This is a genomic window from Herbiconiux dendrobii, from assembly GCF_052048175.1.
Taxonomy (GTDB): domain Bacteria; phylum Actinomycetota; class Actinomycetes; order Actinomycetales; family Microbacteriaceae; genus Herbiconiux.
This window is the reverse complement of the sequence record NZ_JBLZQV010000007.1, coordinates 1-55698: the sequence shown is the minus strand read 5'-3', so window position 1 is coordinate 55698 and position 55698 is coordinate 1. Positions and strand designations below refer to the sequence as shown.

Annotated in this window: 57 protein-coding genes and 1 tRNA gene (1 of these 58 only partly in view); 25 read left to right on the top strand and 33 right to left on the bottom strand. The window is 68.8% G+C overall.

Annotated elements, in window-relative coordinates; all coding sequences use genetic code 11:
- A protein-coding gene (locus ACN4JJ_RS18195) for a M20/M25/M40 family metallo-hydrolase (protein WP_440711310.1) crosses the window boundary here: on the bottom strand, positions 1-1311 show its 5' portion. 3 nt of this gene lie to the left of the window's left edge; the window shows 1311 of its 1314 coding nt (coding positions 1-1311); its start codon is at positions 1309-1311; the stop codon falls past the left edge of the window.
- Positions 1312-1415: 104 nt separating this feature from the next.
- Between ACN4JJ_RS18195 and ACN4JJ_RS18190 the strand changes: the two genes are divergently transcribed.
- The 4 genes from ACN4JJ_RS18190 to ACN4JJ_RS18175 all read left to right on the top strand — a co-directional run bounded on the left by ACN4JJ_RS18190 (position 1416) and on the right by ACN4JJ_RS18175 (position 3544).
- Positions 1416-1500, top strand: a tRNA-Leu gene (locus ACN4JJ_RS18190).
- Between the two features lie 146 nt (positions 1501-1646).
- Complete coding sequence (locus ACN4JJ_RS18185; RefSeq protein WP_440711309.1) at positions 1647-2147, top strand: DUF1269 domain-containing protein; 501 nt, start codon at positions 1647-1649, stop codon at positions 2145-2147.
- A 29-nt stretch (positions 2148-2176) separates the two neighbouring features.
- The gene (locus tag ACN4JJ_RS18180) at positions 2177-2779 is read left to right on the top strand and encodes a molybdopterin-dependent oxidoreductase (protein ID WP_440711308.1); all 603 of its coding nucleotides are present in this window, start codon (positions 2177-2179) and stop codon (positions 2777-2779) included.
- A 30-nt stretch (positions 2780-2809) separates the two neighbouring features.
- Positions 2810-3544, top strand: a complete 735-nt coding sequence (locus ACN4JJ_RS18175; RefSeq protein ID WP_440711307.1) for an FAD-binding oxidoreductase — start codon at positions 2810-2812, stop codon at positions 3542-3544.
- A 42-nt stretch (positions 3545-3586) separates the two neighbouring features.
- On the opposite strand, the gene ACN4JJ_RS18170 is transcribed toward ACN4JJ_RS18175, so the two are convergent.
- The 5 genes from ACN4JJ_RS18170 to ACN4JJ_RS18150 all read right to left on the bottom strand — a co-directional run bounded on the left by ACN4JJ_RS18170 (position 3587) and on the right by ACN4JJ_RS18150 (position 8076).
- Positions 3587-3880, bottom strand: a complete 294-nt coding sequence (locus tag ACN4JJ_RS18170) for a hypothetical protein (RefSeq protein WP_440711306.1) — start codon at positions 3878-3880, stop codon at positions 3587-3589.
- A gap of 67 nt (positions 3881-3947) precedes the next feature.
- Positions 3948-5423, bottom strand: a complete 1476-nt coding sequence (locus ACN4JJ_RS18165; protein ID WP_440711305.1) for a peptide MFS transporter — start codon at positions 5421-5423, stop codon at positions 3948-3950.
- Positions 5424-5504: 81 nt separating this feature from the next.
- A complete protein-coding gene (locus tag ACN4JJ_RS18160) occupies positions 5505-5726 on the bottom strand; it encodes a hypothetical protein (protein WP_440711304.1) in 222 nt (73 codons plus the stop codon).
- Positions 5723-6253 carry a hypothetical protein gene (locus ACN4JJ_RS18155; RefSeq protein ID WP_440711303.1) on the bottom strand — a complete coding sequence of 177 codons (531 nt, stop codon included), beginning with the start codon at positions 6251-6253 and terminating at the stop codon, positions 5723-5725. The genes ACN4JJ_RS18160 and ACN4JJ_RS18155 overlap by 4 nt, the downstream gene beginning before the upstream one ends.
- Complete coding sequence (locus ACN4JJ_RS18150) at positions 6250-8076, bottom strand: DEAD/DEAH box helicase (protein WP_440711302.1); 1827 nt, start codon at positions 8074-8076, stop codon at positions 6250-6252. The genes ACN4JJ_RS18155 and ACN4JJ_RS18150 overlap by 4 nt, the downstream gene beginning before the upstream one ends.
- A 127-nt stretch (positions 8077-8203) precedes the next feature.
- Here ACN4JJ_RS18150 and ACN4JJ_RS18145 point away from each other — a divergent pair, with 127 nt between their 5' ends.
- Positions 8204-8998 carry an SGNH/GDSL hydrolase family protein gene (locus ACN4JJ_RS18145; RefSeq protein ID WP_440711301.1) on the top strand — a complete coding sequence of 265 codons (795 nt, stop codon included), beginning with the start codon at positions 8204-8206 and terminating at the stop codon, positions 8996-8998.
- Between the two features lie 12 nt (positions 8999-9010).
- Here the strand turns inward: ACN4JJ_RS18145 and ACN4JJ_RS18140 are convergent, their stop codons facing one another.
- The 6 genes from ACN4JJ_RS18140 to ACN4JJ_RS18115 form a co-directional block, all read right to left on the bottom strand.
- Positions 9011-10270: a D-alanyl-D-alanine carboxypeptidase family protein gene (locus tag ACN4JJ_RS18140; RefSeq protein ID WP_440711300.1), complete on the bottom strand. Its 1260-nt coding sequence runs from the start codon at positions 10268-10270 to the stop codon at positions 9011-9013.
- Positions 10271-10325: 55 nt separating this feature from the next.
- Positions 10326-11885, bottom strand: coding sequence for an APC family permease (locus tag ACN4JJ_RS18135; RefSeq protein WP_440711299.1), 1560 nt, complete (start codon positions 11883-11885; stop codon positions 10326-10328).
- 157 nt (positions 11886-12042) lie between these two features.
- Positions 12043-12999, bottom strand: coding sequence for a manganese catalase family protein (locus ACN4JJ_RS18130; RefSeq protein WP_440711298.1), 957 nt, complete (start codon positions 12997-12999; stop codon positions 12043-12045).
- 109 nt (positions 13000-13108) lie between these two features.
- Positions 13109-13354 (bottom strand): helix-turn-helix domain-containing protein, encoded by a 246-nt coding sequence (locus ACN4JJ_RS18125; RefSeq protein WP_440711297.1) that lies wholly within the window; start codon positions 13352-13354, stop codon positions 13109-13111.
- Positions 13347-14033, bottom strand: a complete 687-nt coding sequence (locus ACN4JJ_RS18120) for a hypothetical protein (RefSeq protein WP_440711296.1) — start codon at positions 14031-14033, stop codon at positions 13347-13349. Before ACN4JJ_RS18120 ends, ACN4JJ_RS18125 begins: the two co-directional genes overlap by 8 nt.
- A gap of 51 nt (positions 14034-14084) precedes the next feature.
- Entirely contained in the window at positions 14085-14951 is an 867-nt protein-coding gene (locus ACN4JJ_RS18115) for a TrmH family RNA methyltransferase (RefSeq protein ID WP_440711295.1), read from the bottom strand.
- Positions 14952-15038: 87 nt separating this feature from the next.
- Between ACN4JJ_RS18115 and ACN4JJ_RS18110 the strand changes: the two genes are divergently transcribed.
- A complete protein-coding gene (locus ACN4JJ_RS18110) occupies positions 15039-15926 on the top strand; it encodes an NAD-dependent protein deacetylase (protein ID WP_440711294.1) in 888 nt (295 codons plus the stop codon).
- Between the two features lie 44 nt (positions 15927-15970).
- On the top strand, positions 15971-16600 hold the full coding sequence (locus tag ACN4JJ_RS18105; RefSeq protein WP_440711293.1) for a histidine phosphatase family protein: 630 nt from the start codon (positions 15971-15973) through the stop codon (positions 16598-16600).
- On the opposite strand, the gene ACN4JJ_RS18100 is transcribed toward ACN4JJ_RS18105, so the two are convergent.
- Both ACN4JJ_RS18100 and ACN4JJ_RS18095 read right to left on the bottom strand, forming a co-directional pair.
- Positions 16527-17654: a glycosyltransferase family 4 protein gene (locus ACN4JJ_RS18100; protein ID WP_440711292.1), complete on the bottom strand. Its 1128-nt coding sequence runs from the start codon at positions 17652-17654 to the stop codon at positions 16527-16529. The two genes, ACN4JJ_RS18105 and ACN4JJ_RS18100, sit on opposite strands and share 74 nt — an antisense overlap.
- Positions 17651-18586 (bottom strand): alpha/beta fold hydrolase, encoded by a 936-nt coding sequence (locus ACN4JJ_RS18095; protein ID WP_440711291.1) that lies wholly within the window; start codon positions 18584-18586, stop codon positions 17651-17653. Before ACN4JJ_RS18095 ends, ACN4JJ_RS18100 begins: the two co-directional genes overlap by 4 nt.
- Positions 18587-18727: 141 nt before the next feature.
- Between ACN4JJ_RS18095 and treS the strand changes: the two genes are divergently transcribed.
- A complete protein-coding gene (gene treS / locus ACN4JJ_RS18090) occupies positions 18728-20452 on the top strand; it encodes a maltose alpha-D-glucosyltransferase (RefSeq protein ID WP_440711290.1) in 1725 nt (574 codons plus the stop codon).
- A 252-nt stretch (positions 20453-20704) separates the two neighbouring features.
- Positions 20705-21451 carry an exonuclease domain-containing protein gene (locus ACN4JJ_RS18085; protein ID WP_440711409.1) on the top strand — a complete coding sequence of 249 codons (747 nt, stop codon included), beginning with the start codon at positions 20705-20707 and terminating at the stop codon, positions 21449-21451.
- Between the two features lie 147 nt (positions 21452-21598).
- On the opposite strand, the gene ACN4JJ_RS18080 is transcribed toward ACN4JJ_RS18085, so the two are convergent.
- The 3 genes from ACN4JJ_RS18080 to glgA all read right to left on the bottom strand — a co-directional run bounded on the left by ACN4JJ_RS18080 (position 21599) and on the right by glgA (position 23969).
- On the bottom strand, positions 21599-21859 hold the full coding sequence (locus tag ACN4JJ_RS18080) for a type B 50S ribosomal protein L31 (RefSeq protein WP_440711289.1): 261 nt from the start codon (positions 21857-21859) through the stop codon (positions 21599-21601).
- Between the two features lie 114 nt (positions 21860-21973).
- Positions 21974-22756 (bottom strand): ABC transporter ATP-binding protein, encoded by a 783-nt coding sequence (locus ACN4JJ_RS18075; protein ID WP_440711288.1) that lies wholly within the window; start codon positions 22754-22756, stop codon positions 21974-21976.
- Positions 22757-22784: 28 nt separating this feature from the next.
- Complete coding sequence (glgA, locus tag ACN4JJ_RS18070) at positions 22785-23969, bottom strand: glycogen synthase (RefSeq protein ID WP_440711287.1); 1185 nt, start codon at positions 23967-23969, stop codon at positions 22785-22787.
- 48 nt (positions 23970-24017) lie between these two features.
- Between glgA and glgC the strand changes: the two genes are divergently transcribed.
- The 3 genes from glgC to ACN4JJ_RS18055 all read left to right on the top strand — a co-directional run bounded on the left by glgC (position 24018) and on the right by ACN4JJ_RS18055 (position 26692).
- Positions 24018-25262 (top strand): glucose-1-phosphate adenylyltransferase, encoded by a 1245-nt coding sequence (gene glgC, locus ACN4JJ_RS18065; protein ID WP_440711286.1) that lies wholly within the window; start codon positions 24018-24020, stop codon positions 25260-25262.
- Positions 25263-25326: 64 nt separating this feature from the next.
- Positions 25327-25971, top strand: a complete 645-nt coding sequence (gene serB, locus ACN4JJ_RS18060; RefSeq protein ID WP_440711285.1) for a phosphoserine phosphatase SerB — start codon at positions 25327-25329, stop codon at positions 25969-25971.
- A gap of 556 nt (positions 25972-26527) precedes the next feature.
- Entirely contained in the window at positions 26528-26692 is a 165-nt protein-coding gene (locus ACN4JJ_RS18055) for a hypothetical protein (protein WP_440711284.1), read from the top strand.
- Positions 26693-26763: 71 nt separating this feature from the next.
- Here ACN4JJ_RS18055 and fabG read toward each other — a convergent pair whose 3' ends face one another.
- On the bottom strand, positions 26764-27483 hold the full coding sequence (fabG, locus tag ACN4JJ_RS18050) for a 3-oxoacyl-ACP reductase FabG (RefSeq protein ID WP_440711283.1): 720 nt from the start codon (positions 27481-27483) through the stop codon (positions 26764-26766).
- A gap of 115 nt (positions 27484-27598) precedes the next feature.
- Between fabG and ACN4JJ_RS18045 the strand changes: the two genes are divergently transcribed.
- The 4 genes from ACN4JJ_RS18045 to ACN4JJ_RS18030 are packed head-to-tail and all read left to right on the top strand — an operon-like array spanning position 27599 to position 29381.
- Positions 27599-27916, top strand: coding sequence for a DUF3099 domain-containing protein (locus ACN4JJ_RS18045; protein WP_440711282.1), 318 nt, complete (start codon positions 27599-27601; stop codon positions 27914-27916).
- Positions 27913-28137 carry a hypothetical protein gene (locus ACN4JJ_RS18040; protein WP_440711281.1) on the top strand — a complete coding sequence of 75 codons (225 nt, stop codon included), beginning with the start codon at positions 27913-27915 and terminating at the stop codon, positions 28135-28137. Before ACN4JJ_RS18045 ends, ACN4JJ_RS18040 begins: the two co-directional genes overlap by 4 nt.
- A complete protein-coding gene (locus tag ACN4JJ_RS18035; protein WP_440711280.1) occupies positions 28134-28976 on the top strand; it encodes an SURF1 family cytochrome oxidase biogenesis protein in 843 nt (280 codons plus the stop codon). The genes ACN4JJ_RS18040 and ACN4JJ_RS18035 overlap by 4 nt, the downstream gene beginning before the upstream one ends.
- A gap of 33 nt (positions 28977-29009) precedes the next feature.
- Positions 29010-29381 carry a hypothetical protein gene (locus tag ACN4JJ_RS18030; RefSeq protein ID WP_440711279.1) on the top strand — a complete coding sequence of 124 codons (372 nt, stop codon included), beginning with the start codon at positions 29010-29012 and terminating at the stop codon, positions 29379-29381.
- Here the strand turns inward: ACN4JJ_RS18030 and ACN4JJ_RS18025 are convergent.
- Complete coding sequence (locus tag ACN4JJ_RS18025; RefSeq protein ID WP_440711278.1) at positions 29354-30952, bottom strand: ABC-F family ATP-binding cassette domain-containing protein; 1599 nt, start codon at positions 30950-30952, stop codon at positions 29354-29356. The two genes, ACN4JJ_RS18030 and ACN4JJ_RS18025, sit on opposite strands and share 28 nt — an antisense overlap.
- The gene (locus ACN4JJ_RS18020) at positions 30870-33704 is read right to left on the bottom strand and encodes a rhamnan synthesis F family protein (protein WP_440711277.1); all 2835 of its coding nucleotides are present in this window, start codon (positions 33702-33704) and stop codon (positions 30870-30872) included. Before ACN4JJ_RS18020 ends, ACN4JJ_RS18025 begins: the two co-directional genes overlap by 83 nt.
- A 106-nt stretch (positions 33705-33810) precedes the next feature.
- Here ACN4JJ_RS18020 and ACN4JJ_RS18015 point away from each other — a divergent pair, with 106 nt between their 5' ends.
- The 3 genes from ACN4JJ_RS18015 to ACN4JJ_RS18005 are packed head-to-tail and all read left to right on the top strand — an operon-like array spanning position 33811 to position 36568.
- Positions 33811-34521 (top strand): LbetaH domain-containing protein, encoded by a 711-nt coding sequence (locus ACN4JJ_RS18015; protein ID WP_440711276.1) that lies wholly within the window; start codon positions 33811-33813, stop codon positions 34519-34521.
- Complete coding sequence (locus ACN4JJ_RS18010; RefSeq protein ID WP_440711275.1) at positions 34470-35582, top strand: DegT/DnrJ/EryC1/StrS family aminotransferase; 1113 nt, start codon at positions 34470-34472, stop codon at positions 35580-35582. Before ACN4JJ_RS18015 ends, ACN4JJ_RS18010 begins: the two co-directional genes overlap by 52 nt.
- Positions 35579-36568, top strand: coding sequence for a glycosyltransferase (locus ACN4JJ_RS18005; protein WP_440711274.1), 990 nt, complete (start codon positions 35579-35581; stop codon positions 36566-36568). The genes ACN4JJ_RS18010 and ACN4JJ_RS18005 overlap by 4 nt, the downstream gene beginning before the upstream one ends.
- A gap of 3 nt (positions 36569-36571) precedes the next feature.
- Here the strand turns inward: ACN4JJ_RS18005 and ACN4JJ_RS18000 are convergent, their stop codons facing one another.
- The 7 genes from ACN4JJ_RS18000 to ACN4JJ_RS17970 all read right to left on the bottom strand — a co-directional run bounded on the left by ACN4JJ_RS18000 (position 36572) and on the right by ACN4JJ_RS17970 (position 42706).
- The gene (locus tag ACN4JJ_RS18000; RefSeq protein ID WP_291054089.1) at positions 36572-36901 is read right to left on the bottom strand and encodes a metal-sulfur cluster assembly factor; all 330 of its coding nucleotides are present in this window, start codon (positions 36899-36901) and stop codon (positions 36572-36574) included.
- 4 nt (positions 36902-36905) lie between these two features.
- Positions 36906-37670 carry a Fe-S cluster assembly ATPase SufC gene (sufC, locus tag ACN4JJ_RS17995; RefSeq protein ID WP_440711273.1) on the bottom strand — a complete coding sequence of 255 codons (765 nt, stop codon included), beginning with the start codon at positions 37668-37670 and terminating at the stop codon, positions 36906-36908.
- 1 nt (position 37671) lies between these two features.
- Positions 37672-37998 (bottom strand): non-heme iron oxygenase ferredoxin subunit, encoded by a 327-nt coding sequence (locus tag ACN4JJ_RS17990; RefSeq protein WP_291054085.1) that lies wholly within the window; start codon positions 37996-37998, stop codon positions 37672-37674.
- Between the two features lie 3 nt (positions 37999-38001).
- On the bottom strand, positions 38002-39207 hold the full coding sequence (sufD, locus tag ACN4JJ_RS17985) for a Fe-S cluster assembly protein SufD (protein ID WP_440711272.1): 1206 nt from the start codon (positions 39205-39207) through the stop codon (positions 38002-38004).
- Positions 39208-40626: a Fe-S cluster assembly protein SufB gene (gene sufB / locus ACN4JJ_RS17980; RefSeq protein WP_440711271.1), complete on the bottom strand. Its 1419-nt coding sequence runs from the start codon at positions 40624-40626 to the stop codon at positions 39208-39210.
- Positions 40627-40800: 174 nt separating this feature from the next.
- Positions 40801-41766: a COX15/CtaA family protein gene (locus tag ACN4JJ_RS17975; RefSeq protein ID WP_440711270.1), complete on the bottom strand. Its 966-nt coding sequence runs from the start codon at positions 41764-41766 to the stop codon at positions 40801-40803.
- A 10-nt stretch (positions 41767-41776) separates the two neighbouring features.
- A complete protein-coding gene (locus ACN4JJ_RS17970; RefSeq protein ID WP_291057332.1) occupies positions 41777-42706 on the bottom strand; it encodes a heme o synthase in 930 nt (309 codons plus the stop codon).
- A 138-nt stretch (positions 42707-42844) separates the two neighbouring features.
- Here ACN4JJ_RS17970 and tkt point away from each other — a divergent pair, with 138 nt between their 5' ends.
- The 6 genes from tkt to pgl are packed head-to-tail and all read left to right on the top strand — an operon-like array spanning position 42845 to position 51047.
- Positions 42845-44947: a transketolase gene (gene tkt, locus ACN4JJ_RS17965; protein ID WP_440711269.1), complete on the top strand. Its 2103-nt coding sequence runs from the start codon at positions 42845-42847 to the stop codon at positions 44945-44947.
- A gap of 29 nt (positions 44948-44976) precedes the next feature.
- Positions 44977-46089 (top strand): transaldolase, encoded by a 1113-nt coding sequence (gene tal / locus ACN4JJ_RS17960; RefSeq protein WP_440711268.1) that lies wholly within the window; start codon positions 44977-44979, stop codon positions 46087-46089.
- A complete protein-coding gene (locus tag ACN4JJ_RS17955; RefSeq protein WP_440711267.1) occupies positions 46086-47690 on the top strand; it encodes a glucose-6-phosphate isomerase in 1605 nt (534 codons plus the stop codon). The genes tal and ACN4JJ_RS17955 overlap by 4 nt, the downstream gene beginning before the upstream one ends.
- A gap of 39 nt (positions 47691-47729) precedes the next feature.
- Positions 47730-49271, top strand: a complete 1542-nt coding sequence (gene zwf, locus ACN4JJ_RS17950) for a glucose-6-phosphate dehydrogenase (protein ID WP_440711266.1) — start codon at positions 47730-47732, stop codon at positions 49269-49271.
- The gene (locus ACN4JJ_RS17945) at positions 49268-50242 is read left to right on the top strand and encodes a glucose-6-phosphate dehydrogenase assembly protein OpcA (RefSeq protein WP_440711265.1); all 975 of its coding nucleotides are present in this window, start codon (positions 49268-49270) and stop codon (positions 50240-50242) included. The genes zwf and ACN4JJ_RS17945 overlap by 4 nt, the downstream gene beginning before the upstream one ends.
- Before the next feature lie 34 nt (positions 50243-50276).
- Positions 50277-51047, top strand: coding sequence for a 6-phosphogluconolactonase (pgl, locus tag ACN4JJ_RS17940; protein WP_440711264.1), 771 nt, complete (start codon positions 50277-50279; stop codon positions 51045-51047).
- Between the two features lie 532 nt (positions 51048-51579).
- Here pgl and ACN4JJ_RS17935 read toward each other — a convergent pair.
- The 6 genes from ACN4JJ_RS17935 to ACN4JJ_RS17910 form a co-directional block, all read right to left on the bottom strand.
- The gene (locus ACN4JJ_RS17935; RefSeq protein ID WP_291057345.1) at positions 51580-51942 is read right to left on the bottom strand and encodes an RNA polymerase-binding protein RbpA; all 363 of its coding nucleotides are present in this window, start codon (positions 51940-51942) and stop codon (positions 51580-51582) included.
- Between the two features lie 29 nt (positions 51943-51971).
- Positions 51972-52214 carry a preprotein translocase subunit SecG gene (gene secG, locus ACN4JJ_RS17930; protein WP_291057347.1) on the bottom strand — a complete coding sequence of 81 codons (243 nt, stop codon included), beginning with the start codon at positions 52212-52214 and terminating at the stop codon, positions 51972-51974.
- A gap of 57 nt (positions 52215-52271) precedes the next feature.
- Positions 52272-53060: a triose-phosphate isomerase gene (gene tpiA, locus ACN4JJ_RS17925; RefSeq protein WP_440711263.1), complete on the bottom strand. Its 789-nt coding sequence runs from the start codon at positions 53058-53060 to the stop codon at positions 52272-52274.
- Entirely contained in the window at positions 53051-54265 is a 1215-nt protein-coding gene (locus tag ACN4JJ_RS17920) for a phosphoglycerate kinase (RefSeq protein ID WP_440711262.1), read from the bottom strand. Before ACN4JJ_RS17920 ends, tpiA begins: the two co-directional genes overlap by 10 nt.
- Positions 54266-54328: 63 nt before the next feature.
- The gene (gene gap / locus ACN4JJ_RS17915; RefSeq protein WP_440711261.1) at positions 54329-55336 is read right to left on the bottom strand and encodes a type I glyceraldehyde-3-phosphate dehydrogenase; all 1008 of its coding nucleotides are present in this window, start codon (positions 55334-55336) and stop codon (positions 54329-54331) included.
- A gap of 104 nt (positions 55337-55440) precedes the next feature.
- The coding region (locus ACN4JJ_RS17910) for a superoxide dismutase (RefSeq protein WP_440711260.1) at positions 55441-55698 on the bottom strand (258 nt) is incomplete at its 5' end.

Genomic DNA, 55698 nt, shown 5'->3' with positions numbered 1-55698 from the left:
GTACCGCAGCAGCAGCTCGGTCAGAACATCTGAGCCAAACCCTAGCGCGGAAAGCGGCACGCGCTCGTCGACGCCGTGGAACATCGCCGGGAAGTCGAGCTCGGCCGGCAGCTTGAGCGGCGCGAAGCCGAAACCGCGGATGCCCAGCAGGCTCAGCGCCTTGTTGTCGGTGCCGCCCGAGAGAAGGTAGGGCAGCACCTCGGCACCCGGGTCGAAGCGCTGCAGGCTGCTCACCATGGCATCGACCAGAGATCCGTCGAAAGTCGTCTCGAGCCCGATGTCCTGATGCGAGATGACGATCTCGATGTCGTCGCCGACGATCTCCCGGATCTCGGCCAGCACGGCCTCCTCGTGACCCGGCAGCACCCGCACGTCGAGCATCGCCTCGGCCCGATCCGGGATCACGTTGTGCTTGTACCCGGCGGTCAGCCCGGTGGGGTTCGTGGTGGTGCGCAGCGTGGCCGAGATGAAGCGCGAGGCGGTGCCGGTGGAGATCGCGATCTCGTCGGGGCTCAGCTGCGTCGCATCCTGGCCCAGGATGGCGGCGACCCGGTCGAGCAGCTGCCGGGTGGTCACGGTGAGGTGAACCGGCCACTCGCGGCTGCCGATCGCGGCCACGGCGCGCGCCAGGCGGGTGACGGCGTTGTCGCGGTTGATCTGCGAGCCGTGGCCCGCGGTACCGCGCGCCACCAGCTTCATCCAGATCAGGGCCTTCTCGCCGGTCTGCACGAGGTAGGCCCGTTTGCCGGCCAGGTCGATCGAGTAGCCGCCCACCTCGCTGATGGCCTCGGTGGCACCGGCGAAGAGCTCCGGATGCTCGTGCACGAGGTAGTGCGAACCCAGAACTCCCCCGGCCTCCTCGTCGGCGAAGAAGGCCACCACGAGGTCGCGCTCGGGCTGCTGACCCGAACTCAGGATGCGGTCGAGAGCGGTGATCATCATGGCGTCCATGTTCTTCATGTCCACCGCACCGCGGCCCCAGAGCATGCCGTCTTTGATGACGCCGCCGAAGGGATCGACCGACCAGTCCTCGGCGATCGCGGGCACCACGTCCGTGTGGCCGTGCACCACGAGGGCCGGCTTGCTCGAGTCGCGGCCGGGGACCCGGGTGACGATGCTCGTGCGCCGCGGCTCCGAATCGAACGACTGCACGGTGAGGCCGAGGCGTTCCAGGTGCGCCGCGAGGTACTCCGCCGCCTCGGTCTCGCCGTTCGAGCGGCCCTCCCCGTAGTTCGAGGTGTCGAACCGGATGAGGTCACGCGCGATGCTCGTGGTGAGGTCGATTTCGGCGTTCTCCGCTGCTGACGTCATGCTGCAACGCTACCGGCAGCCGGACCGGGACGACGTGGAATTACGCACTCCGCATCCGTGCTATTGTCTTTCCTTGGCGCCAGACGGATCGGCGCCGACATCCAGTCCGGGTGGCGGAAATGGCAGACGCGCTAGCTTGAGGTGCTAGTGCCCGTATAGGGCGTGGGGGTTCAAGTCCCCCCTCGGACACGAATCCACTTCGGTGGAGTCGATTACTGGTTGAGACAGTAGAGAAGGCCCGGCTCACGCCGGGTCTTCTGTCGTTAACGCCGATCCCCTACGCTCGCAGGAGGGACCGGTTCGCGTCCCGTCCGTCGTGAAAGGAACGTGCCGACATGGCCGATTTGATCGTCATCGCTTTCGACAGTGAGACCGACGCCGAGGGCGCCTACGAGAAGGTGCAGGAGCTCCAGGGCGACCTGATCGTGCAGCTCGCCGGCCTCGCCCTCGTGAAGGTCGACGCCGAGGGCAAGACCCACGTCGATCACCCGGGCGGAGCGGGCAACATCGGCCTCGGTGCCGCCGGCGGCGCGCTGTTCGGCACGCTCATCGGCATCCTGTTCTTCGTGCCGTTCTTCGGCCTCGTGTTCGGCGGGCTCATCGGCGCGCTGTTCGCCGGCATCGACAAGACCGGCCTGAACAGCGAGTTCCGCGCGCAGGTGAAGGATGCGGTCTCGGCCGGCAAGTCGGCCGTCGTCATCTACACGACCAAGATCACCGAGGACAAGTTCGCGGCGGCTCTCGCGCCGTTCAACGGGCAGATCATCAAGACCTCGCTCAGCGCCGAGGACGAGAAGGCGCTCATCCACGACCTGTCGGACGCCCCCAAGGCCTGATCCGGTCTGACGGGCGGGAGGAGAACAGCATGGGAATCGTGACACCGGGGTTCGTCGGCAAGCGCCGCGACGACGATCCGCGCCTCCCGCCCGGCCAGTACGAGACGAAGGACTTCCCGGTTCTCTCGGTGGGCCCCACCCCCAACATCCATCCGGGCGAGTGGAAGTTCTCCATCACCACCGAGCTCGGACAGACGCGCACGTGGACGTGGGACGAGTTCCGGGCGCTCCCCGTCGAGGACGTGCACACCGACATCCACTGCGTCACCCGCTGGTCGAAGTTCGGCACGCTGTGGCGGGGCGTGTCGCTGGACACGCTCTTCGAGGGGCTCGAGACCTCGGCCGGCTTCGTGATGGAGCACGCCTACGGCGGCTACACCACGAACGTGCCGCTCGCCGAGCTGCGCGGCGGCAAGGCCTGGCTCGTGTTCGAGTACGACGGCCAGCCGCTGGATCCGGAGCACGGCGGCCCGGTGCGGCTGCTGGTTCCCCACCTGTACTTCTGGAAGAGCGCCAAGTGGGTGACCGGCCTGACCCTGCACCCCACCGAGGAACTCGGGTTCTGGGAGGTCAACGGCTACCACGCGCACGGTGACCCCTGGAAGGAACAGCGCTATTACTACGACTCCTAGGCCGCTCTTCTCGACACGCGCGGCGCGGCCGTGGCCGGCGTGAAGTGGGTCGTCGCCGAGGTCGTGGGCATCCGCGACGAGACGGCGACGGCACGCACGCTGCTGCTGCGCATCCCGCGCTGGACGGGTCACCTGGCCGGTCAGCACATCGACGTGCGGCTCACGGCCGCCGACGGGTACCAGGCCGCCCGCTCGTACTCGCTCTCCTCAGCCGGCGACGACGAGTTCGCCGCCATCAGCGTCGAACGGATGCCCGACGGTGAGGTCTCGCCGTACCTGGTCGACGACGTCGTGGTCGGCGCCCAGCTCGAAGTCCTCGGTCCGCTCGGCGGCTGGTTCGTCTGGCGACCCACGCAGGCCGAGCCCATCCGGATGATCGGCGGCGGTTCGGGCATCGCCCCGCTGGTGTCGATCCTGCGAACGCACCTGCGCTCGGGCAGCGAGGCGCCGGTGCAGCTGCTGTACTCGGTGCGCTCCCCGGAGTTCGTGTACTTCAAGGACGAGCTGGCCGAGCTCACGGCGGCGGCCCGAGCCGAGGTGAGCATCCGGTACACCCGGGCTGCTCCCGAGGGCTGGAGCGGGCCGATCGGGCGGCTGAGCGCCGCCGACGTGCAGGCCTGGGCCGCGCGCACTCCCCCGTCGGAGCTGCCCGCCTCGAGCTACATCTGCGGCCCGACGCGCTTCGTCGAGCTGATGGCCGACGCGCTGGTCGCCGGCGGAGCAGATCCGCTCACCGTGCGCACGGAGCGCTTCGGCGGCGCCTGATCCCACCGCCGGCGGCGGACGGATGGCCCCAGGCGCCCGCCCTCACCTCTCGCCGTGCCACCAGAGCGCGGCCTTGGCGGCCGCGAACGCCGTGAACGCGATGACGGAGACGAGAGCCACCGCGGAGGTGGCCGCGACCAGAGCGCTCGCCTCCGGCGCCCCCGCCGACACCAGGCGGGCCACCGCGAGCGCGAGCGGCCACACCGCACAGCAGGCGATCGCGCGGATCGCGCAGCGCCGCACCCGATGCCAGCCCGGAACCGGAGAATGCCTCGGCGCTTCGAATCGCTGCACCTCGGGGCCGTGCTGCGGCGGTGGTACGAAAGACTGGGTCACGCGGCTGAGCATAGCTCAGTTGAGCGCTCCGGACCACGCTCCGTTCGTCACCCTCGTGGTCGCACGCTCAGCGCACCCCGCTCATCAGCTTGCGCACCCACGGGGTGATCGAGATGAGGGCGCCGCCCACGAGGATGGCCACGAGCCCCGAGATGCCGAAGTAGGGCACCTCGTCGTTCTCGTTGTAGAAGCCGGCGAGGATGCCCGAGAGGGCGGTCCCGAGGGCGATCGAGAGGAAGAACAGCGCCACCATCTGGGTCTGGAAGGCCTGCGGCGCGAGCTTGGTCGACAACGAGAGTCCGACGGGCGAGAGCAGCAGCTCGGCGATCGTGAACACGAACAGGATGCCCACCAGCGCGAGCAACGGCGTGCCGTGCGCCCCCGTGCCGGAGAACGGGATGAAGAGCAGGAAGGCGATGCCCATCACGATCGCGGCCGCCGCGAACTTGTAGGGGGTCGCGGGCTGCCTGGCGCCCCACTTCGTCCAGATGGCGGCGAACACGCCGGACAGGATGATGATGAAGATTGGGTTGATCGACTGCACCCAGGCCACCGGCATGTCCCAGCCGAAGAGGTTCAGGTTCAGCCGGTCGTTGGCATAGAGCGTCACCACGGTGAACTGCTGCTGGTAAAGCGCCCAGAACGCCACGCTCGTGACGAACATCGGGATGAACGAGAGCACCCGCCTGCGCTCGACCCCGTGCAGCTTCTTGCTCGTCAGGATGAGCAGGAACAGCGCGACCGAGGCCGCGAGCGTCACGAGCGCCACCGCCCCCGCGAGGTTGTCGGAGTTCAGCGCGCCCACGAGCACGAGCACCACCACGAGCACGATCGCGGCCATCCCGATCAGGGCCATCCGGATGCGGTGCGAGCGCGGCAGCGGGTTCGGCACCTCCTTGGCCTTCTCGGGCAGGCTGCGACGACCGAAGGAGTACTGCGTCAGGCCGATCGCCATGCCGACGGCGGCGAGCCCGAAGCCCCAGTGGAAGCCGACGGTGCTCTGCAGCAGACCGGTCAGCAGCGGCCCGAAGAACGCGCCGAGGTTGATGCCCAGGTAGAAGATCGAGAAGCCGGCGTCGCGGCGGATGTCCTTCTCGTCGTAGAGGGTGCCCACGACGCTGGTGGCGTTCGCCTTCACACCGCCCGATCCGAGGGCGATCAGGATCAGGCCCGCGCCAAGCCCGAACAGGCCGGGCAGCAGGGAGAGGGCGACGTGCCCGGCCATCACGACGATGGCGCTGAAGAACAGGGTGCGCTCCGCCCCGAGCAGCCGGTCGGCGAGCCACGCCCCCAGGATCGTGGCGAGATACACCGATCCGCCGTACGCCCCGATGATACCCACCGCGACCGGCTTCGGGATGCCGAGGCCGCCCTCGGCCGCCGAGTAGAACATGTACAGCAGCAGGATGCCCTGCATGCCGTAGAACGAGAACCGCTCCCACATCTCGACCCCGAAGACGTGCACCAGCGAGAACGGCTGCCCGAAGAAGGTGCGCTCCTTCTTCTGCGGTGTGCCGGCGGCCGTGGCGGTCTCAGTGCTCATCCCCACATGCTGGCACGGGGCGTGGACGCAGTCCCGCTGCACCACACCCCCCTTTCGGTGGGGGCCGGTGTCGCGACGGCGTCAGTCCGAGCCGGCCCCGGTGCCCGCCTCGTCCGCCGAACGCACGCGCACGACGACCGAGAGGATCGCGGCGCACAGCAACAGGGGCCAGGCGGCGAGGACCAGGGCGGTGCCGAGCGGCTCCAGCTCGGGCCCGGGAACGAGGAAGGTGACGAGAGCGCCCAGGAACGCCGCGATCCCGGCGAGATAGAGCGCGGTGCGGATCGTGCGCAGCCGGCTCATCCGAAGATCGCCTTCAGCGTGATGGCCACGAAACCCGCCAGCGCCGCGAGCACGGCGCCCCCGACGCAGACGTACCAGCGGGCGTGCTGCTCGGCGAAGGCGACGAGGCCGAGCAGCCCCAGACCGGCGATGCCGACCGCCAGCGCCAGCCAGTAGGCCAGGTCGCCGTCGAGGATGTCGCACGCACCGAGCGTCAAGACGATCAGCGCCGGCGTGGGCCCGATGAGGATGCCGGCGGAGTGCGCCACGGCGTCGCCGAGCGACGCCCGGAACGACACCACTCCCTCCCGCTGGCGTCCTTGGCGCGCGATCGTGAGGGCGACCACGTGGGCGAACCACACCACGATCGCCGCGCCGATGCCCTCGACCAGCAGCTGCAGGTCGGTCTTGCTGCCGTCGTCGGCCGCCAGCACGGCCAGGAACAGGATGAGCCCGTAGATCGTCTCCGCCGAGACGTAGCGGTGGTGGCGTCCGCTGGTGAGCACGGCCTGCACCGACGCGGCCGGGGAACGATTCGAGCCGCTCAATGCTGTGCGGCCCCCATCCACTTGCGCACGGTGACGATGCGCGCCTGCAGCTGGGTGACGCTGGCCTGCGCCACCGCGGGACCGCCGCAGATGCGGCGCAGCTCGGCATGGATGAGGCCGTGCGGCTCGTTCGAGGTCTTCGACCAGATGCCGACGAGGCTGTTCAGCAGGGTGCGCTGCTCCTTGAGGGTGCGGTAGAGGGGCGCGGGCACCTCGCCGGGGCCCGTGGCGTCGAGCGGCCCCGGCTTCTTCACCGTGGAGGCGTGCTTCTGCTGGCGGGCCTGCCGATGCTGCAGGAGGTCGCGCACCTGCTCGGGCTCGAGCAGGCCCGGCAGACCGAGGAAGTCGAGCTCCTCCTCGCTGCCGACCAAGGCTTCGAAGCCGAACTCGCCGCCGTCGTAGACGACCCGGTCGAAGGTGGCCTCCGAGCCGATCGCCACGAAGGAGAACTCCTCGAGCAGGCCCTCCGAGGCGCGGTCCTCCTTGTTGGCCGCCGCCACCATGGCGTCTTCGGGGTTGTAGAAGTCTCCCTCGGGGTTCGAGCCGTCGTCGCGCTTGTCGAGCGCGTGGTCGCGTTCGAGTTCGAGCTTCTCGGCCAGCGCCATCAGCGAGGGCACGTTCGGAAGGAAGACGGATGCCGTCTCGCCTCGCCGCCTCGCGCGCACGAACCGGCCGATCGCCTGGGCGAAGAACAGCGGCGTCGAGGCGCTCGTGGCGTACACGCCCACGGCGAGCCGCGGCACGTCGACGCCCTCCGACACCATCCGCACGGCCACCATCCACCGCTTGGACGAGTTCGAGAACTGGTCGATCCGGTCGGAGGCCTCCTTCTCGTCGGAGAGCACCACCGTGACCGACTCGCCGGAGATCTGCTCGAGGATGGCCGCGTAGGCGCGGGCGACCGTCTGGTCGGTGGCGATCACCAGGCCCCCGGCATCCGGAATCGCCTGCCGCACCTCGGAGAGCCGCTTGTCGGCAGCTCCCAGAACCTGCGGGATCCATTCGCCCGCCGGGTCGAGCGCCGTGCGCCAGGCCTGCGAGGTGATGTCTTTGGTGTTGCCCTCGCCGAGCCGGGCCTCCATCTCGTCGCCGGTCTTGGTGCGCCAGCGCATGTGGCCGGCGTAGACCATGAAGATGACGGGGCGCACGACGCCGTCTTTCAGGGCACGGCCGTAGCCGTAGCTGTAGTCGCTGCGGGAGACCCGGATGCCGTGCTCATCCGGCGCGTACTCCACGAACGGGATGGGCGAGGTGTCGGAGCGGAACGGCGTGCCCGTGAGCGAGAGCCGGCGGGTGGCCGGCTCGAAGGCCTCGCGCACGGCGTCGCCCCAGCTGAGCGCGTCGCCGCCGTGGTGCACCTCGTCGAGGATGACCAGCGTCTGCGCGCCCTGTGTGAGCTCGCGGTGCAGTTCGGGGCGGGCGGCGACCTGGGCGTAGGTGAGGGCGACACCGTGGAAGTGCCGGCCGAAGCGCGACTCGCTGTTGCGGAAGCCCGGGTTGAGCTTGATGCCCGCGCGGTCGGCGGCATCCGCCCACTGACGCTTGAGGTGCTCGGTGGGCGCCACCACGATCACGCGGTCGACGGTGCGCCGGTGCAGCAGCTCGGAGGCGAGGCGCAGGGCGAAGGTAGTCTTGCCGGCGCCGGGGGTGGCGGCCGCGAGGAAGTCACGCGGCTCCTTCTCGAAGTAGGCGGTGAGGGCCTCCTCCTGCCAGGCCCGCAGCCGGCCGGCGGTGCCCCACGGGGCCCGGGCCGGGAAGCTCGGCGAGAGGTGACCGGCCGCGCTCGTTCCGGGGGCCGGTTCGAAGGCGGGGAGTTGGGTCACGATGATCGAGGATACCCCGCCGCACCGACACCGGCGGCCGGATGCGGGGCATCCGGAGGGCGTCGCCAGGGCATCCCGGGCGCGTCGGAGTTACGCTTGTCGGGCAGTGCGAAAGGAGCATCCTCAGATGACCCAACCTCACCCCTGGCGGCGGTACGTGGCCCTCGGCGACTCGTTCACCGAGGGCATCGGAGACCCGGAACCGGACAGCCCCGGCGGCTACCGCGGCTGGGCCGACCGGGTGGCCGAAGTGCTGGCGTCCGAGGCCGACGGCGAGTTCTCGTATGCCAATCTCGCCATCCGGGGCCGCCTGCTGCAGCAGATCCTCGACGAGCAGGTGGAGCCCGCGCTCGCCCTCCGGCCCGACCTCGTCACCATCTCGGCGGGCGGCAACGACGTCATCCGCCCGGGCACCGACCCCGACGACATCGCGGCGCGGTTCGAGGTGGGCATCCGGCGGCTGCGCCAGGATGACGCCACCGTGGTGATCTTCACGGGTGTCGACACCTCGTTCACCCCCGTGTTCCGGGGCATCCGCGGCAAGGTCGCGATCTACAACGAGAACCTGCGCGTGATCGCCGACCGCTACGACTGCATCGTGGCCGACCAGTGGGGGCTGAAGGAGATCCAGGACAGCCGGATGTGGGCCGACGATCGGCTGCACCTCAACCCCCTCGGGCATCACGAGGTGGCCCGGGAGGTGCTGCGGGCGCTGAACGTCGACAACGACCTGCAGGCGGGCTCCCCCGAGCCGCTGCCCGGCCGTACCTGGCGAAGGGCACGTGCCGAAGACCTCGTCTGGGCGCGCGTGCACCTGGTGCCGTGGGTCATCCGCCGCATCACGCACCGCTCCAGCGGTGACGGCGTCGCCCCGAAGCGCCCCGTCCCCGAGCCCGTCTACACCACCAGAGACCCCGACTGAGGCTGCCGCCGCTCAGCCGAAGAGGCGGCCGGGGTTCGCCAGCTTCCAGGCGGTGTCGGGGCCCTCGAGCTCGGTGGCGAGGGTGAGCGGAACCGTGAGCTCTGCGCCGTCGAGCGCGAGCCCCGAGACCGTGAAGCGGGCGGTGCCCACCTCGGTGCCCGCCGCGGCCGAGGTGAGGGTCTGCACCTCGCTCGACTCCTCGATGCTGGCGCCCGAGAACACCGTGGTGCTGAGCGACTCCCCCGCCACTATGTCGGCGCTCGACCCCCAGGGTGTCGTGTAGCGGCCCAGCACCTGGCCGGCGGTCACCACGTCGACGGTGCGGAAACCCGCCTGCGCGCTCTGCAGCAGCGCGAGCACGGCGGCGTGCAGCTCGTCCTCGGATGCGGCGCCCAGCACCACACCCACCAGCGGGATGCTCTGCCCGGCCACCTCGAAGTCGGCCGAGAAAAGCAGGCAGCGGCCCGCCTCATCCGTGGTGCCCGTCTTGATGCCGTCGATGCCCGACGAGCCGATCAGCGTGTTGGTGTTCTCGACCTCGCCCAGCTGCGGCAGCTGATCCGTCGCGGTGCCGACGATGGCCGCGAGCGTCGGATCGGCGAGAACCAGTCCGCCGATCGTCAGCAGGTCGGCCGTGGTGCTCCTGCTGCCCGGGTCGAGCCCGCTCGTGTCGACCACCGTGGTGCCGCTCAGGCCGTGGTCGGCGAGCCAGGTGCCGGCGGCCGCCAGGTACGCGGGCACCGATCCGAAGGCCCAGTTCGCGAGCGTGAGGCTGTAGTTGTTGGCCGATTCGAGCATCATGATCTCGATCACCTGGCGCTCGCTCAGCACCTGCCCGGGGAAGACGCTCGCCCAGGATCCGCCGACCGCGATGGTGTCGGCGAGGTACTGCGCGTCCGTGTCGGTGATGGTGATGTCGGGGCCCTGGCCGCCGTCGGGAATCGGCATCGCGTCGAGCACGACGAGCGCGGTGATCGACTTGGTGATGCTCGCGATGGGCACCGGATCGGCGCTGCCGCTGGTACCGAGGGTCGTTCCGGCCAGCACGGTACCGGTGCTGCCGATGCCGATGGCGCTGGACCCGGCGGAGGGAGTCGCCAGGGCGACGGCCTCGACGGACTGCCCGGGTGCATCCGGGATCGTGGCCGAGGCGGCCGGCACCGGGGCCAGCAACGCGACCGGCAGGTAGCTGCCGAGGAGGGCGACGACGACGAGCACTCCCAGCACCACGATCCTGCGGCGCCGGTACACGGCACGGCTGGCAGGACTCACCCGGTAATCCTAAGGGGAGGGCGCTGGGAGCTTCGATCGCACAGGGTCGCGCCCGCTACATCAGTCCCCCGTCGACCGAGCGCGGGATGAGCTGCTCGTCTTCGGGCGCCAGCACCTCGGTGTCGCGGTTCAGGCTCTCGCCGCGGAAGAACGGCTTCGACTGGGCGAAGAAGAACCACACCAGCATGAGCACCACGCCGACCAGGAGCGACCCGACGCCGATCACGAACACTCCGCCGATGCCGAAGATGACCGTGTACCCGTACTCGGGGTCGTACATGTCGATGGCCGACTGGATGAACGCGGCGGTGAGCATGAGCCCGCCGATCAGCGGGAACAGTCCTTTGAACAGGAAGTTGCGCACGGAGGTGAAGATCTCCTTGCGGAAGAACCACACGCAGGCGTAGCTCGTGATCGCGTAGTAGAACGCGATCGCCAGGCCGATCGAGAGGATGGTGTCCGAGAGCACGTTCTCGCTCACCAGCGTCATGCCCACGTAGAAGGTGATGGCCACCACGCTCATGAAGATCGTGGCGAAGCGCGGGGTCTTGAAGGCCGGGTTGATGCGCCCGAAGCGCTCGGGCAGAGCACGGTAGGTGGCCATCGCCAAGGTGCCGCGGGCGGTCGGGAGGATGGTGGTCTGCGTCGAGGAGATGGCCGAGACGCAGACGGCGATCACGAGCAGCCAGGCCCAGGGGCCGAAGATCGCGTCCTTCAGGGCCAGGAAGACGTCGCCCGAGTTCTCCTCGTTGCCGAGGCCGAGACCGGAGTCGCCGAGGCCGGCGAACGACATCGCCGCCACGGTGACCGAGACGTAGGTGACCAGCAGGATGACCGTCGACAGCACGGCGGCGCGGCCGGGGGTGCGCTCCGGATCCTTCGTCTCCTCGTTCAGTGCCAGGCAGGTGTCCCAGCCCCAGTAGATGAACAGGCACAGCAGGATGGCCTCGGTGAAGCCCGAGAGCGAGGTGAAGGCGAAGGGGTTGAACCAGTCGGCCTGCGGCACGGTCGACCCCTCGGGGGCGGTGCCGGTGAAGACGGCCCAGAGGGCCAGGATCACGAACAGGATGAGCGCGACGTACTGCACGCCGAGCAGCACGTTCTGCAGCCGTTCGCCGATCTGCAGGCCCCGGATGCTGATGAAGGTCATCAGGGCGATGAACACCACACCCGTGGCGGTGACCAGGAACACGTTGTCGTACAGGTCGGGGTTGTTCGTCAGCAGCCAGAGGTACTTGCTGCCGATCTGGGCGAGGTTCGCCAGCACGATGATGCCGGCCACGGCCACGCCCCAGCCGGCCATCCAGCCCACCCAGGGCCCGAAGGCCTTGGTGCCCCAGGTGAAGGCGGTGCCGCAGTCGGGCACGGCCCGGTTCAGCTCGCGATAGGCGTAGGCCGTGAGGAACATCGGGATGAACGCCAGGATCATCGCGATCGGCGCCTGAGCACCCACGGCGAGCACCACGAAGCCGACGGTCGCGGCCAGCGAGTAGACCGGGGCGGTCGAGGCCAGACCGATCACAGTGGAGCCGAACAGACCGAGTGTGCCGGCGGCCAGCCCCTTGCTGCCGGTGGGTGTGGGGTCGACTGCGGGAGCAGAGCGCTTCTCGGACACCAAATGCCTCCTCGGATCAGGTAGAGGAAGCATATAGCGGCTCGCGACCCCCGGATGCGCCACTCTGGCGCGGTGCGGGCATCCGGCTGCCTCCTCGTCCGGCGGGACGAGGAGGTCGGATGCTAACGGGGGTGATGGCCGAGAAGCGCCCCGGAGCCTAGGCGGCGGTGACGGGGCCGTACTCCCCCGACACCTCGGCGAGTTCCATCTCCGCCGTGGTCTGGATGAGCTTCAGCAGATCGGCGTCCAGCCCCGGCGAGAACTCCTCGAGGCGTTCGGGGGCGATGAACGAGGGCACGCCCTTCGGCGCCTGCTCGGTGGCATCCAGCTGGGTGCCGTCGTTCGAGGGCGACGCGCCCTGGAAGATGCGGCCCGCCTCCGACTCGCCCTTCAGGTCGAAGGAGAACTGCTTGCTCTGCAGCCCCAGGTCGACGAGCTTCTTCACCTCGGGGAACTTCTCGGCGTTGGTCTTCGGGATCGGCAGGCTCTTCTTCCAGTCGATGCCGAGCGTCTCGAGCGCCTTGGCGTAGGCGTTCTCGTGGGCCTGGTCGCGCACGATCAGGTAGGCGATGGTCGAGCGGGCCGTCTTGTTGGCGGTCATCTCGTAGATGCGGCACTTCTGCAGGCGACCGGTCGACTCGAGCATGAGGTTGTAGAGCAGGTCGAGCACGAGGTTGCCCGAGTTGTAGACGTAGCTGCCGAGCCACGGGTTGCCCGCGGCGTCGACCGGGAGGGCGCCCTGCGCGCCGACGAGGTAGTGGTGGATGTTCCCTGTGTCCAGCGCGATGCTCAACGGCGTCGCGCCGCCGGCACCGGGGGTGTCGAGGGGGTCGGTCTTCTTGCCCGAGTACCCGGGAGCCCCGTCGAGCAGGCGCGAGATGGTGGTGCCGATCAGCTCGACGTGGCTGATCTCCTCGGTGCCGACGCCCTGGATCAGGTCGCGGTACGGCTTGGCGGCGGGGCCGCGGAAGTTCATGGCCTGGAAGAGGTACTGCATCATCGTGCGCATCTCGCCGAACTGCCCGCCGAGACCCTCTTGCAGCGCGTTCGCGGCGGCCGGATCCGGCTCGTCCGTGGCGATGTCGTTGATCCAGTCTTGTGCGTGGAAATACATGCGGTGCCTCCGATGGCCCTCGACGGCGCGGTGCCGTCCTTCCCCCACCCTGCGCCGCATCCGGATATCCCGGGCCCCCTTGCGTTCCCTCCCCCGACGTGACGAGCGGTCAGACCTCGAGGGAGAACAGCTCGGCGGGGGTGCAGCCGAGCGCGTCGCAGACGAGCGTCAGTGTGGTGAAGCGGATCGCCTTCGCACGGTTGTTCTTCAGGATCGAGAGGTTGGCCATGGTGATGCCCGTGCGGGCGGAGAGCTCGGTCAGGGTCATACCTCGCTCCGCCAGCACCGCATCCAGATGGCACCGGATGCGGTGCACACCCCCATCCGCCGGCTCGTCTTCGCGGGAATCAGACAACGCCCTCCGCCTCCCGCTCGAGTCGGGCTCCGGCCCGGAAGGCCGTCGTGAGCGCCAGCGCCACCAGGCCGCCGATGACGAGGTACACCGGCCACTGCGGCGCGTCCGTGCCGATCGCCCGGTAGTCGCCGCCCAGGAAGGCGTCCGTCTCGTCGGGGGTGACGAGGCCCGCTCCGAAGAGCAGCCCGATCCGGGTGTTCAGGTAGAGAACCGCCGCGGTGTCGGCCAGACCCTGCGCGATCCCTCCCGCCAGCAGGGCGATGCTCAGGATGCGCCAGTCCACCAGAACCCGGCGGTCGAACGGGCGGCCGGCGGCGATCCCCTCCAGCGCCTTCACCAAGAACACCACGGCGACCGCGATCGTCACGGCGTGCAGCACGCTCGGCAGGGCTCCCAGCACCCGCAGCAGCAGGTCGGCGTCGGCGAGCGTGCCGCTCGCCCCCTCGCGCAGCTCGGCCTGCAAGAGTTGGGGCAGGCTGTCCAACGGCATCCGCGGGTCGGCGCCGCCGAGGGCGAGCAGGAATCGGCCGGTGACGACGGTGAACGCCTGCATGAGGTCACCGAGAACGACGAACCCGGCGACGACGAGCAGCACGACTCGCACGACCCGGAACAGCGGCGCCCTCGTGGCCCGCGTGGGCTGGACCGTCTGCGTATCCCGTGCTGGTGAACTGGTCATCGCGCCCCCTTGTATCGATATTCGATGTTATCGAAGAACGATACACGGCCGCTACTTAGCGGAGCGGTGAGACGCGAAGCGGAGGGCGTAGAGGGCCACGGCGCTCGCCGAGGCCACGTTCAGGGAGTCGACACCGTGCAGCATCGGGATCTCGACCCGCACGTCGGCCGCCGCCAGGGCTCGGCGGCTGAGGCCGTCGCCCTCCGTGCCGAGCACGATCGCCACGCGCTCGGGGAGCGAGGCCGTGAACTCCGGCAGCGGGATCGAGTCGTCGCCGAGCGCGAGCGCGGCGATCGTGAAGCCCGCCTCGTGGAGCGCCGGCGCGGCCTCCTTCCACTCCCCGATGCGCGTCCACGGCACCTGCAGCACCGTGCCCATGCTCACCCGCACGCTGCGCCGGTAGAGCGGATCGGCGCAGCGCGGGCTGATCAGCACCGCATCCGCCCCGAGCCCCGCCGCCGAGCGGAAGGCCGCGCCCACGTTGGTGTGGTCGACGATGTCCTCGAGCACCACCACGGTACGGGCATCCGTCAGTAGCGACGACAGCGAAGGCAGCTCGGGCCGGTGCATCGACGCCAGTGCACCGCGGTGCATCTGGAACCCGGTCAGCTGCTCGAGCTGCGGGTCCGAGGCGACGTAGATCGGCACATCCGGGAACCGTTCCCCCACCCACGCCAGCTCGGGCAGCCACTTCTCCTGCAGCAGCACCGAACGCGGCCGGTGGCCGGCCTCGACGGCCCTCGCGATCACCTTGCTCGACTCGGCCAGGTACAGGCCGCCGGCCGGCTCCAGGATGCGGCGGAGGGCCACATCCGTGAGGTCGGCGTAGTCGGCGAGGCCCGGATGCTCCAGGCGCGCGTCCGCGAGCGCGGCGATGGGGATGACGGGCACGAGGGCCTCTCTGGTCGAAGAATTCACCCCCAACTCTGCCAGGCCGGAAACATTCCGGAAAACTTCGCTGTTTAGACTCGTGGTGCCGGGCCCCATCGCCGGCGTGGAGGTGTCATGGTTCCGCTCGTGTCGTCCGCTCCGGATGCGCCGGCCTCACCGGCTGTCGCAATAGCGCTCTCCCCAGCCCTCGACGACGCCGTCCGGGAGGCGGCGCAGATCCTCGAGGGCAAGCGCGTCGTGGTGCTCACCGGCGCCGGCGTCAGCACCGACTCGGGCATTCCCGACTACCGCGGCGAGGGCGCACCGCCTCGCAACCCGATGACCTTCGACCAGTTCCTCGCGAGCGCCTCCTACCGCAAGCGCTACTGGGCGGGCAGCCACCTGGGCTGGCGGATGTTCGACGCCGCCGCCCCCAACGACACCCACCGCATCCTGGCCGAGCTCGAAGACGCCGGCGTGGTGAACGGTGTCGTCACGCAGAACGTCGACGGTCTGCACGCCCGCGCCGGCACCCGCCACCTCGTCGACCTGCACGGCTCGATGGACCGCGTGAACTGCCTCAGCTGCGGCCAGACCTTCGCCCGCGCCTCGATCGCCGAGCGGATCAGCACGGCCAACCCGTGGCTCACCGAACCCGAGCTGGTGCGGATGGCGCCCGACGGAGACGCCGACGTGGCCGAGTACGAGGCCTTCGAGGTGCCCGCCTGCACCGTCTGCGGCGGCGTGCTGAAGCCCGACGTGGTGTTCTTCGGCGAGTTCGTGCCGACCGAGAAGTTCGCCGAGGCCGCCTCGATGGTGGCGTCGTCCGAGGCCATGCTGATCGCCGGCTCCTCGCTCGTGGTCAACTCCGGTATCCGGCTGCTCGAGCAGGCCCGCCGACGCAAGCTGCCGATCGTGATCGTCAACCGCGGCCTCACCAAGGGCGACAACCGCGCCACCCTCAAGATCGACGCCGGCGCCGCCGAGACCCTCACCGCACTCGCCGCCCGCCTCCTCCCCTGACGCAGCCTCGTCCCCGTCCGGCCACGCCCCGTAGACTGACGGGGATGACTACCTTCACCTTCGTGCGGCACGGCCAGACCGACTGGAACTTCCAGAAGCGCATCCAGGGCAGCACGGATGTGCCCCTGAACGAGACCGGCCGCGAGCAGGCTCGCGAGACCGGCCGGGTGCTGGCCGAGCGGCAGTGGGACGGCGTCGTGGCGAGCCCCCTCGGCCGGGCCCGCGAGACCGCCGAGATCATCGCGGCCGAACTCGGACTCGACGGGGTCGAACTCGTGCCCGAGCTGGTGGAGCGCAGCTACGGCGAGGTCGAGGGCTTGAACGCCGAGCAGATCGCCGAGCGCTTCCCCGGGCATCCGATGAACGTCGTGCCCGGCCGCGAACGCCGCTCCGAGGTCGTCGCCCGCGTGCTGCCCGCCCTCGAGGCGCTGGCCGAGGAGCACCCCGGCGAGTCGCTGATCGTGGTCTCGCACGGCGGCGTGATCGGTTCCCTCATCCGGTACGTCACCGACCGGGCGCTGCCTCAGCAGGGGCAGATGATCCCGAACGGATCGGCGCACGACTTCGTGGTCGACGACGGGCACCTCTCCATCTCCGAGTTCAACGGCGAGGCGATCCCCGAAGAGGTCCGGTCGCGAGCTCCGCTAGCGCTCGAGCTGACGCTTCCCAGCTGAACGTCTCCGCCTGCGTGCGCGAGGCGATCGAGCGGGCACGCCACGCGCCGGGGTCTTCGAGCGAGCGGATGGCGCGGGCGAATGCGTGCGGGTCGCGCGCCGGCGCGTAGAGGGCTGCGGATGCCCCGATCTCCCGGAACACGGGGATGTCACTGACCACGACCGGCGTGCCGAACCCCATCGACTCCACCAGCGGGATGCCGAAGCCTTCGTCGAGCGAGGCCGTCACGAGCGCCGTCGCCTGCTGCAGCAGTGCGTGGTACTCCTCGTCGCTGACGCCGTCGTGGAACTCCAGACGCGCCTCCGGGTCGATCGCCCGCAGCCGGGCCTTGTCGGCATCCGTCGCCCGGCTCAGCAGGTGCAGCGTGTAGCCGGGCAGCTCCGCCACGGCGCGCACGAGCGTCTCGACGTTCTTGTAGGGCATGAACGAGCCCATGTAGAGCACCGAGCGGGCTCCGGATCGGGCCGCCGCGTCGTCGGCCGCCTCCGCCGCGCGCTCGGCGGGAGGCAGATCGGCGGCGTTCCGCGCCACGACGACGGGCCGCTTGGTGAGCTGGTGGGAGGCGATAAGCCCGCGGGTGGTCTCGGAGACCGTCACCACCGCATCCGCCCGGTTCAGCAGCAGCCGCTGCGGCCACCAGGCCTTGTGGTAGAGCCGCCAGAGCACGCGGACGAACGCCGGGAGGTCGTGCGGGGGCTCGGGGTTGGAGTAGTAGATGAGGTCGTGCACCGTGAGCGCGAGCGTGTAGCGACGGCCCGTGGTGCCCATGGTCTGCATCGGGCTGAACACCACGTCGGGCTTCAGCGCGTTGACCTGCAGGGCGACCAGCGGCTCGCGCACGCTCGTGGGGCCGGAGACCTTCTGCCACGGCAGGTCGGGCAGCATGGCGAGCTGGCGCTCGTCGCTGATCACCATGGCGAGTTCGACACCGGCCACGGCCGGATCGTTCGCGTCCACCAGCGCCTTGAGCGCTGTGACGACGCCCGCGGTGTAGCGGCTGATGCCGTCATGGCGGCCGATCCGCGTGTACCGGCAGTCGACGACGAGCTTCACGACGCGGGCTCGAGGAACGCGTCTATCGCCGCCGCCGCCTCGATCGGGCGCTCGTAGTGGATGAGGTGCCCGACGTCGTCGAGCACCACCAGCCGCGCGTCGGGCATGGCCTCCTGCAGGCGGTGCTGGGCGGCGAGCGGCGTGATGTCGTCCTTGTCGGCGGCGATCAGCAGGGTCGGGGCGGTGATCCGCTCCGCGTACTCGCTGACGTCGTTGCTGACCGAGGCGCGGAAGGCGTCGAGCACCACGGTGCGGTTCGCGAACGCGCTGAAGTAGCGGTGGTGCTGGTCGTGGATCCAGCGGCGCAGGGACCGGTTCGTCGTCTTGGCCATCGTGACGCTGATCACCTGCACCATCACGGGGCTGGACAGCAGCACGTGGCCGAGCCTCTCGGGCACCGCCGCGCCGAGCTGGTAGTAACCGATGGCGATCCGCGTCATGACGCCCCGGGGGCCCTTGAGCGCGGGGGCGGCGATCGGGTTGATGAGCACGGCGGCGTCGACGGGGATGCCGAAGGTTCCGGCGATCGAGGCCGCCACCACGATCGATCCGAACGAGTGGCCGACGATGACCACCCGCGCATCCGGCGACTCGGGGCGCACCACCTCGACGAAGGCGTGCAGCCAGTCGACGTACCCGTCGAGATCGTGCACGGCGTCCATCGGGGTCGACACGCCGAATCCCGGCAGGTCGGGTGCGACGATCCGGTAGCCGGGCCGGTTCAGCTGGGCGATCACCGGCTCGAGCCCGTGGTGGTCGCCGCGGTAGCCGTGCACCACGATCACGAGTGTGGCGGCCTCGCGGCGGGCGTCGGCATCCTGCCCGCCCGATCCGTACTCCCAGACGTGCGTCTCGCTCCCCCGCACGGGCAGCACCCGCGTGGTGACGGGCATCCGGGCGAGTTCGGGGGCGTAGGGCGAGGCGACGGTCATCCGCTCCAGCATAGACGGGGCGGATGCGACGGGGCCGGGCCGACGCGCCCGCCGGGCCGCACCCCTGGCGGTGTCGGTGACCTGGGCTATCGTGAAGCCAGGTATGCACGAGCCGGCCGATCGTCATCCGAAAGGATCCCTGTGAACTACACCGCACCCATCCAGACTCCGGGCCTCACCCTCGACCCGCAGTGGTATCGGCGATCGGTGTTCTACGAGGTGATGATCCGCTCCTTCGTCGACTCGAACGGCGACGGCTTCGGCGACATCGCCGGGCTCATCTCCAAGCTCGACTACCTGCAGTGGCTCGGCATCGACGCCCTCTGGCTCCCCCCGTTCTTCCAGTCGCCGCTGCGCGACGGCGGGTACGACGTCTCCGACTTCACCTCGGTGCTCTCCGAGTACGGCACGGTCGAGGAGTTCCGCGACCTGGTCACGAAGGCCCACGAGCGCAACATGCGCATCATCATGGACTTCCCGCTCAACCACACCTCGGATGCGCATGAGTGGTTCCAGCAGTCCCGGGCCGACCCCGAGGGCCCCTACGGCGACTTCTACGTGTGGAGCGACACCGACGAGAAGTATGAGAACATCCGCATCATCTTCGTCGACACCGAGGAGTCGAACTGGACGTTCGACCCGGTGCGCCGGCAGTTCTTCTGGCACCGCTTCTTCTCGCACCAGCCCGACCTCAACTTCGAGAACCCGGCCGTGCAGGAGGCCATCTTCGACGTCTGCCGGTTCTGGCTCGACATGGGGGTCGACGGGCTGCGGCTGGATGCCATCCCCTACCTGTTCGAGTCCGACGAGGGCAACGGCGAGGGCGAGCCCAAGACGCACGACTACATCGTGCGGTTGCGCGAGATGATCGACACCGAGTACCCGGGGCGGATGCTGGTGGCCGAGGCCAACCAGTGGCCCCGCGAGGTGGCGGCCTTCTTCGGCACCGACGAGGAGCCGGAGTGCCACATGGCGTTCGACTTCCCGGTGATGCCCCGCATCTACTACTCGCTCCGGTCGCAGAAGGCCGACGAGCTCATCCGGGTGCTCTCGGAGACCACCGACATCCCTGAGGGCGCCGCCTGGGGCGTGTTCCTGCGCAACCACGACGAGCTGACCCTCGAGATGGTGTCGGAGGAGTACCGGCAGGCGATGTACGGCTGGTACGCCTACGACCCGCGGATGCGCTCGAACATCGGCATCCGGCGCCGTCTCGCGCCCCTGCTCGACAATTCGCGCGCCGAGCTCGAGCTGGCGCACGCCCTGCTGTTCGCGCTGCCGGGCTCGCCGTTCCTCTACTACGGCGACGAGATCGGGATGGGCGACAACATCTGGCTGCCCGACCGCGACTCCTCGCGCACGCCCATGCAGTGGACGCCCGACCGCAACGCCGGGTTCTCCACCGCCGACCCCGGCAAACTGTTCCTGCCGGTGGTGCAGTCGCTGGTGTACAACTACAACCTCGTGAACGTGGAGTCGCAGCTGGCGCAGTCGCGATCGCTGCTGCACTGGGTGCGCAACGTCATCCACGTGCGGAAGGCCCATCCCACCTTCGGCCTCGGCAGCATGGAGGTGCTGAAGAGCGACCACGAGTCGGTGCTGGCCTTCGTGCGCTCGTACGAGGGCTCCGGCGCCTACTTCGGCGACGGGCCGGAAGACGTGCTCTGCGTCTTCAGCTTCGCGCACAACCCGGTGTCGGCCACCATCACCGCACCCCAGTTCGCCGGCCGCCGACTGTTCGACCTCTTCGGGCACGCGGAGTTCCCGTCGTTCGACGAGAACGGCAGCGTCACGCTCACCTTCGGCACCCAGGCCTTCTACTGGCTGCACGTCGGCCAGCCCACCGAACAGGAACAAGGACGGTAGGGCGTGACCGACAGAGACATCCCGGTTCCGCTGTTCGATCTGCCCGAAGAGAGCCTCGGCGGAGAGGCCATCGGCCTGCACCGCCACCGGGGCAAGCACGCCGCTCCCCCGGCACCCGAGGTGGTGGAGCGGTCGGTCACGGTCGAGCGGTCGGTCACGATGTCGCTGACGGTCACCGAGAAGGTCACCCGCACGCACGCGACGGTGCCGCCGGAGGCCCCGCCGTACGACCCCGCCTTCGACGACGAGCCGATGGCCTTCGACGGCGAGTCCGGGCATCCGGAAGCCCCCGTCTACGTTCCCGCCTGGGCCTCGCGGCTCGCGGTGTTCGACCTCGAGACCACGGGCATCGACGTCGAGACCAGCCGCGTCGTCACCGCCAACATCTCGCTGCTGGATGCCGCGGGCCGCACGGTGCGACGCCGCGACTGGCTGGCCGATCCGGGCGTCGAGATCCCCGAGCAGGCCACAGCGGTGCACGGTGTCACCACCGAGCGCGCGCGGGCCGAGGGGCGGCCCGCGGCCGAGGTGGTGGGCGAGATCGTCGACGAGCTGCGCCGGGCCTTCGCCGACGGCTACGCACTCGTGGTGTACAACGCGCCCTACGACCTCACGCTGCTCAACCGCGAGTCGGTGCGGCACGGCGTCGCGCCGCTGGAGTCGCCGTCTCCGGTGATCGATCCCCTGGTGATCGACAAGCAGGTCGACCGTTACCGCAAGGGCAAGCGCACGCTCGAGGCGGCGGCGGGCAACTACGGCGTCTCACTCACCGACGCGCACGACGCCGGAGCCGACGCGATCGCCGCGGGCCGGGTGGCGCAGGCGCTGGCCACGAAGTTCCCGATCGAGCTCGACCTCACCCCGCGCGCGCTGCACGAGGCGCAGATCGGCTGGCACGAGGCCCAATGCGACTCCTTCGAGGACTACATGCGTCGCACCAAAGACCCGGCCTTCACCTCCCGCCGAGGCTGGCCCGAGGCCGTTCCCCGCTCCGCCTGACGCTCGGCGCCGCCTGAGCGCTCGGTCCCGCCTCATCGCTCATCCCACCTGGCCGCTCGGCCCCACCTGACCACTCGGCACCCAGGCAGACGAAGAACCCCGCCGGCCGAAGCCGACGGGGTTCTCGTGCGTGTGATTGCGGAAAGACTACTTGCTGCCGCCGCCGAAGCCCTTGTAGCGGGTGTTGAACTTCTCCACGCGGCCGGCGGAGTCGAGGATGCGCTGCTTGCCGGTGTAGAACGGGTGCGACTCCGACGAGATCTCGACATCGATTACCGGGTAGGTGTTGCCGTCTTCCCACTCGATCGTCTTGGCGGAGCCGACGGTCGAACGGGTGAGGAAGGTGGCGCCCGACGCGAGGTCGCGGAAGACGACTGCTTCGTACTTGGGGTGGATGTCAGTCTTCATAGTGGTGTCCTAGTTTCACAGCATGGGGGTCGGAAATCTTTGGTCTGACGAGGCGGACCAAGGGAAGAGCCTACCAGATACCCGGGCAGGCTTCCAGAGCGGATGCCCGGCGTGTCAGGCCGCGCGGGCGGTGTAGCGGCCGTCCTCCGAGGAGAGCGCGATCGGCAGGCCGAACGTCGTCTCGAGGTTCTCGGAGGTGAGGATCTCGCCGAGCGGCCCACTGGCCACGATCCCGTCCTTGTTCAGCAGCAGCGCGTGCGTGAAGCCCACGGGGATCTCCTCGACGTGATGGGTCACCATCACGATCGCGGGCGCCTCGGGGGCGCTGGCGTAGCCGCCGAGCAGCTGCAGCAGCTCCTCGCGGGCGCCCAGGTCGAGCGAAGCGGCCGGCTCGTCGAGCAGCAGCAGCTCGGGGTCGGTCATCACCGAGCGGGCGATCTGCACGCGCTTCTGCTCGCCGTCGCTGAGCGAGCCGAAGAGGCGCTCGGCGAGGTGGTCGAGGTTCCACTCGTTCAGCACGCGCTGGGCGCGGCGCAGGTCGATCTCCTCGTACTGCTCGTTCCAGCGGCCGGTGACCGAGTAGGCCGCCGTCAGCACGACGTTCAGCACGGTCTCGTTCGGCGGGAAGCGCCGGGCCATCGCGCTGGAGGCGAAGCCCACCCGCGGCCGCAGTTCGAACAGGTCGACCTCGCCGAGCTTGCCGTCGAGCACGTGCACCGTGCCGCCGGAGGGGTGGTTCATCGCGGCCGCGATCTGCAGCAGCGTGGTCTTGCCCGCGCCGTTGGGGCCGAGCACCACCCAGCGCTGATCGCCGTCGACCTTCCAGTTCACACCGCTCAGGATGGGGTTGCCATCCCGCACAACAGAAACGTCTTCAAGGTCGAGCACATTGGGCATGAGGCAAGCCTAACGAACCCGTCGACGACTATCGCACCAGCGCGCGGTAGATGTCGGCGGTTTGGGAGGCGATCGCGCCCCAGCTGAACTCGGCCTCGGCCCGAGCTCGGCCTGCGACACCCATCCGCGCGGCGCGCTCCGGGTCGGAGACCACCTCGGTGAGCGCCCGGGCCAGGTCGCTCACGAAGCGATCGGGGTCGGTCGGCGTGCCGGTGCCGTCCTGCAGCTGGTCGATCGGCACGAGCAGGCCGGTGACGCCGTCGTCGACGACCTCCGGGATGCCGCCGGTCGCGGTGCCGACGACGGGCAGGCCGCAGGCCATCGCCTCGAGGTTCACGATGCCGAGGGGCTCGTACACCGAGGGGCAGACGAACACGGTCGCCGCGGTCAGTACGGCCGCGAGCTGCGGCTGGGGCAGCATCTCCTCGACCCAGACGATGCCGCCGCGGGTCTCCTGGAGCGTGCGCACCGCGCCGGCGACCTCATCGAGGATGGCGGGCGTGTCGGGTGCGCCCGCACACAACACCACCTGCACGTCGGCCGGCAGCTGGGCGATGGCGCGCAAGAAGTAGGGCAGACCCTTCTGACGCGTGATCCGGCCCACGAAGACGACGGTGGGCCGATCCTTCTCGATGCCGAGGCGCTCCAGCACGGCGTCGTCGTGCGTGGGCTTCCAGGTGGCGAGGTCGATGCCGTTGTAGACGGTCACGAGCTTCGACTCGTCCAGCGCCGGGTACGAGCGCAGGATGTCACGGGCCATGCCGTTGCTCACGGCGATCACCTGATCGGCGTTCTCGAACGCATCCTTCTCGATCTGCGACGAGATGCGGTAGCCGCCGCCGAGCTGCTCGGCCTTCCACGGGCGCAGCGGCTCGAGGGAGTGCGCGGTCACGACGTGAGGTACGTCGTGCAGCAGCGAGGCGAGACGGCCGGCCGCGTTGGCGTACCAGGTGTGCGAGTGCACCAGGGATGTGCCGGCCACCGCCTCGGCGATCTGAAGGTCGACGCCCAACGTCGTCAGGCTCGGGTTGGCCCCGGCCAGCTCGGCGGGCACGCCGTAGGCGAAGACGCCCTCCTCGGAGCGGGGAGCGCCGAAGCACCGCACCGCCACCTCCAGATGCTCGCGCAGGCCCTTCACCAGCTCGGCGACGTGCACGCCGGCTCCTCCGTAGACCTCGGGCGGATATTCACGGGTAATGACGTCGACTCGCATAGTTGAACGGTAGTACCACCCGGGCGAAACCTCATTAGGGTGGGGGCTATGGCTGCATCAAAGAAGATCTTCGGCATCGTTCTGGCCGGAGGTGAGGGCAAGCGACTCATGCCCCTCACGGCCGACCGGGCCAAACCGGGCGTACCCTTCGGAGGCGGCTATCGCCTCATCGACTTCGCGCTCTCCAACCTCGTGAACTCGGGGCTGCGGCAGATCGTGGTGCTCACGCAGTACAAGTCGCACAGCCTCGACCGCCATGTCTCGCAGACCTGGCACCTCGACGGCCTGCTCAACTCGTACGTGGCATCCGTGCCCGCGCAGCAGCGCCTCGGCAAGCGCTGGTTCAGCGGATCGGCCGACGCCATCCTGCAGAGCCTCAACCTCATCCGCGACGAGAACCCCGACATCGTCGTCGTGGTCGGCGCCGACCACGTGTACCGGATGGACTTCGACCAGATGATTCAGGCGCACATCGAGTCGGGGCGCGGCGCCACGGTCGCCGCCATCCGTCAGCCGATCAGCCTGGCCGACCAGTTTGGCGTCATCCAGACGGATGCCGACGACCCCACGCTGATCTCGGAGTTCCTCGAGAAGCCCAAGAACCCGCAGGGTCTCGTCGACTCCCCCGACGAGGTGCTCGCCTCGATGGGCAACTACATCTTCGACGCCGACCAGCTGATCGACGCGGTCATCCGCGATGGCGAGAAGCCCGAGTCCAGCCACGACATGGGCGGCGACATCATCCCCGACTTCGTGGCGCGCGGCAACGCGGCGGTCTACGACCTCAACCGCAACGACGTACCCGGGTCCACCGACCGCGACCGCTACTACTGGCGCGACGTGGGAACCATCGACTCGTTCTACGACGCCCACCAAGACCTGATCTCCGCCCTGCCCGTGTTCAACCTCTACAACGAGACCTGGCCCATCTACACCCAGCAGCTGAACTCGCCGCCCGCGAAGTTCGTGCGCGACAGCAAGGGCAACCCCGGGGTGACGGTCGAGTCGATCGTGTCCCTCGGATGCCTCATCTCGGGTGCCCGCGTCGAGGGCAGTGTCGTCGGGCCGTGGACGACCGTCGACTCCGGCGCCCTGGTGCGGCAGTCGGTGCTCTTCGACCGTGTGCACATCGAGCCCGACGCCGTGGTGCACCGGGCCATCCTGGACAAGAACGTCGTCGTGTCGGCCGGGGCCCAGGTGGGCATCGACGCCGATCGTGACCGGGAACGCGGCTTCACGGTGACCGACTCGGGGATCACCGTGGTCGGTAAGGGAGTCCGCGTCGTTCCCTGACGCCTGGGTCGTCCTGCGGGTCGGGCGTTCCTTGGGAGTGTCGTTCGTTCAGTAACCTGGCTGCATGCCTGATCCCCGCTTCCTCGTGGTGCTCGACGTCGATTCGACGCTGATCGAGAACGAGGTGATCGAGATGCTCGGCGACCTCGCCGGGCGTCACGCCGAGGTGGCGGCGATCACCGAGCGTGCGATGAGCGGCGAGATCGACTTCGCCGAGAGCCTGCGGGAACGGGTGGCCACCCTGGCGGGGCTTCCGGTCTCGTGCTTCGAAAAGGTGCGCAGCGCCATCGAGGTCACCCGGGGAGTGCCCGAGATGATCGCTACCCTGCACGAGCACGGGAGCGTCGTGGGTGTGGTCTCCGGCGGTTTCCACGAGATCCTCGATCCGCTGGCCTCGACGCTCGGCCTCGACTACTGGCGGGCGAACCGGCTCGGAATCGCCGGCGGTCACCTCACCGGCACCGTCAGTGGCCCGATCATCGATCCTCAGAGCAAAGCGGATGCTCTGCTCGAGTGGGCGGGCGAGCACGGCATCCCGGCGTCACACACCGTCGCGGTGGGTGACGGCGCCAATGACCTACGCATGATGGAGGTCGCGGGTCTCTCGGTGGCGTTCGACGCGCGCCCCGTGGTGCGTGCCCAGGCCGACCTCGTGATGAACCGCCGCGACCTCAGCCAGCTACTCCCCCTGCTCGGTCTCCGAGGCTGACGCCGGCCCGGCCCGGGGGCTATGACTCGTCCGGATCGTTCGCTCCAGGGACCGGGACGCACGGATATCGACAACGGCGTCCTGCTGTGTCACTTCCATCACTCGCACCTGCACAAGTCAGCCTGGAAACTGACCATGCTTGCGGGTGTGCCGCACCTCATCCCACCGAGGTCGATCGACATCGCTCAGACACCGATCCCGACCACCCGGCGACGCACCCTCCGCCTCCCAGCCGCCTGATCAGGCCTGCCCGTCTCTGAGAATCGGGCACGGTCATCGAGGGCAAGCGCGGAGCGCGCGGCAGCCCATCCGTCAGGCCAACCATCCGGCCATGGAAGCGCACCGGGCTGCCGCGCGCTCCGCGCTTGCCGACGATGGTCATGGCTGGGTCGACGGGTGCCTGCTCGAACTCGGGGCAGTTGGAGATCCCTGGCGGTCCAGCCCAGCCAGGGAGATGACCCGATCGGGCCCGTGAAGACAGGGCGTGCACATCATGGGCTGTCCGGTGTCATCGCTCTGTCCAGTGTCCTCTCTCCATGCGGACATCGTCGGGGTGATGCCGCAGCCCTACGACGAGACCGGCGACAGAAGACGGCACGGAAGGACTGGCAGTCGGCCGCTCGCGGTCGATGAGGTCGACTTCACGGCACGCAACGTCGTCCAACGGCACTTCGCCGTCTTCGAGCACCAGCGGGCCATCGTGCCGCGCTGCGACGAATAGGCCCTCACCTACCGACGAGGTGCCGTTCTCCGAGCCATCATCGTCCGGCCCCGAGCATGAGGAGACGAGCCCTAGTGACCCATGCCGAGGCCGCCGTCGACCGGGATGACCGCGCCGGTGATGTAGGCGGCGTCGTCGGAGGCGAGCCAGGCCACGACCTTGGCCACCTCGGAGGCCTGGCCGTAGCGGCCGGCCGGGATGCTCTTCTTGTACTCGGCCTGCTGAGCCTCAGGCAGCTCGGCGGTCATGTCGGTCTCGATGAAACCCGGAGCCACCACGTTCGCGGTGATGCCACGGGCGCCGAGCTCACGCGACACTGAGCGGGCGAGACCGACGAGAGCGCTCTTCGAGGCGCTGTAGTTGACTTGGCCGGCCGATCCGTAGAGCCCCACCACACTCGAGATCAGCACGATCCGGCCGAAGCGCGCCTTCAGCATCCCCTTCGATGCGCGCTTCACCACGCGGAACGCGCCGGTGAGGTTCGTGTCGATCACGCTGGTGAAGTCGTCCTCCGCCATGCGCATCAGCAGCATGTCGCGGGTGATGCCGGCGTTGGCCACCACGACCTCCACCGGGCCGAGCTTCTGCTCCACCTCGGTGAACGCGGCGTCGATGGATGCTCCATCGGTGACATCCGCGATGACGGTGAGCGTGCCCTCGGGGCCCGATCCGGAGCGCGCCGTCACGGCCACACGGTGCCCCTGGGCCACGAACTCCTCGGCGAGGGCGTAGCCGATGCCGCGGTTTCCGCCGGTGATGAGCACGGTGCGAGGGGTGGTCGAGGTGGTCACAGTGCGGAAGTCCTAACGTCGTGGGGCAGGTCGAGCCCTACCAGCTTAGGAGTTGCCCAGCGTCGCGGCCGGCCGACTCGGCAGAGGCTTCCGAAGCGTAGGCTTAGAGCGAATCATGAAGAGCGCCCAGCAGTCCCTCACGAGCCTTCCGCCCTCGCCCGACGACGAGCGGCGCAAGCGCATGATCAAATACCTGATCACCATGGGCATCCGCATCGTCTGCCTCGTGCTGATGCTGTTCGTGAAGGGGTGGTGGCTGGCCGTGGTCGCCGCCGGCGCCATCCTGCTCCCCTACTTCGCAGTGGTGCTCGGCAACGTGGGCACCTCGAACATGCGGCGTCACGAGAAGCCGAGCGAGATCGAGCTGTACCGCCCGGTCGTGCCGCCGGCTGAGCCTGCTGCGGCGGGCCCGGATGCGGGACCGCGGGCATGATCGGACTCGGTCTCGAGCCCTCTGCCGAAGAGTGCTCGCGTGCGAGCTGCCGCGCCGACGCGGTCTGGCGGATCGAATGGCGCAACCCCAAGATCCACACCGAAGATCGCCGCAAGATCTGGCTGGCCTGCGACGACCACGTCGATTACCTGCGCGAGTTCCTCGCCGCGCGCGACTTCCCGCTCGAGGTACTGCCGATGAACGGGGCGGTGAGCGCATGACCGGCGGCTGGCGCTTCCTGCTGAGCCGGCGGTGGGCGGGGTATCTCGCACTCACGGTGGTGTTCGCGATCGTCTGCGTGATGCTCGCCATGTGGCAGCTCGCCCGGCGCGACGAGGCGGTCGCCGAGATCAACCGGGTGGCCGAGAACTTCGACGCCGACCCCACTCCGCTCGCCGATGTGCTCCCCGAGCTGGACTCGTACGACGTCTCGCAGGAATGGCTCACCGTCTCCATGACCGGCCACTACCTCGTCGACGACCAGACCCTCGTGCGCAACCGACCGCTCGGCGGCGACGTCGGTTTCGACGTGCTGGTGCCGTTCCAGCTCGCGAATGGCGACGTATTCATCGTCGACCGCGGTTGGGTGCCCACCGGCCAGAAGCAAGATGTTCCGGATGCCATTCCCGCGGCTCCCACGGGCGAGATCACCGTCGTCGCTCGTCTCAAGGCCGGCGAGCCGCACCTGGACAATCGGGGAGCCGTGGCGGGTCAGATCGCCACCATCGAGCTGCCCGTGCTCGCGGACCAGGTGGGTCAGCCCACCTACACGGGTGCCTACGGCCTCCTTGCCTCCGAGGATCCGGCCCCGGCCGAACGGCCCATGGCCATGCCCAAGCCGACGCCGGATGAAGGCGCACACCTCTCGTACACGTTCCAGTGGTTCTGCTTCGGCCTGCTCGGTTTCGTCGGGCTCGGCTACATCATCCGGCAGGAGTTCCGTCGGGTGAACGAAGACGATCCGGAAGAGCAGGAGCGCGCAGCCGAGCGCGAGCGCAAGCGCCTGGCCAAGAAGAGCGACGCTCAGGTCGAGGACGAGATCCTCGACAGCCGGAGTTGAATAACGCCGAGCTTTACTCATTACACTGTCTGGATGACCGCATCAAATGAGCTGAGCAGCATCTGGTGGCACGACATTCCGATCTCCGCCCTTCGGCTGAGCGGCCCATCAGTGGAGATCGACGTCCTCGCCTATGACGAGGACCTGCAGACGGCCAGACCGCTGTCACTCACCGTCACAGAAGCCGAGGCGATCGAATTCTTTCTCCCGCACCCGGTCACCGGCGCTGCATTGGAGCATCTGGAGGTGACGTCGTTCGACTACGTCATTCGCCGATCGGGCACCGACGGGGTCATCGGCATCATCCCCGGAAACAGCGGAGCTCTGTGGCGGATCGAGTTCCGGCGGGCGGTGGTGCGTTTGACGCCTCGGGTTGATCAGGCCAGCGAGATCAGGTCGGCGTAGTCCTTGTTCCAGTGGTCTTCCACGCCGTCGGGCAGGATGAGCACGCGCTCGGGGTTGAGTGCCTCCACCGCACCCTCGTCGTGGCTGACCAGCACGACCGCGCCCTCGTAGTGGGCCAGAGCATCCAGGATCTCGTCGCGGCTCGCCGGGTCGAGGTTGTTCGTGGGCTCGTCGAGCAGCAGCACGTTGGCACCCGACACCACGATCATGGCCAGGGCGAGTCGGGTCTTCTCGCCGCCCGAGAGCACACCGGCGGGCTTGTGCCCGTCGTCGCCGGTGAACAGGAACGAGCCGAGAACACGCCGGGCCTCGGTCTCGGTGAGGTTCGGTGAGGCGGAGACCATGTTCTCCAGCACCGAGCGGTTCACGTCGATGGTCTCGTGCTCCTGGGCGTAGTAGCCGATCCGCAGGCCGTGGCCGGGCTCGATCTGCCCGGTGTCGGGCGTGTCGGCCCCGCCCAGGATGCGCAGGAGCGTGGTCTTGCCCGCGCCGTTCAGCCCCAGGATGACCACCTTCGAGCCGCGGTCGATGGCCAGGTCGACGGCGGTGAAGATCTCGAGAGAGCCGTAGCTCTTCGATAGGTTCGACGCCATCAGGGGCGTGCGGCCGCAGGCGACCGGGGTCGGGAAGCGCAGCTTGGCCACGCGGTCGACCTCGCGCACCTCTTCGAGCCCGGAGAGCATCTTCTCGGCGCGCGCCACCATCTGGTGGGCGGCGGCGGCCTTGGAGGCCTTGGCGCCGAAGCGGGCGGCCTGCATCTGCAGCTGGCCGGCCTTCTTCTCGACGTTGACGCGCTCCTTCTTGCGGCGCTCCTCGTCGGCGGCCCGCTGACGCAGGTAGTTGCGCCAGCTCATGTTGTAGACGTCGATCACCTGGCGGTTGGCGTCGAGGTAGAACACGCGGTTCACGGTTTCGCCCACGAGCTCGATGTCGTGCGAGATCACGATGAAACCGCCGTTGTAGCTCTTCAGGAACTCGCGTAGCCACACCACGGAGTCGGCGTCGAGGTGGTTGGTCGGCTCATCGAGGATCAGCGTCTCGGCATCCGAGAACAGGATGCGCGCGAGCTCGATGCGGCGCCGCTGGCCACCCGAGAGCGTCTTCAGCGGCTGGTCGAGGATGCGGTCGGGCAGGCTGAGGTTGCTGGCGATCGAGGCCGCCTCGGCCTCGGCGGCGTATCCGCCCAGCGCGTCGAAGCGCTCGGTGAGGTTGCCGTACTTCTTCATGGCGGCGGCACTGACCTTGGGGTCGTCGGAGGCCATGGCCAGGGACGACTCGGTCATCCCCTCCAGCAGCGACCCGAGACCGCGGGCGTTCAGGATGCGCGTTCGCGCCAGCTCCTCGGGGTCGCCCGAGCGGGGATCCTGAGGCAGGTAGCCGAGCTCGCCACTGCGGTGCACGTCGCCCGCAGCGGGCTGCAGGTCGCCGGCGAGCACCTTCGTGAGGGTGGTCTTGCCGGCGCCGTTGCGGCCCACGAGGCCGACTTTCTCACCGGGGCCGACCCGGAAGGACACGTCCTCCATGAGGGTTCGTGCGCCGACCCGGATCGCCAGGTCTGAAACGCTGAGCACAGAGTTGTCCTAATCTTCTCGTGAGGGGGGAACCAACCAAGTTTACGCCCTCCCAGCCCCACCCCCCGACCGCCGCCCGCTGATCCGCCGGTGGGAGCACGAAGAGCTGCTCGAGACCGGCCACGGAACAGGAGACGCCGATCAGGCGCTCGACGGCGTGCGCGAGGGTGCCGTCGGTGGCGGCGGAGTCGCCGAACGCCTCGGGCGGGATCGCCAGCGCCTGCAGGGGGCGCAGCGCGCTCGAGCGGGCCCAGAACATCGAGCCGGCCGCGAACGAGAGGTAGCGGTCGTCGGGCAGCGGCGGCCAGCCGGCGTTCCAGGTGAGCACTTCGGCGATCGCGCGGTTCGGCCCCCACAGGACGGTGGGGCTGAGTCCCGAGAACCACGCCGGGCCGACCAGCCCCACCGTCGGCGAGTCGGCGAACAGGCCGAGGATGGCGTCGATCCCCTCCGAGCTCGGGAGAAGGCAGTCCAGCAGGTGGTCGAACCAGCCCGCCAGGTCGCCCCGGTGCGGCGAGCGTTTGGTGTGCAGGTGCAGCACCACGTCGTGCTCCGCATGTTCCGGCGCGAAGCCGAACACCTTCGGGGCGATGTCGCGCCCCTGATTCGGCACCACCCGCACCAGGGCCGAGGGCAGCATCCGCCGGATCTCGGCCGCCTTCCGCTCGTCGTCGGTGGACACGTACAAGGAGATCGGATGCTCGATCAGCGCCAGGCGGTCGGCGATGGCCCCCGCGAGGTCGACGTAGTACACGTGCACGAACACCCCGATGCGGCGCGGCAGTCGCACGGGTCCGTGCGGTGCGGGCGCCACGGGAGGCTGAGGCGGCTCGCCCCCACCGCGGAGGCGCCGCGGGCGCGGAGGAGGCGCCCCGGTGACCGCCCACCGAGGAGCAGCGCCCAGGTCGTGCTGGGTCACCCGGCCGATCCGGCGTCCGGCCAGCTCGAGCTCCTTCACCAGCTGCCACGGCTCCGCTCCCGGGCGCCGGAGGATGTGCAGATCCACCTCTTCGCTCACCGCGGACAGCAGCACCGGCGTGCTCACCCACGCGCGTGCACCGGGCCGGAGTGCGGCGACCGCCGCCGGCTCGGTGAGCACCGAAGCGGGCAAGATCTCGCGACCCTCCGCCGAGAGGGCGTCTTGCGCCACGGCGATCGACACCGGCCGCCGCGGCCGGGGCGCGAGCGCACCGGCGGAAGGCGCGAGCCTCTTCGCCCGCCTCACGGCGCGGTCCACCGAGTCGGCGACCGTGCGCGCGACGGCCGCCGGCACCGGGCTCGACCGCACATCGAGCACCATCAGGCGCGCCCGGGCCCGCCCCCGAGTGAGCCGTCCGACACTCACGGATGCGGGGGTCGCCTCGCCCAGCGCGCGCTCGAGGTCATCGACATAGCCGTCGAACGACCGGTACTCGCGCACGAAGGCGGCTCTGGCCTTGCGCGTCGCCGCCGTCTCCGTACCCAGTCGCCGCATCGCACGCTCGGCCACCTCGTCGGTGGTGTCCACGAACTCCCCCGTCGCCGCCGTGATCTCGGCGAGCTCGCGCAGCCCGATGTCGGCCGCCAGACCCACGAAGGGAACCCCGAGCCGGGCGGCATCCATCACCGTGGTGGGGCCGGGATCCTGGCGCGAGGTCAGCAGGTACACGTCGGTGGATGCGTACCAATCCCCCGCATCCGTGCGGAACCCGGGCAGCAGCAGACGCAGCCCCGAAGCCTGGGCCTCGGAGGCGAGCGAGCGGGCCCACGCCCCCAGGTCCCCCAGCCAGATGAAGCCGGCCAGCGGCTCCCGGGCGGCGATCGCCCGCGCCGCCGCCAGGAACAGGTCGAAGCCCTTGCGCTGATCGGCGTATCCGGCCCCCAGGAAGACCGGGTTGCCGTCGCCGAATCGCGAGGCGATCTCCCGGCGGATGCGCGCCGTCCCGCCGGCGGAGACCGCGGGCGCCTGCAGCCCGGGGAGAACGGTCTCGATGGCGGGCGCCGTCGCCGACTCCAGCAGACGGTTCAGCTCCGCCTCGATCCGCGGCATGGACGTGATCACGGTGTGGGCCTGGGAGATCGGCCCGAGCAGATCCTGGGCGAGGATGTAGTCCGGCATCTCGTGCACCAGCACCACCGATCGCCCGGCGACGCCCAGCCGCTGTGCGAGCAGTGCGCCCCACGAGGTGTTGGCCAGAACGGGCATCGACGGCGGCAGCTCGGCACCGAGCGCGCGCAGGTCCCAGCCCTCGTCCGCGATCAGCGTCGGGCCGAGCGCGGCGAACCGGGAGAAGAGCGGGCCACCCTGCTTGAGCACGAAGATCGGCGACCGGCCGCGGGCGCGCAACCGCGTAGCGATCTCCAGCAGCAGCAGCGGCCCTCCGGCCGAGCGGGCGTCGTTGCCGAGAAGCAGCACGGGGTTGAGCCGCCCGCGCAGGGCCGCCCGGATCCCGCTCCGGGTCTGTTCGTCGCTCGCGTCGATCACCCGCGGCGCATGTCCCCGCCGACGCCCTTCGGCCACGTAGTGCGTGAACGGGAAATCGCCCTCCAGCGGCAGGTGCGTGCGCCGGTAGAACTCGGCGTCGAAGTCGGGCCCGGGAGACCGGCCCTCGGCCTCGCCGTGCAGCACGAAGTGCGCCCACGCGGCCCCCGGACCGATCTCGGCCGCCACGTCGGGGTAGCTCGCGAGGTACCAGGCGGCATCGAACAGGGCCTCAGGATGCCCCGGGTCCAGCCGCGGGATGCCCACCGCATCCGGATTCCCTGACGCCACACTCGTCTCCGCCCCCGCGATGTTCCAAGCCCCGCGATACCGCCGTGCCGGATGTTCCCCGCCCGGGCACTGTCTCCGGTACCGCCCCTCACCCTATTCTGAAGAAGTGTATCGACCAGGGGGCGCCTCGATTCCGTCACGGATGCTGTGCTTCGGCACGAGCGGCACGTGTCTCCAGGTCGCCTTGGATCTCGTCTACCAGGCGCAGGGCTCCAGCGAGCTCGCCGGCTACATTTCCGACACCGACCCGCGCGCGACGCACGACGACGGCCTGCCGATCCTGAGCCTGGACGAGGCCTCGACCTGGGACGACGTGGGCGTCTTCGTGCCGATCCACGACCCCGTCGGCCGGCGCTCGGTGTTCGACCGGCTCACCGCCGCCGGGCTGCCGATCCTGGGGGCAAGGGGCATGCCGCACCTCTCGCATCCGAGTGCCCGGCTCGGCGAGGGCAGCATCGCGAACTGCACCACCCGCATCGGCTCCTCCACCACCATCGGACGCGGCGTCGTGGTGCTGGCCGACCTGGTGGCGCACGACGTCACCGTGGGCGACTTCTGCACGCTGGCCGTGCACAGCATCATCCTGGGGCACGTCGAGATCGGGCACGACGTCTTCATCGGCGCCGGCGCCGTCATCAAGAACGGCACGGCGGCCCGGCCGACCCGCATCGGCGACGGCGCGGTGGTGGGCATCGGCGCCGTGGTCGACCGGCACGTCGCACCCGGCGAGACCGTGGTGAGCCCGCGGGCGGTCAGCATCGCCGAATGGCAGGCGATGCGCTCGATGGCGAAGCGACAGCAGAGCGGATCGTCGTGACGGTCACGCTCGGCCAGCCGCTTCCGCCCGACCCCGCGGTCTTCGCCGATCTCGCCGAGGGGGTCTGGGCGCGCGGCCGCTGGTCGAACGGGGGCCCGCTCGTCGGCGCGCTGGAGCGTCGGCTCGAAGAGAGCGAGGGCTGGGCGCACGTGGTGGCCGCCGCATCCGGAACCACGGCCCTGACCGCCGCCCTGCTCGCACTCGGCCTCCCCCGGGGCGGCGAGGTCATCACCTCGCCGATGACCTTCCGGGCCACGCCGCTTGCGATCGAAGCGGCCGGGCTCACCCCGGTTTTCGCCGCGGTCGACCCGGAGACCCTCACCCTGGATCCGGATGCCGTCGCCGGCGCCATCGGCGACCGCACCGTGGCCATCCTCCCGGTGCACCTCTTCGGTGTCGCCGCCGACCCCGCGCTGGACGCCGTCGCCGCTTCTCACGGCCTCCCGGTGGTGTACGACGCCGCCCACTGCTCCGGATGGCCGGACATCGCCGGGCGCGGCGCGCTGACGGCGTATTCGCTGCACGCGACGAAGCTCCTGCACACCGGCGAAGGGGGCTTCGTGGCGACCGGCAGTGATCGACTGGCCGACGCTGTGCGACGGGTCGTGAACTTCGGCATCGACGGTGGAACCGATCCGGGGACGGGACTGAATGGCAAGCTCTCCGAGATCGCCGCCGCGGTCGGCCTCGCCACGCTGCCGAACGTCGCCGCGGAGGTGGCGGCACGAACGGCGCTGCGGGAGTCGTACATGGCGGCGGCGGAGTCCGGCAGCCGCGCGAGGCCGCATGCGCCGGGCCGTCGGCGGTCTCTGGTGATGGAGGTCGTGCGCTGCGATCCCTCGGATCAGGCCGCTCTCCTGCAGGAGCTCGCCGAACGCGACGTCGTGGCCCGCACGTTCCCGGCCCTCTGCGCCGCCGGCCAGCGCTACGCCGACTCCCCGCTGACGGGCGCGGGCGTCGGCGCGATGACGGCCCTCGCGAATTCGGTGATCGCCCTGCCCTTCCACGGGCGCGTGGACCGCTCACACTGCGAGGCCGTATCGGAGGTGCTCTCGAGATGACCGCTGAGATCCCGGACGCGGATCCCGTCTTCGAGCACGTGATCCTCACGCGCTTCAACGTGCGCTTCGCGGGCATCGAAGCCATGGGCGACGACTGGCTGGCCTACCGCTGGGCCTTCTTCCGCGACGCACTCGCCTCGGCGCTGGCCCGGCAGGCGGTGCGCGAGTTCCGCTGGCTCGTGTTCTTCGACATCGACACCCCGCAGTGGCTGCGCGAGGAGGTGGACGGACTCCGAGAGGGCCTGTTCGAGCCCACCTACGTCACCGGATGGTCGCCCGAGGTGGCGCGGCAGGCCGTGGCGGCCGTGAGCTCGGCACCCTTCCTGATCACGACCAGGATCGACAGCGACGACGCCGTCGCCGTCGCATTCGTCGCCGACGTGCAATCCCACTTCGACCGTCAGGAGGCGCTGTACGTCAACCTGCTCTGCGGGGTGCAGGTCGAGCGCACCGGCGAGCTGTACCGCTACGACGAGCCGTCGAACCCCTTCATCTCCTACATCGAGAAGCGGGTGGAGGGCGAATTACCGCGCACGGTCTTCTTCAGCCTGCGGCACGGCTGGAGCCGCCACTACGCGGATCTGCTGAACGTCGTGGGGCCGCCGCGGTGGATGCAGATCATCCACGGCACCAACCTCGCCAACGGCGTGCGGGGCCTTCGCGTGAGGCCCGAGCCGTTCGAGGCCGCCTTCGACCTCGAGCTCCCGTTCGATCGCACCGTCACGACCGCCCGGTACCGGCGCGAACGCCTGCGCAGCCGGGCCGATCTCGCACGGCTCTGGCTGCTGTACCCGCGCTTCGCACGCGAGACCGCTGTCACCCGCCGCCTGCGACGTGCAGGCACGCAGATACTTCCGAAGATCGACACCCCACCGCGCCTGAGGAGCTACCCCGCATGGCTGCGGCGGGCAGGCGCGCCCGTGCGCCGGGTCTTGCGCGACTCCGACGCGGCCCTGAGGAGGCGGCGGAACCGCAGGCGGAACTGAAGGCTAGATCGAGAAGCCGAGCGCCCGCATCATGTCGCGGCCGTCGTCGGTGATCTTGTCGGGGCCCCACGGCGGCATCCACACCCAGTTGATGCGGAACTGCTCGACGACGCCGTCGAGTGCCTCGGCGGTCTGCTCCTCGAGCACATCCGTCAATGGGCAGCCGGCCGAGGTGAGCGTCATGTTGATGACCAGGGCGTCTTGTTCGTCGTCCCAGCCCAGGTCGTAGATGAGACCGAGGTCGACGATGTTGACGCCGAGCTCGGGATCCATCACGTCTTTGAGCGCTTCTTCGATCTGATCGAAGCGCTGCGGTTCGAGTGTCGTGACCATTTCGTTATTCTACGGTCGCGCCGGTGAGAAAGCGATCGTAGCCCTCGTTCTCGAGGCGTACCGCGAGCTCCGGGCCGCCCTGCTCGGCGACCTTGCCGGCCACGAAGACGTGCACGAAGTCGGGCTTCACGTAACGCAGGATGCGGTTGTAGTGCGTGATCAGCAGGATGCCGAGGCCGGTGTTCTCCTTGGCCCGGTTCACGCCCTCCGACACGATCTTCAGCGCGTCGACGTCGAGTCCGGAGTCGGTCTCGTCGAGCACGGCGAACTTCGGCTTCAGCAGTTCGAGCTGCAGGATCTCGTTGCGCTTCTTCTCGCCGCCCGAGAAGCCCTCGTTGACGTTGCGCTCGCGGAACGACTTGTCCATCCGCAGCGCCTTCATCGAGGAGTCGAGGTCTTTGATCCAGCCACGGATGGCCGGCGCCTCGCCGTCGATCGCGGTCTTGGCGGTTCGCAGGAAGTTCGACACCGAGACGCCCGGGATCTCCACCGGGTACTGCATCGCGAGGAACAGGCCCGCACGAGCGCGCTCGTCGACCGTCTTGTCGAGCATCTCCTCGCCGTCGAGCTTCACCGAGCCGCCCTCGACGTGGTACTTGGGGTGGCCGGCGATCGCATAGGCGAGCGTGGACTTGCCCGATCCGTTGGGCCCCATGATGGCGTGGGTCTCGCCCTCGCCGATCGAGAGGTCGACACCGCGCAGGATCTGCTTGGTCCCCTGCTCGGTCTCGACGCTCACCTGGAGGTCTTCGATGGTCAGAACAGACATGCTAGTCAATCACTTTCGTCACGGTCGGGTCGATGTAGATGTCCCCGTCGATCACCTGGATCTCGAACACGGGGACGGGCTCGTAGGCCGGCAGCGTCAGGGGCTTGCCGGTCTCGAGCGAGAACTTGGAGCCGTGCGCCCAGCATTCGAGCGTGTCGTCCTCCACGAAGCCTTCGGCGAGCGAGATGTCGCCGTGGGTGCAGGTGTCGCCGATGGCGTGGCACTCCCCCGCACTGTCTTTCACGAGCGCGATGGCCACCCCGTCGACCACGACGCGCAGCGCCTGGTTCACGGGCACGTCATCGAACGCGCACACCTTCTCCGCCACGGCTCAGCGCACCGCCTGGGAACGCACCAGCTCGGCCTCGACGGCCTCGGAGAGCCGCTCCTCGAGAGCCGGCGATCCGATCTGCTGGATGATCTCGGCAAGGAAGCCGCGCACGACGAGTCGACGCGCCTCTTCTTCGCTGATGCCCCGCGACTGCAGGTAGAACAGCTGCTCATCGTCGAAGCGCCCCGTCGAGGAGGCGTGACCGGCACCCTGGATGTTCCCGGTCTCGATCTCGAGGTTCGGGATGCTGTCGGCGCGCGTGCCCTCGGAGAGAACCAGGTTGCGGTTCTGCTCGTAGCTGTCGGTGCCGTCGGCGTGCGGGCCGATCAGCACGTCGCCCACCCAGACGGTGTGCGCCTTCTCGCCCTGCAGGGCGCCCTTGTAGTTGACCCGGCTGCGCGTGTTGGCGGCGACGTGGTCGATGTAGGGCCGCTGCTCGAAGTACTGGCCGGCGTCGGCGAAGTAGAGGCCGAAGGAGTCGATCGACGCACCCTGCTCCACCAGGTGGATGGAGGGATTGACCCGCACGACCGAGCCGCCGAGCGACACGATGACGTGCCGCAGGTTGGCGTCACGGCCCACACGGGCGAAGTGCGAGGAGAGGTGCAGAGCGCTGTCGTCCCATTCCTGCACGGTCACCACCGTGAGCTGGGCGTTGTCGCCCACCACGATCTCGACGTTCTCGGAGAGATTGGCCGACCCGGAGTTCTCCAGGATGACGATGCCCTTGCTGTTCGGCACCGCCTCGATCACCACGTGCGCGGCGCGCGCCGATCCGTCGAACCGGTCGCGGCGGACCAGGGTCTCCTCGCCTTCCTCGCCGGTGACCTTGATGTGCAGCGCCTTCTCGAAGCGCGTCCAGGCGTTGGCCGAGGCGCGCTCCTCGGGAGCACCCGCCGAGCCGATCAGGGCATCGCTGCGGTCGATCCAGTCGACCGTGGCGCCGCCGGACTCGACGTAGCTGAATGCCGTCGGCGATCCGTCGAGCTCCTCGGTGGTGAGGTGCTTGATCGTCGCGAACGGAGCGAACTTCCATTCGAACTCGAGCCCGGTGATCTGGGCGAAGTCGTCCACCGAGGTCGAGGTGAAGCGCTCCGACCGGGTCTGGACGGGCACGAAGGCCGATCCGCCGTCCGAGTGGGCGACCAGGCCGTGCTGGCCGGGCTCGCTCTGGGCAGGTGCTGTGACAGTTGTTTCGGCGGCCATCTAGCCTACGGAGCCTTCCATGCCCATCTCGATGAGCTTGTTGAGTTCGAGTGCGTATTCCATCGGGAGTTCGCGGGCGATCGGCTCGATGAAGCCGCGCACGATCATCGCCATCGCCTCGTCTTCGGGAAGACCGCGCGACATCAGGTAGAACAGCTGCTCCTCGGACACCTTGGAGACGGTGGCCTCGTGACCGAGCTGGACGTCGTCGACCCGGATGTCGATGGCCGGGTAGGTGTCCGAGCGCGAGATGGTGTCGACCAGCAGCGCATCGCAGCGAACCGTGTTCGCCGAGTGGTGCGCGTTCTCCGACATCCGGATCTCGCCGCGGTACCCCGCTCGCCCACCGCCGCGCGCGATCGACTTGGAGACGATCGAGCTCTGCGTGTACGGCGCCATGTGGATCATCTTGGCACCGGCGTCCTGGTGCTGGCCGGGGCCGGCGAAGGCCACCGACAGGGTCTCGCCCTTGGCGTGCTCGCCCACCAGGTAGATCGACGGGTACTTCATGGTGACCTTGGAACCGATGTTGCCGTCGATCCACTCCATCGTCGCGCCCTCGTGGGCGATGGCCCGCTTGGTGACGAGGTTGTAGACGTTGTTCGACCAGTTCTGGATCGTCGTGTAGCGAACGCGGGCGTTCTTCTTCACGATGATCTCCACCACGGCCGAGTGCAGCGAGTCGCTCTTGTAGATCGGGGCGGTGCAGCCCTCGATGTAGTGAACGTACGAGCCCTCGTCGGCGATGATCAGCGTGCGCTCGAACTGGCCCATGTTCTCGGTGTTGATGCGGAAGTAGGCCTGCAGCGGGATCTCGACGTGCACACCCTTCGGCACGTAGACGAACGAGCCGCCCGACCAGACGGCCGTGTTCAGCGCGGCGAACTTGTTGTCGCCCGAGGGGATGACGGTGCCGAAGTACTCGGTGAAGAACTCGGGGTGCTCGCGGAGCGCGGTGTCGGTGTCCATGAAGATGACGCCCTGGGCCTCGAGGTCTTCGCGGATCTGGTGGTAGACCACCTCGGACTCGTACTGCGCGGCCACGCCGGAGACGAGGCGCTGGCGCTCCGCCTCGGGGATGCCGAGCTTCTCGTAGGTGTTCTTGATGTCGTCGGGCAGGTCGTCCCAGGTCTGGGCCTGCTTCTCGGTCGACCGCACGAAGTACTTGATGTTGTCGAAGTCGATGCCCGAGAGGTCGGCGCCCCAGGTGGGCATGGGCTTGCGACCGAAGATCTGGAGGGCCTTGAGGCGCGTCTTCAGCATCCACTCCGGCTCGCTCTTGAGATCGGAGATGTTCGTGACCACGGCCTCATTGATGCCGCGTTTCGCGGTGGCGCCCGCCGTGTCCGAGTCGGACCAGCCGAATTCGTAAACCCCGAGGTTCTCGAGTTCCGGTCGGTCGATGAGTACGTCTGACATGACTGACTCCCTTCCTTACTGCTGCTGACTGCCGTTGGTCCCGCTGCTGCTCATGCACCTGTCGGGTCGTGCACCTGTCGGGGTGAACCGCACAGCCGTCTCCGTCATTCCAGTCTCACAGCGAACTATCTGCCGCGGGGGGATTCTGGGCGGATTGTGTGTCGGGAGGAAACTTCACGCGTGAAGAGCGGGTTCCTGGGTCTCCATTGTATACGTGCTGGGTGCTTTGGGGGCCCAGAGCTGCGGATGCAGATCGTGGAGCACCCGCAGCACCCCGACCCATACCAGGGCCGACCCGAGAAGATGCAGCACGACCATCGATTCCGGCAGGCCGAGAAGGGCCTGGGCGACGCCGAGCGACGCCTGCAGCACGACGACCAGCACGAAGGTGACGGTGCGGCGCAGCGCCAGCCGGGCGCCCGGGATGCGCGCCACGAGAACGAGCAGCAGCACGCCGAGCACGAGGGTGAGGGTGCCCAGGATGCCGTGCACCACCGTCACCTGCTCCCACACGAACGCCATCCGCGGCACCTCGGCGGAGTCGCCGGCGTGCGGGCCCGTGCCGGTCACCAGGGTGCCGACCAGGATGAGCACGGCCGTCACGGCCACGAGCAGCCAGGCGAGGCCGCCCACCCGGCGCGGGATCAGCACCGCGGCCGACTGGCCCCGGTGCGCCCGGTGCCAGGCCAGCGTGGTGGTGGTGAGCAGCCCGACCGCGAGCACGAAGTGCATCGCCACGACCCAGGGGTTGAGCTCGGTGAGAACGGTGACACCGCCGGCCAGGGCGTTCAGCACGACGAGCCAGAACTGCGCCCAGGTGAGGCGGGTCATGCTGCGTTCGCGCGGCTTCTGCAGCCGGGCGGCGACGATGGCCCAGGCCACGGCGGCGATCAGCACCCCGGTGAGCGCCCGGTTGGTGAACTCGATGAACCCGTGGATGCCGAGCTCGGGGGTCGTGGCGAGCGAACCGGTGTCGCAGGCCGGCCAGGTGGGGCAGCCGAGCCCGGATCCGGTCACCCGCACCACACCGCCGGTGACGATGATCAGGATGCTGACGATCAGCGCCGCCGTGGTACCCCAGCGCAGGGCGCGGGGGGTGAGGGTCCAGCGCGAGGCGGCCCAGCCGAGAGGTGTCTTCATCGGGCGATCCTCACAGCGGGAAGATCGTCAGCAGCGGGTCGATCGCCACCGCGAGGAAGATCAGCGTGAGGTAGGTGATCGAGCCGTGAAACACCCGCATCGGCTTGATCGACAGGTCGCGGATCGACCGGCTGTACAGGCGGTGCGACTCGTAGAGGAACCAGCCGCCCGCGATCACGGCCGTGGCCGAGTAGATGAGCCCCATGTGCCCCACCGGGATCAGCAGCAGCGAGCAGGCCACCATGGCCCAGGCGTAGAGCACGATCTGCAGGCCAACGACCACGCGGCCGCGCACCACGGCGAGCATCGGCACACCGGCGGTCTTGTAGTCGGCGCGGTACTTCATCGACAGCGGCCAGTAGTGCGGCGGGGTCCAGAGGAAGATGATGCCGAACAGGATCAGCGCCTCCCAGGAGAGGGAGTTCGTGACGGCCGCCCAGCCGATCAGCACCGGCATGCAGCCGGCGGTGCCGCCCCAGACGATGTTCTGCGGGGTGCGGCGCTTCAGCACGAGCGTGTAGAGCAGCACGTAGATGAGGATGGCGACCAGCGAGAGTGCGGCGGCCAGCAGGTTGGTGAAGACGGCGAGCCAGACGATGGAGAGCACGCCGATCGCCCACGCGAACACCAGCGCCTCACGGTCGCTGAGAACGCCGGTGACCAGCGGACGCTTGGACGTGCGGTCCATCATGCGGTCGATGTCGCGGTCGAAGTAGCAGTTGAACGCGCCCGCGCTGCCGGCCGAGAGGGCGCCGCCGATGAGCGTGGCGAAGACCAGCCACAGATTCGGGATGCCCTGCTGGGCCAGGATCATGACCGGAACGGTCGTCACCAGGAGCAGCTCGATCACCCGGGGTTTGGTCAGCGCGATGTAGGCCTTGACCTTCTCCATCGGGCTGATCCGCCGATGTTCTACCCGGCCGTCAACGGCTACGTCCATTACTCCTCATTACCTGCCCATGGTGAATACAAGGTCGAGTCTATTCGATCGCGACGGGCGGCCCGGCCAGCCTCGATATGATTGACGCGGATCGGTTCCGTCTCTGTGGAACCGCGATCGAGAAGGGTCCAACACCTCGTGGCGACACTCCAATGGGAACCCATTGACGACCAGGCCGTAACCACCGCGAAGCTCCTTGCCGCCGACGCGGTCGAGAAGGTCGGGAACGGCCACCCGGGAACGGCGATCAGCCTCGCTCCCGCCGCCTACCTCCTGTTCCAGAAGGTCATGCGCAAAGACCCCAGCGACCAGCACTGGCTGGGCCGTGACCGCTTCATCCTCTCGGTCGGCCACTCCTCGCTGACCCAGTACATCCAGCTCTACCTGGGCGGCTACGGCCTCGAGCTCGACGACCTCAAGGCGCTGCGCACCTGGGGCTCGCTCACCCCCGGCCACCCGGAGTACGGCCACACCGACGGCGTGGAGATCACCACCGGCCCGCTCGGCCAGGGCCTCGCCTCCTCCGTGGGCTTCGCCTACGCCCAGCGCTTCGAGCGCGGGCTGTTCGACCCCGAGGCCGAGGCGGGCACGAGCCCGTTCGACCACCACACCTACGTGATCGCCGGCGACGGCGACATGCAGGAGGGTGTCACCAGCGAGGCCGCCTCGCTCGCCGGCCACCAGCAGCTCGGCAACCTGATCGCCATCTACGACTCCAACCAGATCTCCATCGAGGACGACACCAACATCGCCTTCACCGAAGACGTGCACGCGCGCTTCGAGGCCTACCACTGGCACGTGCAGGTGGTCGACTGGAAGAAGACGGGCGAGTACGTCGAAGACGTGCAGGCGCTCTACGAGGCGATCGAGGCGGCCAGGGCCGAGACCTCCAAGCCCTCGCTGATCATCCTCAAGACGATCATCGGCTGGCCCTCGCCCAAGAAGCAGAACTCCGGCAAGATCCACGGATCGGCGCTCGGGGCCGACGAGCTCAAGGGCCTCAAGGAGGTTCTCGGGGCCGACCCCGAGCAGAGCTTCGTCGTGGCCGACGAGGTCATCTCGCACACCCGCAAGGCCGTGCAGAAGGGCTCGGAGGAGCGAGCCGAGTGGCAGAAGGGCTTCGACGCCTGGGCCGCCGCCAACCCCGAGAAGAAGCAGCTGCTCGACCGCCTCGAAGCGGGCGAGCTCCCCGAGGGCCTCGAGTCGTCGCTGCCCGCCTTCGAAGGCGGCAAAGAGGTCTCGACCCGCGCGGCATCCGGCAAGGTCATCAACGCCCTCGCCGCCGAGCTGCCCGAGTTCTGGGGCGGATCGGCCGACCTGGCCGAGTCGAACAACACCACCATCGAGTCGGCCGCGTCGTTCGTGCCCTCCGAGCACTCCACCCACGAGTGGACGGGCAACCCCTACGGCCGCGTGCTGCACTTCGGCATCCGCGAGCACGCGATGGGATCGATCCTCAACGGCATCGTGCTGCACGGCAAGACCCGCCCGTTCGGCGGCACCTTCCTCATCTTCAGCGACTACATGCGCCCCGCGGTGCGTCTGGCCGCGCTCATGAAGGTGCCCTCGGTGTTCGTCTGGACCCACGACTCCGTGGCGCTCGGCGAAGACGGCCCCACGCACCAGCCGGTCGAGCAGCTGTGGTCGCTCCGTGCGATCCCCGGGCTCGACGTGGTGCGCCCGGCCGACGCCAACGAGGTGGCCTACGCCTGGCTGACGATCCTCGGCCGCCACCACAACCCGGCCGGCATCGCGCTCACCCGCCAGAACATCCCCACCTACGAGCGGGGCGAGGGCGAGGCATCCGGAGACGTGTTCGCCTCCGCCGCCAACACCGCCAAGGGCGCGTACGTGCTCGCCGAGGCGCCGAACGGCACCCCCGACGTGATCTTCATCGCGACCGGTTCCGAGGTGCAGCTCGCCGTCGAGGCCCGCGAGATCCTGAAGGGCGAGGGCATCAACGCCCGCGTCGTCTCGGCTCCCTCGCTGGAGTGGTTCGAAGAGCAGCCCACCGCCTACAAGGAGTCGGTGCTGCCGGCCTCCGTGAAGGCGCGCGTGTCGATCGAGGCCGGCATCGGTCTCGGCTGGCGCCAGTACGTCGGCGACGCCGGCCGCAGCGTCTCGATCGAGCACTTCGGCGCCTCGGCCGACTACAAGACGCTGTTCCGCGAGTTCGGCATCACCACGGAGGCCGCGGTCGAGGCCGCGAAGACCTCGATCGCCGCCGCCCAGCAGGCCTAGTTCTCACCTATCAAGGAGATAGACGAAAAATGACCGAAGCAACTCCTACCCAGAAACTCTCCGACGTCGGCGTCAGCATCTGGCTCGACGACCTGTCGCGCTCGCGCATCTCGTCGGGCGGCCTGCAGAAGCTGATCGCCGAGAAGAACGTCGTCGGCGTCACCACGAACCCGTCGATCTTCGCCGCGGCCCTCGCCAACGGCGAGTCCTACGCCGAGCAGGTCGCGGTACTGGCCAAGTCGGGCGCGGATGTCACGACCGCCGTGTTCGAGATCACCACCGACGACGTCGCCGCTGCCAGCGACATCTTCAAGCCGATCTACGACGCCACCGGCGGCTTCGACGGCCGGGTCTCGATCGAGGTCGAGCCGGGCCTCGCGCACGACGCCGAGGGCACCATCGCCGAGGCGCAGGCGCTGTACAAGAAGGTCGACCGTGAGAACGTTCTGATCAAGATCCCCGCGACCGTGGAGGGCCTGGAGGCCATCACCGCCACGATCGCAGCCGGCATCTCGGTCAACGTCACGCTGATCTTCTCGCTCGAGCGCTACCGCGATGTGATCAACGCCTACCTGGCCGGTCTGGAGAAGGCCAAGGAGGCGGGCCACGACCTGTCGAAGATCCACTCCGTGGCCTCCTTCTTCGTGTCGCGCGTCGACACCGAGATCGACAAGCGTCTCGAGGCCATCGGCACCGACGAGGCCCTCGCCCTCAAGAGCAAGGCGGGCGTCGCGAACGCCCAGCTCGCCTACGAGGTCTACGAGCAGGCCTTCGCCACCGAGCGTGCGCAGTACCTGCTCGGAGCCGGCGCGAACAAGCAGCGCCCGCTCTGGGCCTCCACCGGCGTGAAAGACCCGAGCGTGCCCGACACCACCTACGTGGTGCAGCTGGCCGCCCCCGAGGTCGTCAACACCATGCCCGAGAAGACGCTCGACGCCACCTTCGACCACGGCGTGGTCACCGGTGACACGATCGCCGGCTCGTACGCCGCCGCGAACAAGGTGCTCGACGCCATCGGCGCCCAGGGCATCTCCTACGCCGAGGTCACCGAGCTGCTCGAGAAGGAGGGCGTCGAGAAGTTCATCGTGTCCTGGAACGAGCTGCTGGAGACGGTGACCACCGCTCTGGAGTCGGCCAAGTGACCGTAGGCATCCACCTCTCCGGTGATGCCAAGAAGGCCGTGCACACGCACGTGCCTCAGCTCGTCGCCGACCTCGTGGCTTCCGGTATCACGGCACAGAACCCCTCGCTGTGGGGCCCTGCCGCCGAGCCGGAGGCCGCGAAGCGGCTGGGCTGGACCGAAGCCGTCTCGATCTCGCGCCCCCTCGTGGCCGAGATCGAGGCGCTCCGCGCCGAGTTCCTGGCGATCGGGATCGACCACTTCGTGCTGGCCGGCATGGGCGGCTCGTCCCTCGCGCCCGAGGTGATCACCCGCACGGCCGGTGTCGAGCTCACCATCCTCGACTCCACCGCGCCGGGGCAGATCGCCTCCGCTCTGGCCGACCGTCTGGAGTCGACGGTGCTCATCGCCTCGTCGAAGTCCGGCGGCACGCTGGAGACCGACAGCCAGCGCCGTGCCTACGAGGCGGCGTTCCGCGCCGCCGACATCGACCCGGCCGGCCGCATCGTCATCGTGACCGACCCGGGTTCGCCGCTTCAGACGCTGGCGACGGATGCGGGCTACCGCACCTTCCTGGCCGACCCCGACGTGGGCGGGCGCTACTCCGCCCTCACGGCGTTCGGCCTGGTTCCCGCGGGCCTCGCGGGTGCCGACATCGGTGAACTGCTCGACGAAGCCGACGCGATCTCGCTCAACCTCGCGGAGGACGGCGACGAGAACTTCGGCCTCATCCTGGGCGCCGCCCTAGCCGGCACCGTCCCGCTGCGGGACAAGACCGGAATCGTGGCCGACGGAACCCACATCGTGGGCTTCGCCGACTGGGCCGAGCAGCTGATCGCCGAATCCACCGGTAAAGACGGCAAGGGACTGCTGCCGATCGTGCTCGACGTCGACTCCCCCGAGATCACCGAGGGCCTGCCCGACGTGCAGATCGTGCGACTGGTCGCGAACGCGAACGAGTTCCACCTGCACGAGAAGCACCCGGGCGAGGTGCTGATCAGCGGCTCCCTCGGCGCCCTGATCCTCACCTGGGAGTACGCGGTCGCGGTGGCCGGGCGTCTGCTCGGCATCGATCCGTTCGACCAGCCCGACGTCGAGTCGGCCAAGGAGGCCGCCCGCGGTCTGCTGGAGAACCGGCCCGAGCCGGTGGCACCCGCCTTCGTGGAGGGCGGCATCGAGGTGCGCGCCTCGACCGAGGCGCTCACCGCATCCGGAACCCTCGCCGGAGCGGTCGACGCCCTGCTCGCGGAACTGCCCGCCGACGGCTACCTGGCGGTCATGGCCTACGTCGACCGTCTCGAGCTGCCGCAGCTGGCCGAGCTCCGCGACCTGCTCGCGGCGCGCTCGCACCGGCCGGTCACCTTCGGCTGGGGCCCGCGCTTCCTGCACTCCACCGGGCAGTACCACAAGGGCGGCCCGGCTACCGGAGTGTTCCTGCAGATCACCGCTGACACCGAGAACGACCTGGCGATCCCGGATCGTCCGTTCACCTTCGGTCAGCTCATCCAGGCCCAGGCCAGTGGCGACGCCACGGTTCTCGCGGAGCACGGTCGACCCGTGCTGCGCCTGAACCTCGGTGACGCCCAGGCCGACGTGTCGACGCTGTTCAGCGCGCTGCGCTGAGCTGCCGCCGAGAACCGACACAAGGAGTTACACGTATCCATGCCTCCCGTTGAGATAACGCCGGAGTACAACCCGCTTCGTCTGCCGACGGATCGCCGCCTCAACCGCATCGCGGGGCCCTCGGGCCTGGTGATCTTCGGTGTGACCGGCGACCTGTCGCGCAAGAAGCTGATGCCCGCGGTCTACGACCTCGCCAGCCGGGGGCTCCTCCCCCCGGGCTTCTCGCTGATCGGCTTCGCCCGCCGTGACTGGGAGGACCAGGACTTCGAGCGGGTCGTGCACGACTCCGTCAAGGAGCACTCGCGCACGCCGTTCGACGAGGACGTGTGGCGCCAGCTCTCCGAAGGCATCCGCTTCGTGTCGGGCGAGTTCGACGACGACAGCGCCTTCGAGCAGCTGAAGACCACGATCGACGAGCTCGACCGCGACCGCGGCACGATGGGCAACTACGCGTTCTACCTGTCGATCCCGCCGAAGGCGTTCCCGCTGGTGACCGAGCAGCTGCGTCGTTCGGGCCTCGCCGACCAGAGCGAGGACCACTGGCGCCGTGTGGTGATCGAGAAGCCCTTCGGCAGCGACCTGAAGACGGCGATCGAGCTGAACGACGTGGTGGAGTCGGTCTTCCCGCCCGACTCGGTGTTCCGCATCGACCACTACCTGGGCAAGGAGACGGTGCAGAACATCCTCGCTCTGCGCTTCGCCAACCAGCTCTACGAACCCATCTGGAACGCCAACTACGTCGACCACGTGCAGATCACGATGGCGGAAGACATCGGCGTGGGCGGCCGGGCCGGTTACTACGACGGCATCGGCGCGGCTCGCGACGTCATCCAGAACCACCTGCTGCAGCTGATGGCGCTGACCGCCATGGAGGAGCCCATCTCGTTCGACGCCGCCGATCTGCGGGCCGAGAAGGAGAAGGTGCTCGCCGCGGTCAAGCTGCCGGAAGACCTGGGCACGGTCACCGCTCGAGGTCAGTACTCGGGTGGCTGGCAGGGTGGCGAGAAGGTGCTCGGCTTCCTCGAGGAAGACGGCATGAACCCGCAGTCCACCACCGAGACCTATGCGGCCGTGAAGCTCGACGTGGGCACCCGCCGCTGGGCGGGCGTGCCGTTCTACCTGCGGGCCGGCAAGCGCCTCGGCCGCCGGGTCACCGAGATCGCGGTCGTGTTCAAGCGCGCTCCGCAGTACCTCTTCGCCGAGAGCCAGACCTCGGAGCTCGGGCAGAACGCCCTGGTCATCCGGGTGCAGCCCGACGAGGGCGTGACGATCCGCTTCGGCTCGAAGGTGCCGGGTGCCGGCGTGCAGGTGCGCGACGTCACCATGGACTTCGGCTACGGCCACGCCTTCACCGAGGCCAGCCCCGAGGCCTACGAGCGCCTCATCCTCGACGTGCTGCTCGGCGATCCGCCGCTGTTCCCGCGCCAGAAGGAGGTCGAACTCTCCTGGAAGATCCTCGACCCGATCGAGGAGTTCTGGACCACCCAGGGCCAGCCCGAGCAGTACCGCCCGGGAACCTGGGGGCCCGACTCCGCCGATGAACTGCTCGCCCGCGACGGAAGAACCTGGAGACGTCCGTGATCGTCGATCTGCCTGACACCACTACGAGCAAGATCTCGAAGTCGCTCGTCAAGATCCGTGAAGAGGGCGGAGCGGTGGCCCTCGGCCGCGTGCTCACCCTCGTCATCGTCACCTCTCTCGGCGAGGAGGAGGATGCCATCGAGGCGGCCAACGACGCCTCGCGCGAGCATCCGATGCGCGTCATCGTGGTCTCCACCGACCAGGAGAACGACGGATCCACCACCGGGCGCGGTGCCCGGCTCGACGCCCAGATCCGGGTCGGCGGCGACGCCGGCGCGAGCGAGGTCATCGTGCTGCGCGCCTACGGAGCGGCCGCGAGCGACCAGGAGGGCCTGGTCACGGGCCTCCTGCTCTCGGATGCGCCGGTCGTCGTCTGGTGGCCGGGAATGGCACCGGAGAACGTCTCGACCTCGAGCCTCGGCCGGATCGCGACCCGTCGCATCACCGACTCGTCGAACCAGTCGAACCCCTACGAAGCGCTGCTCGCCCGGGCCAAGACCTACAAGCCGGGCGACACCGACTTCGCCTGGACCAGGCTCACACTGTGGCGCGCGCAGCTGGCCGCAGTGCTCGATCAGCCGCCCTATGAGCCGGTGACGGCGATCGAGGTCTCCGGCGCATCCGACTCCCCCTCCACCCTGCTGCTCGCGGCCTGGCTGCGTCATCAGCTCAAGGTGCCGGTGGAATACGGGCTCCTCTCGCGGGCGAACGGGTCCAGCGGTATCCACGGCGTGACGCTCACCCGCAGCAGCGGTCCGATCGAACTCGTGCGCGAGGTGCCGAACGTGGCCCGGCTGAGCCAGCCGAACCAGCCCACCCACGACCTCTCGCTGCCCCGCCGCAACCTGCGGGACTGCCTGGCGGAGGAGCTGCGCCGGCTCGACCCGGACGACCTGTATGGTGAGGTCATCTCCCAGGGTCTCGCCGAACTGCTCGAGACGGACGAGGCCCGCGTCCGCGACGCGGAATGACGAGTAACAAGACACATGTGAGGGTAGACACCATATGACGACCGACCGACGCGTGCTCGTGCACCCCGACAAGGAGTCGCTCGCCGGTTCCGTGGCGGCCCGCTTCATCACGAAGGTGATCGACATCCTCGACGAGTACGACGAGGCGCACATCGTGCTGACCGGCGGGACGATGGGCGGCGCCGTGCTCGCGGCGATCCGTTCGTCGGCGGCCTCCGACACCATCGACTGGTCGCGCCTGCACTTCTGGTGGGGCGACGAGCGGTTCGTACCGAAGAAGGACGCCGACCGCAACGACCTGCAGGCCTTCGAAGCGCTGCTGGACCACGTGTCGGTCGATCCGGCCAAGGTGCACGCATTCCCCGCGTCCGACGAGATCGCCGACCTCGACGAGGCCGCGCGCGTCTACGCGGCCCAGCTGGCCGAAGCGGCTCCCGAGGGCGAGGACTACCCCCGTTTCGACATCATGTTCCTCGGGGTCGGGCCCGACGGGCACATCGCCTCGCTCTTCCCCGGGCACGACGAGATCCGCATCACGGATGCCACGGTGGTGCCGGTGCGCAACTCGCCGAAGCCGCCGCCCGAGCGCCTCAGCCTGACGCTGCCGGTCATCCAGTCGGCCGACCGCATCTGGATGGTGCTCGCCGGAGCCGACAAGGCCTCCGCCATCGGTCTGGCCCTCGCCGGAGCCAGCATCGACGAGGTGCCGGTGGCCGGCGCCCAGGGCCGCAAGCGCACGGTGTTCTTCGTCGACCGCGAGGCGGCCGCCGAGGTACCCGAGTCGCTCATCGCGCCCTCGTACTGATCCGGATCTCTTCAGCGAGAGTTCTCAGAAGTCGGCGATAGTCGGCTCGATCGAAGAATATCGCGGGCACGTCGCTGAACTCTGAACCTCCGTCATCCGACTCGGAATCCGACTGCCAGCAGAATTCGCTCCATCTGACAACGCTCCCTTCGAGCCGCACCCGGACAGCGAAGACCCCACAACCCGGATCGGCGCACTGAGAACAGACGTACAGGGCGCTCCTGCCCGAGCGTAGGTTATGCGCGGACGGCTGGCCTTTGAGCGATTCCAGGCCGGACAAACTTGAGACGGCTAACCATCCGTTGCTACGGGGACTCGGAACGTCTGTCGTCCAGCGGGACAGCCACACACTCAGCGGCTGCCCGTCGATGCACCAGTCGAAACAGCCTGCGGGATCGTCGAGCCAGACGAACGAGAGCGCATTCATGATATGCCGAGGATACATCATTTAATTCGACATCAGATGTAACGCCGAAAGGGCAGTCTCACTTCGTTGTGAGACTGCCCTTTCGGGTTTCGGTGAAGAACTGGCCTAGGAGGCGGCGGTTCCGCGACGCGAGCGCAGCTGCTGCAGAGCATCTTCGAGAAGCTGCTCCGCCTCCTGCTCCGTACGGCGCTCCTTCACGTAGGCGAGGTGCGTCTTGTAGGGCTCGAGTTTGGTGACCGAGGGCGGGTTGGCCTTGTCGCGACCGGCCGGCAGCCCCGAGGTGGGGCAGTCGATGGTCTCGGGGATCTCCTCGTCGGGCAGGTTGGCGGCGAAGTAGCGCACCGTCTCGTTGCCCAGCGCGTCCCAGTACGAGACCTGGATCCGTTCCGCGTGGAAACCGCGGTCCTGCTCCCCCATCGGCCCTGCGCCGACACGCGATCCGCGGATCGCGCTTCCTCCTGATGCCATACTGCTTTCCCCTGTCTTGCTCTCTGTGTCTATTCGAACTTCGTGATGAGCCCGAGGACGACGATACTGGCGACCCAGACGAGCCCCAGGATCACGGTGATGCGGTTGAGGTTGCGCTCGGCAACACCGGAAGCCCCCAGGTTCGAGGTGACGCCCCCGCCGAACATGTCGGAGAGACCGCCACCTCGCCCCTTGTGGAGCAGGATGAGAAGGGTCAGCAGCAGGCTCGTGATTCCGAGCACCACCTGAAGGATGACCTGAAGGATTTGCACTGCTTGCCTTTCACATGCGGGAAGATCGGGTCGATCCCCCGAAGACCAGAGGTCAGTCTACACTCCGACGTGCTTCTGGTAGCGCACGATCGCCGCGAACTCGGCGATGTCCAGGCTCGCGCCGCCCACCAGGGCGCCGTCGACGTTGGGCTCGCGCATGAAGCCGGCGATGTTGCCCGACTTCACCGAACCGCCGTACAGGATGCGCGTGGCGGCGGCCGCGTCGGCGCTCAGGTCGTCGGCGATGACGGCGCGGAGGGCGGCGCCCACCGTCTCGGCCTGGTCGGGCGTCGCCGCCTGGCCGGAACCGATCGCCCACACGGGCTCGTAGGCCACCACGATGTCAGCGTCGGCCTTGAGTCCGGCGATCGCCGTCTTCAGCTGGGCCACCGGCACGGCGCTCTGGCCGTGCTTCTCGAGGTCTTCGGCGGTCTCGCCGACGCAGATCACGGGGACGATACCGTTCGCGACCGCGGCCTTGACCTTGGCGGCGACGACCTCGTCCGTCTCCCCGTGCAGGGTGCGACGCTCGGAGTGACCGATGATGACGTACTTGGTGTCGAGCTGCGCCAGGAACTGGCCCGAGATCTCACCGGTGTAGGCACCGGACTCGTGCTCGGAGATGTCCTGACCGCCGTAGGCGAGCTTGAGCTTGTCGGCCGAGACGAGGGTCTGCACCGAACGCAGGTCGGTGAACGGCGGGAAGATCGCCACCTCGACGTCGTCGAAGTCGTGCTTCGCGTCGTCGAGCGACCAGGCGAGCTTCTGGACGAAGGCGATCGCCTGCAGGTGGTCGAGGTTCATCTTCCAGTTGCCGGCGATGAGGGGTGTGCGATTCAGGACCATCCGAGGACCTCCAGGCCGGGGAGACGCTTGCCCTCGAGGAATTCGAGACTGGCACCGCCTCCGGTTGAGATGTGGCCGAACTGCTCGTCGGCGAAACCGAGGGCGCGCACGGCCGCAGCCGAGTCTCCGCCGCCGACGACACCGAGGCCGTCGACCTTCGTGAGTGCTTCCGCCACGGCCTTGGTGCCGGCGGCGAAGGGGGTGAGTTCGAAGACGCCCATCGGACCGTTCCAGAACACGGTCTTGGACGCCTCGATGACCGAGGCGAAGTTCTTCGCGGTCTCCGGGCCGATGTCGAGTCCGAGTCCGGATGCCCCGAACGCGGTCTTCTCGATGGAGTCGGCCGCGGTGACCTCGACCTCCGCGTCGGCACCGAACTTCGAGGCGACGACGACGTCGGTGGGCAGCACGATCGTGACGCCGAGCTCGTCGGCCTTCTCGAGGTAGCCGCGCACGGTGTCGAGCTGGTCTTCTTCGAGAAGGCTCGAGCCCACCTCGTGGCCCTGGGCCTTGAGGAAGGTGAAGAGCATCCCGCCGCCGATCAGCAGCGTGTTGACGCGGGGCAGCAGGTGCCCGATGACGCCGAGCTTGTCGGAGACCTTGGAGCCGCCGAGCACCACGGTGTAGGGGCGCTCGGGGTTCTCGGTGAGCTTGTCGAGCACGTCGAGCTCGGTCTCGATCAGCAGGCCCGCGGCGCTCGGCAGCAGCTCGGCGAGGTCGTAGACACTCGCCTGCTTGCGGTGCACCACGCCGAAGCCGTCGGAGACGAAGGAGTCGCCGAAGGCGGCCAGCTGCTCGGCGAACGCGCGGCGCTCGCCTTCGTCTTTGCTGGTCTCGCCCGGGTTGAAGCGCAGGTTCTCGAGAACCGCGATCTCGCCGTAGCCGAGCCCGGCCACGGCATCCTGAGCGCTCTGGCCCACGGTGTCGCTCGCGAAGGCGACCGGCTTGCCGAGCAGTTCGGACAGGCGCGTCGCCACCGGCTCGAGGGAGTACTTCGCCTCGGGAGCGCCGTCGGGGCGACCGAGGTGGCTGACCACCACGACGCGGGCGCCGGCGTCGAGCAGGCGGTTCAGGGTGGGCAGGCTCGCGCGCACGCGTCCGTCGTCGGTGATGACCCCGTCCTTCACAGGAACGTTGAGGTCGCACCGCACGATGACGCGCGTGCCGGAGAGGGATCCGAGGGAATCCAGTGTTCGAAGCGTCACAGAACTGCTTTCAGTCGAAGGAACGGGCGGCGGAATCATCCGCCGCCCGTCTCAAAGGGGTTCTTACAGCTTCGCTGCGACGTACTCGGTGACGTCGACGAGGCGGTTGGAGTAGCCCCACTCGTTGTCGTACCAGGAGGCGACCTTGACCTGGTTGCCGATGACCTTGGTGAGGCCGGCGTCGAAGATCGAGGAGTGCGGGTCCGACACGATGTCGCTGGAGACGATCGGGTCTTCGGTGTAGCTCAGGATGCCGGCGAGGTCGCCCTCGGCAGCGTTCTTGTACGCCGCGTTGATCTCCTCGACCGTGGCCGGGTTGGTCAGCTCGACGGTGAGGTCGGTGATCGAGCCGGTCGGGACCGGAACGCGCAGCGCGTAGCCGTCGAGCTTGCCGACGAGCTCGGGGATGACCAGGCCCAGGGCCTTGGCGGCACCGGTGGAGGTCGGGATGATGTTCTGCGCGGCGCCACGGGCACGGCGCAGGTCGCTGTGCGGGCCGTCCTGCAGGTTCTGGTCGGCGGTGTAGGCGTGAACCGTGGTCATCAGGCCACGCTCGATGCCGAAGTTGTCCAGCAGCACCTTGGCGAGCGGCGCGAGGCAGTTCGTGGTGCAGGAGGCGTTGGAGATGATGTCGTGGATGGCGGGGTCATAGGTGCCCTCGTTGACGCCGAGAACCAGCGTGGCCACGTCGGAACCGGTGGCGGGAGCCGAGACGATGACCTTCTTGGCGCCGGCGGTGATGTGCGCGCGGGCGTCGTCGGAGGCGGTGAAGCGGCCGGTCGACTCGATCACGATGTCGACGCCCAGCTCGCCCCAGGGGAGGTCGGCGGGGTTGCGCTCGGCGAGCACGATGATCGGCTTGCCGTTGACGACGATCTTGTCGCCGTCGAGCTCTACCTTGGCGTCGAGACGGCCCGTGATGGAGTCGTACTTGAGGAGGTGGGCCAGTGCCTTGTTGTCGGTCAGGTCGTTGACCGCGACGATCTCGAGGTCACTTCCCTTCGCGAGGGCGGCACGGAAGAAGTTGCGACCGATGCGGCCGAAGCCGTTGATTCCGATCTTTACAGACACAGATTGCTCCTGTTGCTGGGGCCCGGGACGGGCATTTGTGGTGGGTAGCTGTGGAGAGGGATGCCGGGACCGGAATCACACTCGGACACCGGCATCCCGTATGCCTACGAGAGTACCAGCAGGCCTTCGGTCTTGGTGGTGGCTGCGGTGAGGCGGGCGGCGACGTTGGACCAGTTGGCGATGTTCCAGACGGCCTTGATGTAGTCGGCTCGCACGTTGAGGTAGTCGAGGTAGTAGGCGTGCTCCCAGACGTCGAGCATGAAGAGGGGGACGACGCCGAAGGGGATGTTGCCCTGCTGGTCGAAGAGCTGGAACACGGTGAGGTTTCCGCCGATGACGTCGTAGCCGAGCACGGCCCAGCC

Bases quoted from the DNA above. Each gene is read 5' to 3' on its own strand.
- ACN4JJ_RS18185 (WP_440711309.1), top strand. From the start codon at position 1,647: ATGGCCGATTTGATCGTCATCGCTTTCGACAGTGAGACCGACGCCGAG.
- ACN4JJ_RS18180 (WP_440711308.1), top strand. From the start codon at position 2,177: ATGGGAATCGTGACACCGGGGTTCGTCGGCAAGCGCCGCGACGACGAT.
- ACN4JJ_RS18165 (WP_440711305.1), bottom strand. From the start codon at position 5,423: ATGAGCACTGAGACCGCCACGGCCGCCGGCACACCGCAGAAGAAGGAG.
- ACN4JJ_RS18160 (WP_440711304.1), bottom strand. From the start codon at position 5,726: ATGAGCCGGCTGCGCACGATCCGCACCGCGCTCTATCTCGCCGGGATC.
- ACN4JJ_RS18145 (WP_440711301.1), top strand. From the start codon at position 8,204: ATGACCCAACCTCACCCCTGGCGGCGGTACGTGGCCCTCGGCGACTCG.
- ACN4JJ_RS18130 (WP_440711298.1), bottom strand. From the start codon at position 12,999: ATGTATTTCCACGCACAAGACTGGATCAACGACATCGCCACGGACGAG.
- ACN4JJ_RS18120 (WP_440711296.1), bottom strand. From the start codon at position 14,033: ATGACCAGTTCACCAGCACGGGATACGCAGACGGTCCAGCCCACGCGG.
- ACN4JJ_RS18110 (WP_440711294.1), top strand. From the start codon at position 15,039: ATGGTTCCGCTCGTGTCGTCCGCTCCGGATGCGCCGGCCTCACCGGCT.
- ACN4JJ_RS18105 (WP_440711293.1), top strand. From the start codon at position 15,971: ATGACTACCTTCACCTTCGTGCGGCACGGCCAGACCGACTGGAACTTC.
- ACN4JJ_RS18095 (WP_440711291.1), bottom strand. From the start codon at position 18,586: ATGACCGTCGCCTCGCCCTACGCCCCCGAACTCGCCCGGATGCCCGTC.
- ACN4JJ_RS18085 (WP_440711409.1), top strand. From the start codon at position 20,705: ATGGCCTTCGACGGCGAGTCCGGGCATCCGGAAGCCCCCGTCTACGTT.
- ACN4JJ_RS18080 (WP_440711289.1), bottom strand. From the start codon at position 21,859: ATGAAGACTGACATCCACCCCAAGTACGAAGCAGTCGTCTTCCGCGAC.
- ACN4JJ_RS18075 (WP_440711288.1), bottom strand. From the start codon at position 22,756: ATGCCCAATGTGCTCGACCTTGAAGACGTTTCTGTTGTGCGGGATGGC.
- glgA (WP_440711287.1), bottom strand. From the start codon at position 23,969: ATGCGAGTCGACGTCATTACCCGTGAATATCCGCCCGAGGTCTACGGA.
- glgC (WP_440711286.1), top strand. From the start codon at position 24,018: ATGGCTGCATCAAAGAAGATCTTCGGCATCGTTCTGGCCGGAGGTGAG.
- serB (WP_440711285.1), top strand. From the start codon at position 25,327: ATGCCTGATCCCCGCTTCCTCGTGGTGCTCGACGTCGATTCGACGCTG.
- ACN4JJ_RS18055 (WP_440711284.1), top strand. From the start codon at position 26,528: ATGCCGCAGCCCTACGACGAGACCGGCGACAGAAGACGGCACGGAAGG.
- ACN4JJ_RS18045 (WP_440711282.1), top strand. From the start codon at position 27,599: ATGAAGAGCGCCCAGCAGTCCCTCACGAGCCTTCCGCCCTCGCCCGAC.
- ACN4JJ_RS18040 (WP_440711281.1), top strand. From the start codon at position 27,913: ATGATCGGACTCGGTCTCGAGCCCTCTGCCGAAGAGTGCTCGCGTGCG.
- ACN4JJ_RS18035 (WP_440711280.1), top strand. From the start codon at position 28,134: ATGACCGGCGGCTGGCGCTTCCTGCTGAGCCGGCGGTGGGCGGGGTAT.
- ACN4JJ_RS18030 (WP_440711279.1), top strand. From the start codon at position 29,010: ATGACCGCATCAAATGAGCTGAGCAGCATCTGGTGGCACGACATTCCG.
- ACN4JJ_RS18010 (WP_440711275.1), top strand. From the start codon at position 34,470: ATGGCAGGCGATGCGCTCGATGGCGAAGCGACAGCAGAGCGGATCGTC.
- ACN4JJ_RS18005 (WP_440711274.1), top strand. From the start codon at position 35,579: ATGACCGCTGAGATCCCGGACGCGGATCCCGTCTTCGAGCACGTGATC.
- ACN4JJ_RS18000 (WP_291054089.1), bottom strand. From the start codon at position 36,901: ATGGTCACGACACTCGAACCGCAGCGCTTCGATCAGATCGAAGAAGCG.
- sufC (WP_440711273.1), bottom strand. From the start codon at position 37,670: ATGTCTGTTCTGACCATCGAAGACCTCCAGGTGAGCGTCGAGACCGAG.
- sufD (WP_440711272.1), bottom strand. From the start codon at position 39,207: ATGGCCGCCGAAACAACTGTCACAGCACCTGCCCAGAGCGAGCCCGGC.
- sufB (WP_440711271.1), bottom strand. From the start codon at position 40,626: ATGTCAGACGTACTCATCGACCGACCGGAACTCGAGAACCTCGGGGTT.
- ACN4JJ_RS17975 (WP_440711270.1), bottom strand. From the start codon at position 41,766: ATGAAGACACCTCTCGGCTGGGCCGCCTCGCGCTGGACCCTCACCCCC.
- ACN4JJ_RS17970 (WP_291057332.1), bottom strand. From the start codon at position 42,706: ATGGACGTAGCCGTTGACGGCCGGGTAGAACATCGGCGGATCAGCCCG.
- tal (WP_440711268.1), top strand. From the start codon at position 44,977: ATGACCGAAGCAACTCCTACCCAGAAACTCTCCGACGTCGGCGTCAGC.
- zwf (WP_440711266.1), top strand. From the start codon at position 47,730: ATGCCTCCCGTTGAGATAACGCCGGAGTACAACCCGCTTCGTCTGCCG.
- pgl (WP_440711264.1), top strand. From the start codon at position 50,277: ATGACGACCGACCGACGCGTGCTCGTGCACCCCGACAAGGAGTCGCTC.
- ACN4JJ_RS17935 (WP_291057345.1), bottom strand. From the start codon at position 51,942: ATGGCATCAGGAGGAAGCGCGATCCGCGGATCGCGTGTCGGCGCAGGG.
- tpiA (WP_440711263.1), bottom strand. From the start codon at position 53,060: ATGGTCCTGAATCGCACACCCCTCATCGCCGGCAACTGGAAGATGAAC.